This window comes from Lacibacter cauensis, from assembly GCF_007830055.1.
GTDB lineage: Bacteria > Bacteroidota > Bacteroidia > Chitinophagales > Chitinophagaceae > Lacibacter > Lacibacter cauensis.
In genome coordinates this window covers 1,116,366-1,174,036 of record NZ_VLLE01000002.1, presented here as the reverse complement: position 1 = coordinate 1,174,036, position 57,671 = coordinate 1,116,366, and the positions used below count along the sequence as shown (strand labels likewise).

The 57,671-nt window shown below is 40.7% G+C and carries 55 protein-coding genes (2 of these 55 cut by a window edge); 50 read left to right on the top strand and 5 right to left on the bottom strand.

Annotated elements, in window-relative coordinates; translation table 11 throughout:
- Both IQ13_RS04825 and IQ13_RS04820 read left to right on the top strand, forming a co-directional pair.
- On the top strand, nucleotides 1-1,377 hold the 3' portion of the coding sequence (locus tag IQ13_RS04825) for an ABC transporter permease/M1 family aminopeptidase (protein ID WP_199758170.1). Its footprint begins 1,719 nt before the window's first position; the window shows 1,377 of its 3,096 coding nt (coding positions 1,720-3,096); the start codon falls outside the window, past its left edge; its stop codon occupies nucleotides 1,375-1,377.
- Between the two features lie 82 nt (nucleotides 1,378-1,459).
- Nucleotides 1,460-1,858: a DUF2262 domain-containing protein gene (locus tag IQ13_RS04820; protein WP_144884911.1), complete on the top strand. Its 399-nt coding sequence runs from the start codon at nucleotides 1,460-1,462 to the stop codon at nucleotides 1,856-1,858.
- 665 nt (nucleotides 1,859-2,523) lie between these two features.
- Here IQ13_RS04820 and IQ13_RS04815 read toward each other — a convergent pair.
- Nucleotides 2,524-3,438 carry a helix-turn-helix domain-containing protein gene (locus tag IQ13_RS04815; protein WP_144884910.1) on the bottom strand — a complete coding sequence of 305 codons (915 nt, stop codon included), beginning with the start codon at nucleotides 3,436-3,438 and terminating at the stop codon, nucleotides 2,524-2,526.
- Between the two features lie 198 nt (nucleotides 3,439-3,636).
- On the opposite strand from IQ13_RS04815, the gene IQ13_RS04810 reads away from it, so the two are divergent.
- The 33 genes from IQ13_RS04810 (at nucleotide 3,637) to IQ13_RS04650 (ending at nucleotide 41,094) form a co-directional block, all read left to right on the top strand.
- Nucleotides 3,637-4,086: a DoxX family protein gene (locus IQ13_RS04810; protein ID WP_144884909.1), complete on the top strand. Its 450-nt coding sequence runs from the start codon at nucleotides 3,637-3,639 to the stop codon at nucleotides 4,084-4,086.
- Between the two features lie 25 nt (nucleotides 4,087-4,111).
- Nucleotides 4,112-4,915, top strand: coding sequence for a hypothetical protein (locus IQ13_RS04805; protein WP_144884908.1), 804 nt, complete (start codon nucleotides 4,112-4,114; stop codon nucleotides 4,913-4,915).
- Between the two features lie 433 nt (nucleotides 4,916-5,348).
- A complete protein-coding gene (locus IQ13_RS04800; protein ID WP_144884907.1) occupies nucleotides 5,349-5,570 on the top strand; it encodes a 2-hydroxymuconate tautomerase family protein in 222 nt (73 codons plus the stop codon).
- Nucleotides 5,563-6,309, top strand: coding sequence for an SDR family NAD(P)-dependent oxidoreductase (locus IQ13_RS04795; RefSeq protein ID WP_144884906.1), 747 nt, complete (start codon nucleotides 5,563-5,565; stop codon nucleotides 6,307-6,309). Before IQ13_RS04800 ends, IQ13_RS04795 begins: the two co-directional genes overlap by 8 nt.
- 18 nt (nucleotides 6,310-6,327) lie before the next feature.
- On the top strand, nucleotides 6,328-7,092 hold the full coding sequence (locus IQ13_RS04790) for a type 1 glutamine amidotransferase domain-containing protein (protein WP_144884905.1): 765 nt from the start codon (nucleotides 6,328-6,330) through the stop codon (nucleotides 7,090-7,092).
- Between the two features lie 10 nt (nucleotides 7,093-7,102).
- A complete protein-coding gene (locus IQ13_RS04785; protein ID WP_144884904.1) occupies nucleotides 7,103-7,483 on the top strand; it encodes a nuclear transport factor 2 family protein in 381 nt (126 codons plus the stop codon).
- Nucleotides 7,461-8,093: a cupin domain-containing protein gene (locus IQ13_RS21460; protein WP_199758169.1), complete on the top strand. Its 633-nt coding sequence runs from the start codon at nucleotides 7,461-7,463 to the stop codon at nucleotides 8,091-8,093. The genes IQ13_RS04785 and IQ13_RS21460 overlap by 23 nt, the downstream gene beginning before the upstream one ends.
- Nucleotides 8,083-9,147, top strand: coding sequence for an NAD(P)H-dependent flavin oxidoreductase (locus IQ13_RS04775; RefSeq protein WP_144884903.1), 1,065 nt, complete (start codon nucleotides 8,083-8,085; stop codon nucleotides 9,145-9,147). Before IQ13_RS21460 ends, IQ13_RS04775 begins: the two co-directional genes overlap by 11 nt.
- 619 nt (nucleotides 9,148-9,766) lie before the next feature.
- Nucleotides 9,767-10,462, top strand: coding sequence for a DUF4386 domain-containing protein (locus tag IQ13_RS04765; protein ID WP_199758168.1), 696 nt, complete (start codon nucleotides 9,767-9,769; stop codon nucleotides 10,460-10,462).
- Between the two features lie 180 nt (nucleotides 10,463-10,642).
- Complete coding sequence (locus IQ13_RS04760) at nucleotides 10,643-11,257, top strand: FMN-binding negative transcriptional regulator (protein WP_144884902.1); 615 nt, start codon at nucleotides 10,643-10,645, stop codon at nucleotides 11,255-11,257.
- Nucleotides 11,244-12,293 (top strand): glycosyltransferase family 29 protein, encoded by a 1,050-nt coding sequence (locus IQ13_RS04755; RefSeq protein ID WP_144884901.1) that lies wholly within the window; start codon nucleotides 11,244-11,246, stop codon nucleotides 12,291-12,293. The genes IQ13_RS04760 and IQ13_RS04755 overlap by 14 nt, the downstream gene beginning before the upstream one ends.
- A gap of 74 nt (nucleotides 12,294-12,367) precedes the next feature.
- A complete protein-coding gene (locus IQ13_RS04750) occupies nucleotides 12,368-13,774 on the top strand; it encodes a pyridoxal phosphate-dependent decarboxylase family protein (RefSeq protein ID WP_144884900.1) in 1,407 nt (468 codons plus the stop codon).
- A gap of 70 nt (nucleotides 13,775-13,844) precedes the next feature.
- Nucleotides 13,845-14,795, top strand: coding sequence for a hypothetical protein (locus IQ13_RS04745; protein ID WP_144884899.1), 951 nt, complete (start codon nucleotides 13,845-13,847; stop codon nucleotides 14,793-14,795).
- Between the two features lie 64 nt (nucleotides 14,796-14,859).
- On the top strand, nucleotides 14,860-15,618 hold the full coding sequence (locus IQ13_RS04740) for a hypothetical protein (RefSeq protein WP_144884898.1): 759 nt from the start codon (nucleotides 14,860-14,862) through the stop codon (nucleotides 15,616-15,618).
- 235 nt (nucleotides 15,619-15,853) lie between these two features.
- Nucleotides 15,854-16,684 (top strand): alpha/beta hydrolase family protein, encoded by an 831-nt coding sequence (locus tag IQ13_RS04735; protein WP_158637313.1) that lies wholly within the window; start codon nucleotides 15,854-15,856, stop codon nucleotides 16,682-16,684.
- A gap of 149 nt (nucleotides 16,685-16,833) precedes the next feature.
- Nucleotides 16,834-17,217 carry a hypothetical protein gene (locus IQ13_RS04730; RefSeq protein WP_144884896.1) on the top strand — a complete coding sequence of 128 codons (384 nt, stop codon included), beginning with the start codon at nucleotides 16,834-16,836 and terminating at the stop codon, nucleotides 17,215-17,217.
- A gap of 373 nt (nucleotides 17,218-17,590) precedes the next feature.
- Nucleotides 17,591-20,047 carry a right-handed parallel beta-helix repeat-containing protein gene (locus IQ13_RS04725; RefSeq protein ID WP_144884895.1) on the top strand — a complete coding sequence of 819 codons (2,457 nt, stop codon included), beginning with the start codon at nucleotides 17,591-17,593 and terminating at the stop codon, nucleotides 20,045-20,047.
- Nucleotides 20,048-20,375: 328 nt separating this feature from the next.
- On the top strand, nucleotides 20,376-21,224 hold the full coding sequence (locus tag IQ13_RS04720) for a hypothetical protein (protein WP_144884894.1): 849 nt from the start codon (nucleotides 20,376-20,378) through the stop codon (nucleotides 21,222-21,224).
- A 698-nt stretch (nucleotides 21,225-21,922) separates the two neighbouring features.
- Nucleotides 21,923-22,759 carry a sensor histidine kinase gene (locus IQ13_RS04715; protein WP_158637312.1) on the top strand — a complete coding sequence of 279 codons (837 nt, stop codon included), beginning with the start codon at nucleotides 21,923-21,925 and terminating at the stop codon, nucleotides 22,757-22,759.
- Nucleotides 22,746-23,465, top strand: a complete 720-nt coding sequence (locus IQ13_RS04710) for a LytR/AlgR family response regulator transcription factor (RefSeq protein WP_144884892.1) — start codon at nucleotides 22,746-22,748, stop codon at nucleotides 23,463-23,465. The genes IQ13_RS04715 and IQ13_RS04710 overlap by 14 nt, the downstream gene beginning before the upstream one ends.
- A 411-nt stretch (nucleotides 23,466-23,876) precedes the next feature.
- Nucleotides 23,877-26,903, top strand: a complete 3,027-nt coding sequence (locus IQ13_RS04705; RefSeq protein WP_158637311.1) for a SusC/RagA family TonB-linked outer membrane protein — start codon at nucleotides 23,877-23,879, stop codon at nucleotides 26,901-26,903.
- 17 nt (nucleotides 26,904-26,920) lie between these two features.
- On the top strand, nucleotides 26,921-28,300 hold the full coding sequence (locus IQ13_RS04700) for a RagB/SusD family nutrient uptake outer membrane protein (protein WP_144884890.1): 1,380 nt from the start codon (nucleotides 26,921-26,923) through the stop codon (nucleotides 28,298-28,300).
- Nucleotides 28,301-28,872: 572 nt separating this feature from the next.
- Nucleotides 28,873-29,250: a DoxX family protein gene (locus IQ13_RS04695; RefSeq protein ID WP_158637310.1), complete on the top strand. Its 378-nt coding sequence runs from the start codon at nucleotides 28,873-28,875 to the stop codon at nucleotides 29,248-29,250.
- Nucleotides 29,251-29,272: 22 nt separating this feature from the next.
- Entirely contained in the window at nucleotides 29,273-29,458 is a 186-nt protein-coding gene (locus IQ13_RS21325; protein ID WP_158637309.1) for a hypothetical protein, read from the top strand.
- The gene (locus tag IQ13_RS04690) at nucleotides 29,455-30,033 is read left to right on the top strand and encodes a Crp/Fnr family transcriptional regulator (protein ID WP_144884888.1); all 579 of its coding nucleotides are present in this window, start codon (nucleotides 29,455-29,457) and stop codon (nucleotides 30,031-30,033) included. The genes IQ13_RS21325 and IQ13_RS04690 overlap by 4 nt, the downstream gene beginning before the upstream one ends.
- A gap of 86 nt (nucleotides 30,034-30,119) precedes the next feature.
- Nucleotides 30,120-30,746, top strand: a complete 627-nt coding sequence (locus IQ13_RS04685) for a hypothetical protein (protein WP_199758167.1) — start codon at nucleotides 30,120-30,122, stop codon at nucleotides 30,744-30,746.
- A 530-nt stretch (nucleotides 30,747-31,276) separates the two neighbouring features.
- The gene (locus tag IQ13_RS04680; RefSeq protein ID WP_144884886.1) at nucleotides 31,277-32,230 is read left to right on the top strand and encodes an NAD(P)-dependent alcohol dehydrogenase; all 954 of its coding nucleotides are present in this window, start codon (nucleotides 31,277-31,279) and stop codon (nucleotides 32,228-32,230) included.
- A gap of 397 nt (nucleotides 32,231-32,627) precedes the next feature.
- Complete coding sequence (locus IQ13_RS04675; RefSeq protein WP_144884885.1) at nucleotides 32,628-33,710, top strand: serine hydrolase domain-containing protein; 1,083 nt, start codon at nucleotides 32,628-32,630, stop codon at nucleotides 33,708-33,710.
- A 176-nt stretch (nucleotides 33,711-33,886) separates the two neighbouring features.
- Entirely contained in the window at nucleotides 33,887-35,179 is a 1,293-nt protein-coding gene (locus IQ13_RS04670; RefSeq protein WP_144884884.1) for a DUF3108 domain-containing protein, read from the top strand.
- Between the two features lie 1,245 nt (nucleotides 35,180-36,424).
- The gene (locus IQ13_RS21320; protein WP_158637308.1) at nucleotides 36,425-36,886 is read left to right on the top strand and encodes a helix-turn-helix domain-containing protein; all 462 of its coding nucleotides are present in this window, start codon (nucleotides 36,425-36,427) and stop codon (nucleotides 36,884-36,886) included.
- Nucleotides 36,887-37,090: 204 nt separating this feature from the next.
- Complete coding sequence (locus tag IQ13_RS04660) at nucleotides 37,091-38,905, top strand: alkaline phosphatase family protein (protein WP_158637307.1); 1,815 nt, start codon at nucleotides 37,091-37,093, stop codon at nucleotides 38,903-38,905.
- 342 nt (nucleotides 38,906-39,247) lie between these two features.
- Complete coding sequence (locus tag IQ13_RS04655) at nucleotides 39,248-39,844, top strand: Crp/Fnr family transcriptional regulator (RefSeq protein ID WP_144884881.1); 597 nt, start codon at nucleotides 39,248-39,250, stop codon at nucleotides 39,842-39,844.
- A 461-nt stretch (nucleotides 39,845-40,305) separates the two neighbouring features.
- On the top strand, nucleotides 40,306-41,094 hold the full coding sequence (locus tag IQ13_RS04650; RefSeq protein WP_144884880.1) for a CPBP family intramembrane glutamic endopeptidase: 789 nt from the start codon (nucleotides 40,306-40,308) through the stop codon (nucleotides 41,092-41,094).
- A 901-nt stretch (nucleotides 41,095-41,995) separates the two neighbouring features.
- Here the strand turns inward: IQ13_RS04650 and IQ13_RS04645 are convergent.
- Entirely contained in the window at nucleotides 41,996-43,963 is a 1,968-nt protein-coding gene (locus IQ13_RS04645; RefSeq protein ID WP_158637306.1) for a serine hydrolase, read from the bottom strand.
- 194 nt (nucleotides 43,964-44,157) lie between these two features.
- Between IQ13_RS04645 and IQ13_RS04640 the strand changes: the two genes are divergently transcribed.
- The 10 genes from IQ13_RS04640 (at nucleotide 44,158) to IQ13_RS04595 (ending at nucleotide 52,350) form a co-directional block, all read left to right on the top strand.
- Nucleotides 44,158-45,216 (top strand): sensor histidine kinase, encoded by a 1,059-nt coding sequence (locus tag IQ13_RS04640; RefSeq protein ID WP_144884878.1) that lies wholly within the window; start codon nucleotides 44,158-44,160, stop codon nucleotides 45,214-45,216.
- Entirely contained in the window at nucleotides 45,213-45,920 is a 708-nt protein-coding gene (locus tag IQ13_RS04635; protein ID WP_144884877.1) for a LytR/AlgR family response regulator transcription factor, read from the top strand. Before IQ13_RS04640 ends, IQ13_RS04635 begins: the two co-directional genes overlap by 4 nt.
- A 117-nt stretch (nucleotides 45,921-46,037) precedes the next feature.
- Nucleotides 46,038-46,226: a hypothetical protein gene (locus IQ13_RS04630; RefSeq protein ID WP_144884876.1), complete on the top strand. Its 189-nt coding sequence runs from the start codon at nucleotides 46,038-46,040 to the stop codon at nucleotides 46,224-46,226.
- Nucleotides 46,227-46,268: 42 nt separating this feature from the next.
- Nucleotides 46,269-46,832, top strand: coding sequence for a hypothetical protein (locus tag IQ13_RS04625; protein WP_144884875.1), 564 nt, complete (start codon nucleotides 46,269-46,271; stop codon nucleotides 46,830-46,832).
- 284 nt (nucleotides 46,833-47,116) lie between these two features.
- Nucleotides 47,117-47,683, top strand: coding sequence for an RNA polymerase sigma factor (locus IQ13_RS04620; protein ID WP_144884874.1), 567 nt, complete (start codon nucleotides 47,117-47,119; stop codon nucleotides 47,681-47,683).
- 2 nt (nucleotides 47,684-47,685) lie between these two features.
- The gene (locus IQ13_RS04615; protein ID WP_144884873.1) at nucleotides 47,686-48,156 is read left to right on the top strand and encodes an anti-sigma factor family protein; all 471 of its coding nucleotides are present in this window, start codon (nucleotides 47,686-47,688) and stop codon (nucleotides 48,154-48,156) included.
- Between the two features lie 40 nt (nucleotides 48,157-48,196).
- Nucleotides 48,197-48,652 carry a DUF6249 domain-containing protein gene (locus IQ13_RS04610; RefSeq protein ID WP_144884872.1) on the top strand — a complete coding sequence of 152 codons (456 nt, stop codon included), beginning with the start codon at nucleotides 48,197-48,199 and terminating at the stop codon, nucleotides 48,650-48,652.
- A gap of 136 nt (nucleotides 48,653-48,788) precedes the next feature.
- Entirely contained in the window at nucleotides 48,789-50,450 is a 1,662-nt protein-coding gene (locus IQ13_RS04605) for a serine hydrolase (RefSeq protein WP_158637305.1), read from the top strand.
- Nucleotides 50,451-50,742: 292 nt separating this feature from the next.
- The gene (locus tag IQ13_RS04600) at nucleotides 50,743-51,564 is read left to right on the top strand and encodes a DUF3108 domain-containing protein (RefSeq protein ID WP_144884870.1); all 822 of its coding nucleotides are present in this window, start codon (nucleotides 50,743-50,745) and stop codon (nucleotides 51,562-51,564) included.
- Nucleotides 51,565-51,825: 261 nt separating this feature from the next.
- Complete coding sequence (locus tag IQ13_RS04595) at nucleotides 51,826-52,350, top strand: GNAT family N-acetyltransferase (protein ID WP_144884869.1); 525 nt, start codon at nucleotides 51,826-51,828, stop codon at nucleotides 52,348-52,350.
- Nucleotides 52,351-52,543: 193 nt separating this feature from the next.
- On the opposite strand, the gene IQ13_RS04590 is transcribed toward IQ13_RS04595, so the two are convergent.
- Both IQ13_RS04590 and IQ13_RS04585 read right to left on the bottom strand, forming a co-directional pair.
- Nucleotides 52,544-52,942, bottom strand: a complete 399-nt coding sequence (locus IQ13_RS04590; RefSeq protein ID WP_144884868.1) for an MmpS family transport accessory protein — start codon at nucleotides 52,940-52,942, stop codon at nucleotides 52,544-52,546.
- Nucleotides 52,943-52,996: 54 nt separating this feature from the next.
- On the bottom strand, nucleotides 52,997-53,599 hold the full coding sequence (locus IQ13_RS04585; RefSeq protein ID WP_144884867.1) for a succinate dehydrogenase/fumarate reductase transmembrane subunit: 603 nt from the start codon (nucleotides 53,597-53,599) through the stop codon (nucleotides 52,997-52,999).
- A 424-nt stretch (nucleotides 53,600-54,023) separates the two neighbouring features.
- Here IQ13_RS04585 and IQ13_RS04580 point away from each other — a divergent pair, with 424 nt between their 5' ends.
- From IQ13_RS04580 to IQ13_RS04565, 4 genes are all read left to right on the top strand, one after another.
- A complete protein-coding gene (locus IQ13_RS04580; protein ID WP_144884866.1) occupies nucleotides 54,024-54,407 on the top strand; it encodes a single-stranded DNA-binding protein in 384 nt (127 codons plus the stop codon).
- Between the two features lie 65 nt (nucleotides 54,408-54,472).
- Nucleotides 54,473-55,507, top strand: a complete 1,035-nt coding sequence (locus IQ13_RS04575) for a DUF932 domain-containing protein (RefSeq protein ID WP_144884865.1) — start codon at nucleotides 54,473-54,475, stop codon at nucleotides 55,505-55,507.
- Between the two features lie 303 nt (nucleotides 55,508-55,810).
- Nucleotides 55,811-56,191 carry a response regulator gene (locus IQ13_RS04570; protein WP_144884864.1) on the top strand — a complete coding sequence of 127 codons (381 nt, stop codon included), beginning with the start codon at nucleotides 55,811-55,813 and terminating at the stop codon, nucleotides 56,189-56,191.
- A 201-nt stretch (nucleotides 56,192-56,392) separates the two neighbouring features.
- The gene (locus IQ13_RS04565; RefSeq protein WP_144884863.1) at nucleotides 56,393-56,866 is read left to right on the top strand and encodes a JAB domain-containing protein; all 474 of its coding nucleotides are present in this window, start codon (nucleotides 56,393-56,395) and stop codon (nucleotides 56,864-56,866) included.
- Between the two features lie 9 nt (nucleotides 56,867-56,875).
- On the opposite strand, the gene IQ13_RS04560 is transcribed toward IQ13_RS04565, so the two are convergent.
- On the bottom strand, nucleotides 56,876-57,163 hold the full coding sequence (locus IQ13_RS04560) for a hypothetical protein (RefSeq protein WP_144884862.1): 288 nt from the start codon (nucleotides 57,161-57,163) through the stop codon (nucleotides 56,876-56,878).
- A gap of 258 nt (nucleotides 57,164-57,421) precedes the next feature.
- Here IQ13_RS04560 and IQ13_RS04555 point away from each other — a divergent pair, with 258 nt between their 5' ends.
- Nucleotides 57,422-57,671: the 5' portion of a plasmid mobilization protein gene (locus IQ13_RS04555; protein ID WP_144884861.1), read on the top strand. Its footprint extends 146 nt past the window's final position; only the first 250 of its 396 coding nucleotides appear in the window; it begins with the start codon at nucleotides 57,422-57,424; the stop codon falls past the right edge of the window.

The window sequence follows — 57,671 nt, the reverse complement described above, 5'->3', positions numbered from 1 at the left end:
TATCAAGCCATACCGCAGCCTGTTATTACTGATGTAATAACACAGGTGCATCTATTCCCGTCATTACAGCAATACACGGTTGAGGGCGTTTATACGATCAGGAATAAATCCAACCGTCCGGTGAACCACATTCTCGTTAGTTTTCATGATGATTTGAAAATAACAGAGGCACAGTTTACGTCTGCTTCAGAGACACTTGAGATCGATCAACCCATCAGTGAAATTTACCTTCGTCAGCCATTGAGGCCAAATGACAGTGCAAAATTGCGATTTTCACTGCAGTACTCCTGGCGTCCGGTGAATGGACATCAGTCTTTTAATGCCATCGTTGAAAATGGTTCATTTATGCGCATCAGCCGGTATTATCCGAGGATCGGTTATCAATCGGACTATGAATTGATGGATAGCATTGAAAGAAAACAATACGGTCTGGGGCCGGCTACTCCCTTAAAGCGGATTCAGGATCCAAGAGAGCCTGCTGATGATTTGATAACGCTTGCAATGACAATTGATACCGACGACGGGCAAACCGCAGTAGGTATCGGCGAACTGAAAAAGAAATGGAGCGACAAGGGCCGAAATTATTTTCAATTCGAAGCAATGGATCCGATTCCTTTTCGGTTTGCAGTCTCTTCTGCAGCATATAAAATTAAGAGTGTTCTGCATGATAGTATAACTATCAGTGTGCTGTATCATCCTGAACATGAAGTAAACGTAGATCATCTTATACGTAATGCAAAATTGACATTGGACTATTGCCGCAGTAATTTCGGGGCATACCCTTTTAAGTCTGTTTGCTTTGCAGAAGTGTCTTCATTCACAAAGGGCTTCGCCGGAACAGCTTATCCTGCATCCATATTTATGACTGAGGATATGCTTTTTCATGCCAATATTAAAGCGGATCAAAAACAGGATGTAATCAATGAGCTGGCAGGGCATGAGTTATCTCATTTATGGTGGGGAGGCAATCAGATTGTTCCTGATATAAGAGAAGGCGCTGCATTTCTTACGGAAACTTTGGCCATGTATACAGAGATGATGCTGTATAAAAAAATGTATGGTATTGAAAAAATGAAAGAACGCTTGCAGGTACACCAGCAGATATATGATACAGAAAAAGGATTTTCATCAAATGAGCCATTGTATAAAGTAAGTGGTGGTAATCCACATATTTGTTATTCAAAAGGTGCAGTGGTAATGGTTCAGCTAAGTGAACTGATTGGGGAACAAACAGTAAATATGGCATTAAGAAATTTCTTACAATCAGTCAGGTATTCCGGGAATAAGCCAATATCAACAGATTTTATAAATGAAGTATTGAAAGTTAGTGAGCAAAGGTTTCATAGTCAGATCAAGCAGCTATTTATGGAAGTATAAATAGCCTTCGATAAAACCGTGTATAGAAAACTGTTTTCGTAGTAAGGTTAAATCACACAATCATACAGATTATTAAGCAGCAATGGTATACCAAAAAAATAAGAAGGTAGTTTTTACTACAAGCATAGTTGTAGATGAATTAAATATTCAGATAGAGATTGATCCGGAAGATGTAAGTATTGACGAGCATTTGGAAATGGTTAACCGTGTAATTGATAATTATTCTCTTTACGAAGACATGGCAAGAAAGAAAATTATTGAAGATTTTCTCAGCCAGTATGATAACATCTGGGTTGATGAGGATCATACTGAATTAAATCAGGCCGACTTTGCTAAGAACCTTTCAGTTAAACGAATTTCATTTCTTTCGAACACTGGGATTGATTTTATTTATGACGAAAAAAGGATGTTTGGATTTCATTCATTGGTTGCACATTCCTTTGATGGTGAAAAATTTGAATATACTTCTATGTTAGGGTGAAATTGAAACGGATTCGCTGAAAAAGACCTAAATGCTGACAGCCAAAAAACTGGTCCTACCTCTATTCCTGAATGAAAGAATTGTATTGTTATAATTAACCTGTACCTGTATCGTATTGTAAATAGGTTATTTGCATAATCGAATAACATATTTTAAAGTCATTTCCTATGCAGTTACAAGTCACTAAGTTAGCGTATGAATGAAGCAGGTATAACGGCTCTGGTAATAAGAGCAAGAGTTGGCAGTCAATAAGTTTTGTAAACCGAAAGTTTCCGCTTAAAGACAATGGATTGTTAGATCGATGATTCAAAATGAAAAGAAGTGATATGAATTGGCATTTCGTTGCTTTTGAAAATAGTTCAGTTGCTGAAAATAAAGATTCATGGAGGTGTTACCCAATGTTCTATATGTCTATTGTTGAGCTTGGTCAACGCACAGTTGTGATACTCAGAGAGCAGTATCAGCTAGCTGGTCTTATGTTTACAAAATGTAAAATATTCAATCATAAAGTTGATAGTTAGGATCGTAAAAAGGCTGCTATTGAAGCTGCTTGTTGTCTGTAAAAGAGTAGTTGCCTTTTTATTGGGAAATCAGTAGCGATCTGAATGCAAATGGAATAGCAGAACTTTTCAGAGTCGGTTGTTTAAATGTTTCACTTGGTTTTTTCAGCCAACAGCTGTTTTTCTGACCGATGATAAATGTTCAGTTGCTTTAAATTCCTGGGGAGAAATTCCCGTCTGTTTTTTGAAAAACCGAGTAAAATAAGCAGGGTCATCAAATCCAAGCTCATATCCAATTTCTTTAATACTCTTGCTGTTGTAAGACAGCTCTCTTTTTGCCTCAAGTATAATTCTGTCTGCAATAATATCTCCTGCTGTTTTTGCAGTGTATTTTTTGGATAAGCTGTTTAATGTTCTCGGCTGTATGGACAGCGCCTCGGCGTAAGCCTGTACACTGTGTTCGGTACGAAACTTTTTTTCGACCTCTCTTTTGTATTTTTGAAATACAGAGAAATTGACATCGGTAGTTGTCAACTCCTGTGACGTATTGATTTTCTTTAACCTGCTGATATGGGTGATCAGTATTTTCAGGTAAGCAAGCATTATTTTTTCTTTATCTTCCTCGTTGGCATTGAACTCTGTTTCCATTTTATTCAAAACATCATCCAGTACTGCATGAACCGAAGCCGTGAGTTTAATGACGGGTTCGGTTTGTATATTGTCAAATAAGCCTGTTTTAATCAGGTAATCGTCCATGTCTTTACTGTCTGAAAACAACGACGGTAAAAACTTAATAACAAAACCTTCAGCTTTTTCTTTTGGAAAAATGCGGTGTAACTGACCGGGAGATAACATGAACAATACGGATCCGGCATATGGATAATCTATCGTGTCAATAACATGGTTGCCGCTCCCTTTTTTTAACCAGACAATTTCATAATAATTCTGACGATGCCCTTCTTCAATTTCTGCAATCGTACATGCTTCTTCTTGAAATGAACTTATTTTAATACTGCGTATTTCTTTTGTGTTGCAATAGTCGGCGATTGCAAATACTGGTGCATGTTTCTTCTTTTCCATTGCTGGTAAAATTTATTCTACAAATTTAATCAATGTACCAGATATGCCGTCTTGCACAAATGTGGTTTTCACTTGCACAATAACGACCTAGATGTAGTTGTCATTTATAAAAAGGTTGAAAAATCCAAGTTTTCTGCATTTTCTGCTATTCTATCATGCAGTGCAGCGGGACAACTTTGCAAAAAAATATAAGAGTATATGATCGCTGATTTAAAAGAACAAAAAGTAGACATGGGTTTGCTGGTATTAAGAGTTTTGATTGGATTTATGTTCATTTTGCATGGAGCGCCGAAGCTTTTTGGAGGAACAGAGACTTGGACCTTTGTAGGAAGTTCGATGGAGTTTGTTGGCTTGAAAAGTGGGTTTGCATTTTGGGGATTGATGGCTGCATTGGCAGAGTTTGCGGGAGGCTTACTGCTGATTATAGGCTTGTTTGTACGGCCTGCATCTTTGTTTTTATTGGGAACAATGATCGTAGCCATACTTTTCCATTTTGGAAAGAACGAAGGATTCAATGGCGCTTCACATGCAATGGAAGATGCAGTTGTGTTTGTGTGTCTTTTTATAACCGGAGGTGGCAAATTTGCGTTGGACGCTATGATGAACAGCAGGTTTGGAAAGTTCGGTTCAAAACAAAATGCAGCTTAAAATGCGGATAGCAGCTTTTTGTTTTTTGTTATTGCCCATTGCTGCTATTGGTCAAAAAGGCCCTTTCAGTTTAACCAATAGAGTTAAGCTGGACAGGGCCCTTTTTGCTTTTAGATCAAAAACCTTTGTGGATTTTGATACCCTGCGGATGATTAAGAATATATCTGAAATGCGTATGGCTTTGATGATTTCCGATTCATTAAACACGAAATGCAGTTTTCGGATTTTTGGGTCGCTCACTGTAGCAAAACAAAATTATTCCAACAGCTCAGCAGAATTGATTCTTAAGCCCGGCAAAAAAGTAAAGATCAATCTTGGTTATACAGCTACGCTTACTACGGAATTACGGCCGAATCCGACTGTTCCTGAAAGCTTAATCGAGTCAATGCCACAGGCGTCAATTATCGGCGCACGGCCAACTGCAAAGCTGCAATACAAATGGACAGATCACTTTTCAACAGGTATCGGTACTTCTTATCATGATACGGCCTTAGCCATTCATGCAGCAGTTTCATTTAAAAATTTGAGAATGGCTGGCTATGTTTCAAAGCATGAATTTTTTGTTGCCAGTGATGCGAGGTTTAAGCATATTGATTATTCATGGACCTATCGTAATACGGGCGTTTTTTCCATCGCTTTTTTCGTTAAATTAAAGAAAAATTTTACGTCTTTTGTCGATATGCAGATTCCGGTTAAAACAGGAGGTTCCAGGGTAATTGGAATCAGAAAGCATTTTTCTGATAAATCCGGTATAGTACACGGATTTTTAGAAACCTCTTTCGATCTGCATTCAAATCTGTTGTCACTGCAATATTACTTTCATATCTGAATTGAGACATATACCTCTTCCTGTATATCGTTCATTTCAACAAGCTGAATTTATTTCCATTTTTTTTGACGAAGACTTTGGTTGTCTTTGCAATACATGCAGGCTTCGGTTCTACAGTTTGGATTTTTTTATTCTGGTTTGCCGTTATTTGAAAACCTGTAAAAGATCTTGCTGAGCAGGCTGCGGGAAAAGGAATGATTTTTACATCGTTATTTTTCAAACACAATATAAGATGAGGAGTCCTTACTCTTTGTATTTATTATACGTCGTCTATCTGCATGATTCTCCTAAAACTTTTATGATCATTGGTTGATAGGACTACTTGTTCATTTCTTATTTCATACGGTATGTATAAAAATGCAATTCATGTGTTTTTTCGTCCATTCTTTCGGGCACAGCTGCAACTGAAATTTGCATAGAAAATAAATACAACATGCCTTTTATACAAATTGATGTAACACGTGATGGTGTTACCAAAGCACAAAAACAGGAATTGATTCTTGGTGCAACACAACTCCTGAAAGATGTCCTTAATAAGGATTTTAGTCTCACACATGTCATCATCAGAGAAATCGACAGCGATAATTGGGGGCTTGCAGGTGAGCAGGTAACAGAAATTCGTAAACAAATTAATAAACAATCAAACAATGCGTAAAAAAACAGTGATCGTAACTGGTGCATCAACCGGAATAGGCAAAGCAATCAGTAAAACATTTCTCGATAAAGGATGGAATGTGGTAATGAACTCTGCTACAAAGCAGAATCTTCAAAACACATTTGAAGAATTCAGTTCTCCGGAAAATGTAAAAGTGGTTGTTGGGGATGTCAGCAAACAAGCTGTCTGCGATGAAATGGTAGCAACTGCTCTTCAACATTTTGGAGCCGTTGATGTGCTCATTAATAATGCCGGCGTATTTGCTCCCAAAGGTTTTCTGGATGTGGAAGAAGCTGATTTGGACAGGTATTTTACAATCAATCTCAAAGGAACGTTTTTCGCTACACAGGCCGCAATCAGAGAAATGCTCCAACTTGGCGGTGGTTCGGTGTTAAATATCGGAACCGTATTGGTTAATCATGCGATCGGTGGATTTCCTGCAACTGCTCCTGTTGTTAGTAAGGGAGCCGTCCATGCATTAACCGTTCAGCTGGCAGCTGAATTTGGCAAACAAAACATTCGTGTTAATACAATTGCCCCAGGAATCATTCGTAGTCCTTTACAGGGTAAAATCGGTGTTGCTGATGCAGATAGTTTAGCGGGTCTTCACCTTGTAAACAGGATCGGTGAACCGGAAGATATTGCGGAAGTCGTGTATACCGTAGCAACCAGCAATTTTATTTCCGGTGAAATCATCAATGTCGACGGCGGACATGTTGCCGGTCATCATCTTAATTAAACTCAAAAAAGTAAAAAAATGAAAACTAATTTAATGATTCTTCTCGTTGCAATTTTTAGTATGGCATGTTTTGCCGGTAACGCACAGAGCAATAAAAAAACTAAAATTCTTTTTGTATTAACATCCCATAATAAACTTGGGAATACCGGTAAGCCAACCGGTTTCTGGATCGAAGAGTTTGCGACACCGTATTATTATTTTACGGATAAAGGATACGAAGTAGTTGTCGCTACACCGAATGGGGGACAGGCGCCGATTGATCCAAAGAGCAATGAACCTTCCTTTCAAACGTCATCTACAAAAAGGTATTTTAATGATGCAGTGACCCAGAAGGTATTGGCTTCTACCAAAAAGCTTTCAACAATTAAACCGGATGATTTTGTTGCGGTATTCTATCCTGGCGGTCATGGCCCTATGTGGGATCTGGCGAATGATAAAAATTCTATCCGTTTGATTCAGCAGTTTTATGAAAGCAAAAAGCCTGTAGCCTTTGTATGTCACGGTCCGGCAGCTTTGGTTAATGTGAAAGATAAAAAAGGGAATTATCTCGTGAATGGAAAGAAAATAACCAGCTTTTGCAACACAGAAGAAGATGCGGTACAACTTTCAAAAATTGTTCCTTTTCCATTGGAAAGTAAGTTAAAAGAAAGAGGAGCGATTTATGTGAAAGGAGCTGACTGGAGTTCGTTTGCAATCGAAGACGGTAATTTAATTACCGGTCAGAATCCTCAGTCGTCGGAACTGGTTGCAGAGAAACTTTTAGGACAAATTAAAGGCAACTAAATCAGTATTTATGTTTCAGCAGGATATACAACAGATTCAGTCTGTTATTACCAATTATTTTGAAGGTATCTATTATGGAGATATCGATAAGCTGTCGTCTGCGTTTCATCCGCAATGTTTATTGATCGGAGATATCAACGGACAGCCTTATTTCAAGAGCCTCGAGGAGTATCTGCATGGTGTAAAGAACCGGAAAAGCCCCTGTGATTCGGGCGAGCAGTTTCAAATGAAGATTTTAGGAATTGAAGCAGTCAATGATATTGCCAGTGCAAAACTCCATCTGCCGATGTTGGGATATAATTATTACGATTATATGTCATTAAGCAGAATTGAAGGTCAGTGGAAGATCGTCAATAAAATTTTTACAAATGTGGGTGTGGGTACGCGGTAAATATGAAACCCGGTTGGCAATTGCTGCCGGGTTTTCATTTTTTTATGCAGTAGTGAGACCTTCAGTGGTCAATCCTTCAACCGGTAGAATGAAAAAAGCAGTGGAAGTACAGGTGTTTACATGGAAATGGTTGTTGATTCTATTCTTCGTGGTTGTCATCAATGAGGACAGCCATGGGCAGCAGTTGTCAATCAACAAACTCGGGATTGTTTGGCAGGATAGCCTGCAGTGGAACTCGTTCGCGGCATTTCCTGCAAAAGTTAAACTCGCTATTCTTGTCGGAGATCCACGAAAGCCGGCACCTTACCTGGTGCGGGTAAAAGTGCCGTTGAATGAAAAGATTATGCCGCATAAACATCCTGAGGACAGAGTCTATACGGTGATTTCGGGCGTCTTTTATATTGGAATAGGAGAAGTCTTTAATGAAAGTAGTTTACAGGCTTATCCTCCGGGAGCTGTTATTGTATTACCTGGTAATACGCCGCATTTTCATTGGGCAAGATCAGGTGAATATATCACACAGGTTTATGCAATAGGTCCGTTAGGTCTGGAGTATATCGACTCTAAATATGACCCAAGGGTTACTTCAACAGAAAAACATGATGAATAGAAAAAAAGATATAGCCCCCGTTTTAAAAATTCAGTATCCCCTATTGCAAGGGCCCTTTGGTGGAGGTTTGTCTTCGTCCAGACTTGTTGCTGCTGTTTCCAATGCAGGAGGTTTGGGAGGGTACGGAGCATATCAATTGGAACCACTGCAAATAAAACAAGTGGTAAAAGAAATAAGAGCACTTACAAATAAGCCATTCAATATTAATTTATGGGTCAATGATGCAGATGCAAATGCGAGTGACTTGAATGATGTAGAGTTTGAACATGTTGCTGCGTCATTCAAACCTTATTTTGACGAATTGAATATTCCGCTTCCTTCGAAGCCACAGAATGCTGCCAGTAAATTTGAAAAACAGGTTGAAGTGCTGTTGTCACTGCAGCCTGCCGTTTTCAGTTTTGTTTTTGGAATTCCATCAAGGGAAATTCTCAACGAATGCAGAAAACGCCAAATCACAACCATTGGTGCGGCAACAACACTTGATGAAGCCATGGCTTTGGAAGATGCCGGTGTCGATCTGATCGTAGCTTCAGGTTTTGAAGCGGGAGGTCATCGCCCCTCATTTATACAAACACCGGAACTGTCCTTGCATGGAACATTCACCTTGGTGCATCAGTTGTCTTCAAAAGTGAAAGCGCCTGTGATCGCAGCGGGTGGCATAGTAGATGCTAGAAGTATCAAGGCTGCATTTAAACTGGGCGCATCCGGTGTTCAGATCGGTACTGCATTTTTAGCCTGTGAGGAATCAGGAGCATCAAACGAATACAGGGAAGTGCTTTTTTCAGATCGTGCAAAATATACGTCACTTACAAACGTATTTACCGGAAGACTTGCAAGAGGTATCAGTGGTCGTATTGGAAATGACTTGCGTGATGTTGCGGAAGTACTTCCATTTCCTTTGCAATCAGTTTTTTTATCTCCTCTCCGAAAAGCCGCGATTGAACAGGGGAGGATGGAAATGTTGACTTTTTGGGCCGGACAAAATGCCTTGTCTGTGAAACATAAAACTGTACAGCTTTTATTTAAATCGATCATTGAGGATATGCAATGGTAAGTATGAACAACTAAGTGAGGGGCTTCGGTACTGGCAGCCATCACGTTAGTTGTATTGGATGGTTCATCAGAATGAATGATGATACACGAATATGAATAATTGTTTCAGTTATTATTCTGTTTAGAAACTAAGAAAACAGTGGCATACATGTACAAGATCGTTATTAGTCGAATGCTATATCTTATTGTATTCTTTTTTTGCGGAGGTTCAACGCAGTCTCAGAACAGGCTTTCCAAAAATGAAATAGGCTTGAATTTTTTTCGAAATCCTTCCATTGGACTGGAGTATAGGTATCGTGCCTTTTCAGTTCACAGTGGAATCTATGTGACAAATTTTGAAAGGAACAGAACCTGGAGGTTTTTTAAATCCGGTCTTACTTTCTGGTTCTTACCGGTCGGTAACAGCGTGCATCCTTCTTCTTTTTATGTCCAGTTGAATTTTCTGCGAGGATTAAATTTGGATTACAAGAATAGACATGCATTTTCTTCTGACATTGGCTACAGGTTAATGCTTCTCAAAGGGTTGCAGGCAAGGCTGGGAATAACTGGAATTATTGCAAAAAATAAACCTGTAAAAATTAATCCAACTCCATCCATTAACTATTCTTTCTTTTTTTAAAATGATGCGGATACAAAATAGAAACACAGGCCTGCTCTTTATTTGTGGAAGTTTGCTATTACTCGTGCCCTACGGCATCTTAAGTCTTCGATTTGGTTATCCTGAAATTTTAAGGCAGGATGCCGGAGAAATCCTGGGCATTTTTTACAATAGTGGTCCTGTTTTACTATTGACCTGGCTGGCTTTTGCCTTGGTAGGTTTTCCCCTGATCATCGGATGTCTGAAACTGGGTCAGGAATTAGAAAATGAACATCGTGCTGTCCGTTGGAGTACAACTGTCGGAGTGATTGGGTTAACTGTTCAGATGATCGCACTGTTACGTTGGGTATTTGTCGTTCCTGTTTTGGCTGATGCGTATGCTACAGGTAATGAAATGACAAAAGTGGCCGCCGTGCTTTCGTTTAAAACCCTTCACCAGTTTGCAGGTGTGTTGCTTGGTGAGAGTATTGGTCAGCTCTTTACTGTGATCTGGACGTTCACCATAAGTCTTGTTTTTATGCAATTGCGATTGTTCCCGAAATGGTTGTCATGGCTGGGACTGATCAGTTCAGTTATTTATTTTTCTGCGCAAACAGAGTTAATCCATACGGTCATGCCGGAAATTCCTGTCATTCAGTACGCGGGTTTGGTCGGAAGTACACTCTGGTTGATATGGTTGTTGCTTTTAGGGACCATGCTGCTTCAAAAAAAGCTGTAGCATATTAACGCGGAAAGCTGTTGACAAACCCGCACTGTCAACTCTTTGAAGAGAGATCGTAAGGCTTTTTAAGAGCATGAACGAAAAATTATGGGGCGCTTTTTAGAACAGACAATGAAAATATACGGTGTAAGTAAGCATCGTTAGCAGACAGTAAATTGAACAGTTAAAAATAAACGAATGTATATACCCAAACACTTCTCAGTAGATGACAGTAATCAGATACTGAGTTTTATTAAACAATATAGTTTTGCTTCAATCATCTCTTTGCAGGATAAGCTGCCTGTTGCTGCTCATCTGCCTTTTATTGTTGAAGAAGAAGATGGTCATTGGAAATTACTTTCACATTTTGCAAAATTGAATCAACAATGGGAAGCGATTGAAAACCAGATTTCGCTGGTAATATTTTCAGAGCCCCATGCCTATATATCTCCGGTTCATTACACTTCCGCTTTGAATGTTCCGACATGGAATTATGTTGCTGTTCATGTTTACGGAGAGGTGCAAATTATTCGGGAGCAAAAAAGAGTAGAAGAATTATTAATGAAAACGATTCAGCACTTTGAACCGGGTTATCTGCAGCAATGGAATGGTCTGCCTGATAAGTTCAAACTAAACATGCAAAACGGAATCGTTGCTTTTGAAATGCACATTACACAGGTACAGGCAAAATTCAAATTGAGTCAGAACCGGACTGAAGTTGAACGAAAGGCAATAAGTACAGCGTTGAAGTTCAGTGAGAAGTCTGTAGAAAAGGAACTTGGTATGTTGATGAAACATAATGAAAATCATTAAAGAGAATGTCATGTATATCAGACACTGCTGTACGCTTTTTATCCTTCTTTTAAGTTCTGCTGTTTGCTTCGGGAAGAACGTCTTGAAAAATAATGATCAGGGTTTGGCAGTCGTGCAGAGCTGGTTCAATGCCTGGGAAACAATAAGCAAAGATATTTGCGAGGCAGATCGGCCAGCCAACGTTGATTTTGTTTTTTTTGATGATTCGCTTGTATACTCTACTTCAACAGTAACCATCAGCAAACAGACTGGGTTTAAAGGTCCGGGATTTAAAAATCAACATTTAATCTGGTTTGTTGAGCCACATCATGATGTTATTTTATTGCCGGATGGTCAACAGATTAAACCTTCCATAATGGCTTTTGCATCCACAGTTGATTCGGGTTCTGAACAAACATATTTTGTTATGCCCCTGCCAAGTTTTTGGAAAAACGCAGGGGTAGAAAGTAAGGAACTGGGAATCGATAATCTGTTAGTAGGAATTTTTTTACATGAGTATTCCCATTCTCAGCAAATTAGAATTTATGGAGAACAGCTTGCATTGATGGAGGATAAGAAATCACATCTTTATCCAATCACTGATAATATTGTACAAGATGTTTTTGAATCCGATAGTGCTTACTGCAAGGCATTTACAATCGAGGTGGATCGTTTTTATCAGGCGGCGTTGTCAAACTCCCCAGGCGAACGTGATGAAAAACTGCAAACAGCATTAATCGTATTTACTGATCGGCATAATCGTTGGTTTGTAAACAATTTCACTTTTTTAAAAGAAGCAGATAAACTCTTTCTTACGATGGAAGGATTGGGACAATATATGATGTACCGGTGGCTGATACATAAACAGGGAGCTAATTTACCGGAGGATCTTGCACTTAAAGGAGTTCGCCGGGGTGGAAAAAAAAGGTCACAGGAACAAGGGGTAGCGCTTTTTTTAATTCTGGAGAAAAAGATGAAGGGGAAAGAATGGATGAGTAAATTTTATGGGAACAGAATGGAGGATATTATCAGTGTGCTACAAAAGGAAGCCAGGTAAATGCATCCTCGGTTTCAAATACAGTTATGAAGTAATGTAGTAAGCTGCTTAAAAATAATAAAACTTAACGTACAATGCACCCGCAATTAGCAGAAGATCTCGCAACCATTGACTCGCTTTTTGAGACTGTAAAATTACAGGGACTTGATTACCTGCAGCAACTTTCTCAACGGCCGACTACAGCTGTTGCTGTGGAATACAGTCAGAACTTGAGTGATGAAGGCGTAGGCACACTGAAAGCACTGGAATTATTTAATAGGCAATTTGAACCTGTGATTATCGGTTCGTCAGGGCCCAGGTTTTTGGGTTTTGTTACCGGTGGTTCAACCCCGGCTGCCATTGCCGGAGACTGGCTTGCTTCTGTATATGATCAGAATACGCAAGCGACCAGTGGACAGGGGGATATCTCTGCCATCATCGAAAAGGCAACGATCAATTTATTATTAGAACTCTTCGGGCTTCCCAAATCGTTTCTCGGCGGATTTGTAACCGGAGCAACGATGTCTAATTTTACTTGCCTCGCAACAGCCAGACAATGGGCAGGTAAATGTCAGGGAAAAAATATTGCTCAAAACGGAATTACTCAAGGCCTGCATGTTTTATCAGCGAATGCACATTCCTCCATTCTGAAATCCATGTCAATGTTAGGGATTGGCAGTGCCAATATTTTAAAAGTTGAAATGGAAGAAGGAAACAGGGAGAGTATTGATCTGTTCGATCTGGAAAATAAAATCGCACTTTTGAATGGACAACCTTTTATGCTGGTCTCCAGTGCTGGTACAGTGAATACCGTTGATTTTGATAATTTCAAAGCGATAGCTGCATTGAAAGTGAAGTACAATTTTTGGTGGCATATTGATGCTGCTTTTGGAGCCTTCGCAGCCTGTTCGCCTCAATACCGTGAATTACTGGATGGTTGGGAATACGCAGACAGTATCACCATTGATTGTCATAAATGGCTCAACGTTCCCTATGAAAATGCTGTATTTTTCATCAAAGCACAACATCAGCACCTGCAGGTGGAAACCTTTCAGAATTCCAATGCGCCTTATCTTGGTTCATTGACTGATCAGTTCAGTTACTTGAATTTTCTACCGGAGAATTCAAGACGTTTGAAGGCACTGCCGGTCTGGTTTTCGCTGACTGCATATGGGAAAAACGGATTTCGTGCGATTGTTGAAAATGCGGTTGATATGGCGCGTCGTTTAGGTGAATTTATTTCATCATCTGAGCAATTTGCATTGCTGGCACCTGTGCGTTTAAACAATGTTTGTTTTACTTTGAAAGATAACGGTGACCCGGAATTGGTCGCTGTATTTTTAGAACAATTGAACAGGACGGGAAAGGTTTTTATGACACCCACTGTTTATAAGGGGGAAAAAGGCATCAGGGCTTCTTTTGTCAACTGGCGGACATCGATACATGACCTCGAAATAATTACTACGACAATGATTTCAATAGCCCGTTCTATCAACAATTGAACTTAATAAATAGACCTAAACCGGAATATTCAAACTAAGCAGATATTTTATGAGTAAGCTATCAGATATTTTGAAAAGCTGGAATCGAGTTGCAAGACCATTTCTTCAGTTACATGGTTTTAAACAATATGGCAAAGATGGATTTGGCAGGATGACACATGATCAGGTTTTTCAGTTTTTTATTTTTAATGTGCATCGGCACACCCATACATTCACGCTGGATATCAGTATCCGGCCTATGTACTGTGAAAATCAAAATTACCTTGTACTTCGTCCAGGTAACCGATTGGGGAAATTGGCGACAAAAAACGGATTGGATACCTGGTGGCCGAGTGATACCGATGAGGTGACAGAAAAAAGTTTGACCGAAGTACTCCGGCTTTTACAGGAATCTGTATTGCCGTTTTATAACAATACAAGGACTTCTGAAGAGATCATCAAGTCGTATCAAAAGAATTTTTTTGGAAAGAATAAATTCGGTGATCGGGTAAGTTGGGGATCGCCTGGCTATGAATGTTTTGATTTTGGATATATTTATCTGCGGGCAGGTGCATATGAAAAAGCGTTAAAGGAATTTGAACGGTGCTCGAAATTTGTTTCCGAATCCAATTATGAAAGTGAACGTCAGCGAAATGAAAAATATCTGAAACTGATAGAGCTTTGTAAAACGGGGAAACAGGATGTAAATGCATACTTGCAAAACCAGATACAGAACAGTCTGTCTAATTTAAAACTTGCGGACTGGCTGTTTGCAGATATCTATAAAGCAATTGCCCGTTATTTTCCTGCTGCAGTTGAACAGGCCGAAGTTGAACATCTTTTACAGTCAATCAATCAAGCGGATATTACAGTCGGAAAGGATCAGTTAGCCCGAAGCATATTGATTATGGCAGATGGAAACCTGCATGAACTAAGGCGGCTGTTTGATACTGGGTTTTTAGGTGATCCAAGAGATGTTATCATGATTGCTACGGGTAAAACAAACAACAAAAGTGATTCCAGTGCACCTTTTGATTATTAAACCTGTGACGGTTTCTTTTTGTAAATAGTTTATATGCTTTAATATGATCCGATACTGGATTTTTATGACGTTGTTCAATATCCATTATGCCACTTTGTACGCACAGGATTTTTTACCTGATGCCAAGGTTATGCAAAATAAAAAAGTCAAAACTGTAACACAGTTTGATTGTGATTCGACAGGTAACAATTGTTTTATCCTTAACCGAAAATACTACGACAAACTTGGGCAACTGTATCTTTCAGAGGATTATGCACAAGGGCAAGTTTATCTGACTACAACCTACAGTTATTTTCAAAAGGATAAAATCGATACGGTTTTTCAGACAGTTCAAGATCAGGAAAAAAGACCGGTAGTCATTTATGTCTACGATGCAGCGGGAAACAAAGTCGAACAACTGCAATATTCATTGAACACAGAACCGGTATTAAGAACGGTTTACAGCTATAACAATGCCCAACAAGTGCAGACGGAGATTGTAAAACAGGGGCAAAAAGCAATAAGCGAGAAAAAATTTTTCTACGATACCTCCGGTAATGTCAGTAAAACCATCGAGAAATATTACCCGGATGGGTTGCCAGAAACGATTCTGTTTTTTTACGACCGGTTAAACAGGTGTTCAAAAATTAAATACAGCGATCGGGAAGAAGAGTATTTCTATGACAATGAAGCTAATCTTGTGAAAATAAATTTTCTTGAATATGGTACCAATAGCCGTGAAGTCAGTCTGCTGAACTATTCGGATCAGTTGTTGATTTCTTCTAAAACGTTTCAACATAATGACGTCCTTTTTTATTTCAAGTATACCTATGAATTTTATTGAAGCGCAGACTTCTTTACCGATGACGTATATGCGATTGGTCGTTCAGTTGTATTTGTTGACTGTCTCAATATTGTATAGTTATGCCTAATATGGAAACAACATCACAGCAAAGCAGAAATGTACAAGTCAAATGTTTATTTGTCCATTTTCATTGCGGTTGAAATTGTGAAAATTTATGCACGATACTAAACGTTTATTTGGTGACTTGTAGCGTATGACAACACAGACACGGAACTTGAAATTAAAGGGTAGAGAAATTGTTGTAACAATATTTCAGTCTGATGCACCTGTTTGTAGTATTGTGCTTGCCGGTGCAGCCGGCGTGGTACAGGATTATTACCGGGATTTCGCAGACTGGTTGAGCCGTCAAGGATGTGTTGTAGTGACTTTTGATTATTCAGGGATTGGAAAATCTTTAAAAGGCAGTCTTAAGTCCGTTAATAGTGATCTTTTGCATTGGGCTGAAGAGTTAGATGCCGTTATTCAGTTGGGGAGGGACTTAAGCCCAACATACCGGGTAATGGTAATCGGTCACAGTCTGGGCGGACAATTGATCGGATTTTCAAAACGTAGTTTGCAATGTGAAAGGATCGTATTGATTGCGGCTCAATCCGGATATTGGCGTCATTGGAAAGGTTTGAAGAGGATCCGCATGTTCTTCACCTGGTTTTTTTGGGTTCCCCTTGTTACGTATAGCAAGGGTTATTTTTCGGCCATTGGTTATTCAAAAATCGAAGATCTTCCGGCTAATGCGGCATTACAATGGGCAAAATGGTGCAGGCATCGTCATTATTATTATTGTGATAAGGATAACTTTAAAAATTACTTCAAATATTTTATGGGTAATATCATCGCAGTATCATTTACTGATGATGATTATGCACCTCAAAATGCAACTGACTGGCTTTCCGATCAGTATTCGGCAGCAGTACTGTCGAAGTTGCATTTCCATCCAGCTCAACTGCAAAGTAAAAAGATCGGTCATTTTGGTTTTTTTAAGCGTGGCAATGAACGAGTATGGCCGCTTATCATGCATTCGTTTTTTCCTTTGAATATAGGATCGTAAACACCCATTACGTACTTTCTTTATTCCAGGTGATTTGTAAGATAGCTGTAGCTGCGTATATTATTGGTTGAGGGTATGAATTATACAAGCTAAATGTCTTTTTGTCCATTTTGATTGATGTGCTTTTCATTGATTTTTGTTTAAAAAACATGAGTCAATTTTCTAAATTTTTTCTGTGTAGTATATTTTTTATTTGTGGCATTGTTTCTTGTAAGAAAAAATCAAATTCTGTCTATCCGCATACTGTTTCGATACAATACAGAATAACGCCATCCTCAGGGATTTCCCAGGCAACAAGTGTCATTTATGCAAATGAAACAGGGGGTTTAACAAATATTTCTAATCAGAATTTGCCATTTTCCAAATCTTTCAGCAGAGCAGTTAATAGAGGTAATGCCTTGACGCTGCGTGGAGACGCTTCAGGAACCGGAAGTTTGAAACTTGAAATTCTTGTTGACAACAGTGTCGTGAAGACGGCAACGTTTACAGGTAGCTCTGTAATAACAGGACAGATATCGTATCAATTTCAATAGCTGAAAGATCATAGCAAATCACGCCGTGCGTTTTCTCTCAATGAAGAAGCATGAGCCTGCGTTGCTTGTGATCTCCGGTTTTTGTTTTGGTTGATGAGATATAGGTAACGTTTGAGGTAAGAGTTAAACAGAAAGACCACGTGCTGTTGATTGTTGACGGGAATGAATGGTGTCGTATACCCTTGCAAAACGTGCGCTGCTTTTTTAATATCGCCGGGACTAATTGGTCGATGACTTCAATTGTAAGGATGCGTTGATTGTAGATGCATGCAATGCTGAAATTCTGTAAGAGCCAATAAGTATAAGATCCGATTCATGCTTGAACGATCGGAACGCTGGACAATAAGATTCAATAATAAATCTTCTCATAATTATGCGTAAAATAGTACTAACCATCACGGGAATTCTTTACTGCAGTTTGACAGTGTTTTCTCAAACCAAATATTATGTCGATGCAGGAAGCTTGAACAATAGTGGTGCGGGAACTAGCTGGGCAACGGCGAAAAAAGATTTGCAGGCAGCGATCATTGCTGCTGCATCAGGAGATCAGATCTGGGTGAAGGCGGGGACTTATCTGCCAACACATGATGCATTCGGCAGCACTACACCTGCGAACAATCGTGATAAATGTTTTCTGCTCAAAGAAGGGGTGAAGCTGTATGGTGGATTTGCCGGTACTGAAACGCAATTGAATCAACGTAACTGGAAACAAAATGTCACCATACTGAGCGGAGATCTGGGGGTTGTCAATACACTAACTGATAATGCCTATCATGTTGTGCTCAGTGTAAATCTTACCAGTGCGTCTGTATTGGATGGATTTACAGTGACAAAAGGCTATGCAACTGCGCCCGGTCTGTCAACCATTACGGTAAGCTCCCGTGTGCTTGCCCGCTTTAAAGGTGCCGGTATTTACAATTCGAATGCAGCAACACAGTTTGCCAATCTTACTGTCACGCAAAACAGTGCAGATTGCACCGATACCAATGACGATTCCTGGGGTGCAGGGATGGTCAGTGAGATGTCCACTTCAACCTTTACGGATTGTTTATTCCTTTCCAATTCTTTTTTAGCAGGTGGTGGAAGTTTTGGTGTATTTGGTGCGGGGTTATTGATCTCCGGTACGCCGTCGCAGACCTTGACACGTTGTGTGTTTGCCAACAACTCCGGCGGGTCAGGATTCTTTGATGGTTCACGTGGCGGAGGCTTGTACATCGATGCCGGCGCACACACGATCAGTAATTGTATTTTTTATGGGAACAGTTCGGACAATGGTGCTGCAATGATGGCCGGTGGAGCAGAATTCAATACGTCAAGTTTTGTGAATTGTACGTTTGCCAATAACACCTCCCGTTTTGCCGGAACAGCCTATTCTGGTTTTACAGATGCGGTATTCCGCAATTGTATTTTATGGAATAATACTCCAACGAGCACCAGTGTTCCGGGTCGCAATGAAATCTATAGTTCGGAAACCCGTTCGCAATACTGGCCCACGTTTAACAATTGTATCATCCGTGATGCTTCGGGATCTCCATTGAGTGTAACCAACACTGTTACCAGTAATGTACTCAATGGAAATCCCCTGTTTGTCAATTATAATGACGGAGACGGAGCGGACAATATCTGGGGTACAGCTGATGATGGCCTGCGTTTACAATGCAGCTCGCCGGCCGTTGGTGCAGGAACGGGCAGTACACCGACGACAGATTTTTTGGGATTGACCAGAACAGCTACGCTGGATATCGGAGCCTATGAAGGTGAGCATGCCAACAGTTCCGTCAATCCGCTGGCAACTGCGCAAACAACCGTACAGCTTGCACTGACCGGTACAGGAGTCACCAATTTTTCAAACTGTTCGAATCTTGTAGCCTCCGTACAATCGGGATCACCTTACACCGTGAGCGGAACCGTTACTGCAACCGTCTGGATACAGGGCACACAGCCTTCGGGTTATGTACGCCGGCATTATGAAATAACACCGGCAACCAATACCGCAGCAGCAACTTCAAAAGTGACCTTGTATTTTACACAGGCTGACTTTGATGCATTCAACAACCAGGTACCTGCACCTTCTTCTAAATTACCGATGAACAGTGCGGATGCAACAGGTAAACAGAACCTGCTGGTGGAAAAAAGAGCAGGGGTTAGCAGTAATGGTACAGGTTTACCGTCGACCTATACAGGAGCGATCACAACGATCAATCCCAATGATGCGGATATTGTATGGAACGCCACGTCATCCCGTTGGGAAGTGTCCTTTGATGTAACAGGCTTCAGTGGATTTTTTGTCAAAACAGTATCGGCCACACTGCCGCTTACGCTGGTTGATATCAATGTCAACAGATCAACAGATTGTAACCGACTCGAATGGGTAACAAAAGATGAAGTAAATACCGGTTTCTTTATCGTGGAGGCCTCAACAGACGGCATCTTGTTTTCAAAAAGAGGAATCGTGGATGCGGCGGGAGCAGGTAATCATTCCTATCAGTTCTCCGATTGCAGCATGCTTGAAGGGATCCGGTATTACAGACTTAAAATGGTGGATAAGGATGGAGAAATCTATTACAGCAGAGTAGCAGTGTTACCTGCTGAAAAAAATGCAAAAGCAATAACGCTTTATCCTTCTTTGGTAAGCGGTCAGTTGACCATCGAAATTGATGATCCAGCCCTGGTGAACACATGGGCTACTTTACTTGATCTGTCAGGCAGAATCTACAGGCAAATACACATACGAAGTCGTCAGAATACTTTGCAAACGGATTATTTACAACCGGGGGTATACTTTATCCGTTTCCGTAATGGTGCAACAGAAACATTTATAAAACAATAAAAAAATCTGCTGTTTAGGGTTCAGTAGTATGCAGTCATGCATAATCAGGATAATTCAATATTGCCTATGCAGGTGAATGATGTTGGTGAACTGTATCACTCTTCCATGTTGAATGAAGTGAAGGGTCACCAACTGTTCATCCTGTTACTACGGATTCATTGTAATGAAACAGGTAATTGCAGTCTCACTTTCTTGTAAAAGAAGGAAATGGTTTATCACGAATAGATGAAACCGGGTTTGAACCAGTGAAGACTGATCATTCGTTGAAGATGCATACAAACAATTTTATGTTGGATTAAAATTCGGGAACTAAACAAATCGAAGCAATATGAAAGCTGAAAAGTTATTAATGCTTGCCGGTATTATAAGCCTGCTTTGTGTTTCCTGTTCAACGTCCGGAATTTTGCTTGATCTGCCGGAAGAGATGAATGGCCGGAAGGTTGAGACAATTACAATCGCAGGAGTAAAAGGGAAAGGGATTACAGGTACGAAACGCAGGCTTAAATTTGATCATACTTATTCGGGAATGGTTAAAGATGGTTGGCATATCAGTGCTGATCTGTTTGATAAAACGCCTGGTGCTGTTTTTTCTGCTGAAGCAACCAGGAGAAGTTTGCTTGCAAATCTTGGATTGGATGTGAATGATGTTGTTTCAAAAACCGTTGATTCGTATCAGTTCAGTATCGCTGATACAGCGAATGCTTTTTTGGTTTTCTGTTCCCAGCAATATCTTGGGAAGAGTACAAATTATAAAGCAGACGGGAAAGCTGATTTTTCAATTGCCAGGCAGCAACTGTCGAAATTCAGAGCCGCACTCATTCCTCCGGCGAAAACAGCGATGGACGAATGGTATGTTGAAATGGGCTTTGATCGGGTAACTCCCGGCGGTGTACTTGCTACAACGGTTCGGGAAGGTATGCCGCAGGAGAAAGGATTTTTGACCAACAAAAAAGATACAATCTTTATCGAGTCCCTGTTTATCAAAGCGGCAAGACCGGCAAACACAGAAAAGGGGATGGTCAAAGTGACCGGTGGCTATATGTTTACATTCCAGGATCAAATCATTGGTTCTGTCGATCTGTTCAATTCTTCCTGCTCGTTTTTTAACGTAATGAATGCGAATCAAAAACTGGTCGTGGCTGCTGCGGCAAGCGCATTGCTCCTGCGTAACCGGTAAACAGGTTCGTGCGTGTAAACGCTAAAGCGGTTGTTGACACATGAAACCAATGGGAGCAAAGAAGTTTTCCGGATCAGTAAGCGAACAAGGAGGTAGTAAAACTTGAACAGGAAATTAGTAGATGGTTTTACCCGTATAAAATTAAATCCGGGTTTAGTCTTTAGCAGTTGACGGTTATTCCAAAAGGCAAAAATTACAGGGTTATACAAAGCGGAACTAAAACCGGGAAATGCAATGCACAGATAGTTGTTGATGCTTGTTGAAGACTGACAATGTTTATTGTCAGTCATTGTTTTTGTTAATTATAATGCAGCCAATGCTGTTGTCTTTCTGGATACTGCTGTTACAGCTTTTTGGCATGGCAATTCCTGTTGCCGGCTTGTCACTCATCCGCAGATGATGGTTGTTTGCAGCTCCTTTCTTGCAGTTTGTGTCTTATTTTGGCTGACGCGTATAAAAGCCGAATTTTTGCAAGGATGAAACGGATGTTGCAGCATATTTTATTTTGGGTTGTTTATTTTGTTTTTTTAGTCATTACAGAATTTGCATGGGTCAAAGTATCTTATCCGTTATCAGGTAATTCGGGAATTATTGCAAATGCAGTAAAGGCCTGTTCCATTACGATCTTACCGCAAATGGTATTTACTTATTATATCAGTTATGTCACCCTGGTCAGGATTGTTCTGAACAAAGCAAAAATGAACTGGTATATCCTTGAAATCGGGCTGCTTTTCTTATTGACAGTTACGGTTACCCAATTGCTTGCACACCGTGTTGTAGGCGTGTATATCTACGGCATTACGGATGTAAGTTTGTTGTATCAACTGACACAGTTTTTAAGTTTTGTGATATACACCGGATTCATAGCAGGTGTCATGGTAACCGTTAAATACATCAAACAACAGTTGCGTACTGCCAAACGTGAGCAGGAGTTGATCAATGAAAAATTATCGACGGAATTGAAGATGCTGCGTAACCAGCTGAACCCGCATTTTCTGTTCAATACCCTCAATAACATTTATGCGCTTGCGCGAAAGCAATCTGTGCAGACTCCCGATGCTGTTATGAAGCTGTCAGAGTTGCTGAGTTTTATGCTATACGAATCAGGTAAGGATACCATTTCTATTAAAAAGGAAGTTGAGTTTATTGAGGATTACATTTCGTTGGAAAAAATCAGGTACGGCGACAGGCTGACTTTGACTTTTACCAAAGAAATCGATCAGTATGATCAGGGGGTAGCGCCCTTGCTTTTATTGCCATTGGTGGAAAATGCATTTAAACATGGCGCAAGTCAATCCAGGAAAGAATCATTTATTGAAATGAATCTGGTTGTAAAGAACAGCATTCTGTTATTCGGCATCCGCAATAATTTTGAAGCCTCCGGAAAGGAACTACGGTCATCCCATATCGGTTTACAGAATACACAACGGCAGCTTGAATTGCTGTACAAGGAACAGGCATTAACGATCTTTACCCCTGAGAATATTTTCTATGTTGAATTGCGAATTAATTTAAACAGTTATGGTGCGATATAAATGCGTGGTGATCGAAGATGAACCGCTGGCAGCTGAAATTTTAACCGATTATATTTCACAGATTCCGTTTCTGGAACTGAAACAGGTTTATTCGGATGCCTTAACGGCTCTTGAATTTCTGAAAAGTGAAAAAGCTGATGTGCTGTTTATTGATATCCATCTTCCCAGGCTTAACGGACTTGACTTTATCAAAACACTTTCCAATCCTCCGCAGATCATTCTGACAACTGCTTACCGCGAATATGCATTGGAAGGATATGAGCACAACGTGGTGGATTATTTGTTGAAGCCGATCAGTTTCAGCCGTTTTTTAACTGCAGTGAATAAACTGAAAAACAATCTTCCCGTTTCTGATATTATTTTTTCGGACAATAAAGGTGGTACCGATGAGAAGCAACACATTTATATCAATGTCAATAAGCGCCGCATAAAGATTGACCTGGATGAAATTTTATTTATTGAAAGTAAACGGGAATATATCAGCATCGTTACCAGGGAAAAGACCTTTCTCACCAAATTTCAATTATCAGAAATCGAGAAACATCTGGATAAGGGAAGCTTTATTCGTGTGCATCGTTCTTTCATAGTAGCGAAATCCAAAATCACTGCATTTACATCGGCTGATGTGGATATCAAAGGCATGCTGATCCCTATTGGAAGAAGCTATAAAGAACTTGTTCTTTCTGTTTTAGGTGAGTCTATCTGATGCACCGCTCATGTTACGGGTATCCTCCGGCCGTTAGCATATGGCTTTCATCTTTTCTTTTTCGTCGACTGTCGTTTCGTTATTGTTATTGATAGAATCGGTCTGTACTGATGATCGGTCCAGGCTATTTTTACAACCGTGCGGTACATAAGTCATACACGCAGTTAATCACCCGCATAATAGCAGTCTTTTGGCTGTTATATCTTTTCTCATATTAATGATTTAGTCATTAATAAACAGGCAGTTTCCACTGCCTGTTGTTGTTTGCTGCATAGTGTACTGTCAACACAAAAGCCATTACAGCTTTGCAAAATTGTTTTTATGGGTTGTTGATTGCAGTTGGTCGATTATCCGGTTTTTACGTTTTGCTGCATGATAATTTCAGCGATTATTATCTATCAACTAAATGTTATGAGAAGAAAATTATTAGTGTTTACACTTCTGTGCATCTGCAGTTTAACTGCTTTCGCACAGGAAAAAACGATTCAGGGAAAAGTGACTGATGAAAATGCAACACCACTGTCAGGTGTCTCTGTTACCGTAAAGGGTTCTGCAAAAGGAACGGTAACAGACCGTGAAGGTGTTTTTACACTTTCTGTGCCGGACAATGCCAGAACAGTTTTGTTTTCCTTTGTGAATTATGTAACACAGGAAGTTGCACTCGGAAATAAAACATTTATCCAGGTGCAATTGCTGACAGAAGAGAAAGCGCTTTCGGAGGTTGTTGTAGTTGGTTACGGCACGCAACGTAAAAAAGAACTGACCGGCTCTGTTGCGCAGGTAAAAGGAACTGATCTGGCCAACAGACCCTTACAGGGACCGGATCAGGCTTTACGTGGTCAGGTAGCCGGGGTGACCGTTACGCAAAGTTCGGGAACACCGGGATCTTCTATGAATGTCAACATCAGGGGTACAGGTTCGATCAATGCAAGCTCTCAACCTTTGTATGTGGTGGATGGAGTTCCCATTAACACCGGAAGTTATTCGCAGATAGGTGTTGGCGGGCAAACGCTGAATTCGCTGGCAGATATTAATCCAAATGAAATTGAATCCTATGAAATTCTGAAAGATGCGGCAGCAACTGCCATCTATGGTTCAAGGGCAGCGAACGGTGTTGTATTGATCACAACCAAACGTGGCGCAAATAAAAAAACAAAGATCAATCTGTCCACCTACTATGGTATTTCAAATGTGGCAAAGAAGATTCCTGTGCTTACAGGACCGCAGTATGTGGAACTGGTACAGGAAAGTATTGTCAACAGGTATGGTGCGGGGATTTTACCTTCTGCCATTGGATTGGTAGGACTTGACAATGCGCCATCAACCTTTCCGACAACCAACTGGCAGGATGAAATATTTACACAGGGATCCGTACAAAACCATGACATCAGTGCACAAGGTGGCAATGATAAAACCCGTTTTTTTGTTTCCGGTTCTTATTTTGATCAGAACGGTATTGTACTGAAGTCTGATTTTAAACGCTACAATTTCAGGCTGAATCTGGATAATAAAGTAACCGATAAATTTAAAGTTTCAACGGGTATCGGTCTGAGCCGTTCTGTATCCAACCGTTTGAGTAATGATAACAATATCTATGGCGTTGTCAGTACTTCTGTTTTACTCGGTTCCCATATTCCTGCTTATAATGCCAATGGTACTTACGGAAGGGATCCGAACAGTTCAACTGAAAACCCTTTGGCCAATGCATATGAAGTTACCAACCTGGTAGCCAATAACCGGATACTCGCAAATATTTCCGGTGAATATGAAATTTTGAAAAATCTCAGTTTTAAATCATTGTTTGGTGTAGACTTTATTGGATTAAGGGAGCAGAATTTCATACCCAGTACACATTTGCAGGCTGTCGGCGTAAGGGGTGATGGTATTGAAGGATATACCCAGGATTTCAACTGGATCAATGAAAATATCTTAACATACAAAAAATCTTTTGGAGCGCACGCGGTTGCATTTACCGGTGTGGCTTCTTTTCAGGAATCTGTATTTGAATCTGTTTTTGCAAGAGCGCAGAATTTTCCCGGTAATCAAATCAGAAGGTTGTCTGCAGGCTCTGTACGGGTCAATGCAAGTTCAACGGGTTCTTCCTGGGGATTGGCTGGTTATATCGGCCGGGTCAACTATGCCTTCAAAGACAAATATCTTGTCAGTGGCAGTCTGCGACGGGATGGCGTATCAAGATTTGGTGAAAACAAACGATGGGGTACGTTCCCGGCTGTTTCCGGAGCCTGGAGAATAAGTGAAGAAGCGTTCATGTCGAAGGTGAAATTTATCAGTGATCTGAAAATAAGAGGGAGTTACGGCAGATCAGGTAATTCTTCGGTTGCTGATTTTGCATCTCTTTCTCTGGTCGGTGCCGGTGTAAATTATCTGCAAACTGCAGGGTTATCACCGGTTCAATTAGGTAATCCGAATCTGGGCTGGGAAGAATCAGAACAGACCGATATTGGATTAGAGATGCAATTGTTTCAACGGATCAATGTGACTGCCGAATATTATATCAAAAATACCAATGACCTGTTGCTGGCCCGTTTGCTTCCCGGTTCTTCGGGTTTTTTAACCGTTACTGAAAACATCGGCAAACTCCAGAACAAAGGTTTTGAGTTGGGTATATCCGGTGATATCATTCGACGGGAAGACTGGAATTGGAATGTCAACTTCAATATCACCTTCCCGCAGAATAAAGTGATCAAACTGGCTGGCTCTCCGATTGCACAAGGCTTTGCAAGCTGGGTAGAAGAGGGGAAGGATCTGGGATCATTCCGTGGTTACGTGGTAAAAGGAATTTTTCAGACACAGGCAGAAATCAATGCAGCCCCTGTTCATTCCTCTGCAACCAGACCCGGTGATATTCAGTTTGAAGACCTCGATAAAGATGGAAGAATAACAGCCAACGATCAGCGCATCATCGGTAGTGCAGTTCCCGATTATTTTGGCGGCATGACCAACAGTATTTCGTACAAGGGTATCAGCCTGAATGTGTTTTTACAATACACACAAGGCAACGAAGTGTACAACAATACACGTGCATTTGCGGAAGGCATGAATTCAATATTTGGACAGGCGGCTTCTACTCTGGAGCGCTGGACTCCCGCAAAAACAACTACCACAATGCCAAGGGCGGTGTTTGGAGATCCGAATAACAACCGCCGTAATTCAACAAGATGGCTGGAAGACGGATCATTTGTCCGGCTCAAAAATGTGTTACTGTCGTATAGTTTATCGACTTCTTTAGTAAAGAAAATACATGTCAGCAGTTTACGCTTCTTTGTACAAGGGGAAAATTTATATACGTGGACAAAATACAAAGGTCTGGATCCTGAAGTAAGTACGTTCAGTGTTACGAACACTTCACCCGGTACTGATTTTCTCACTTTTCCGCAGGCCCGTACCATCACATTTGGTTTGAACATTGGCTTATAATTTAAAACTGATTTTTTATGAAGTACTACAGCATACTTTTATTGGCATTATTCTCTTTTTCATCTTGTAACAAAATACTGGATCAGCAACCGCAATCACAGATTGATCCCGCAGATGCATTTTCAACACGTGCCGGCGTAGAAGCAGGACTAATCGGGATTTATGACGGATTGCAGGCGCAGGATTATTACGGGCTTCATTATTGGGTATTTGCGGATTTATATGCAGATAACCTTAGCCATACAGGAACTTTTCCAACATTTGCACAGGTAGCAAACAAGCAGTTGCTTGCAGACAATGTAAACATCACCAATATGTGGAACGTGATGTATAACATGATTAACCGGGCAAACAATGTCATCAAACAGGCGCAGCAACTCAATGATCCCTTGTTTGATAAAAGCGGTGCTTTGGCGCAGGCCCGCTGTCTCCGTGCGTTGTGTTATTTTGATCTCATCCGTTATTTCGGCGGCTCTGCAACAGGCTATAATAAAGCAAACGGTGCAGGGGTTCCGCTGGTGCTGGAGCCAACGATCAATGTGACGGATGCAACACCGAAAGCAAGAGCGACAGAAGCAGAAGTGTACACAAAAATTATCGAGGATCTTGATTTTGCAATGGCCAATTTACCTGCCTCAGCTGCCAATGGCCGCCTTACAAAAAATGCAGCCACTGCGTTAAAAGCACGGTTACAACTTTATCGTGAGCAATGGGAAGAGGCTGAAACCCTCAGTACGGCTGTGATCAGTCAGTTTGCAGCATTACCGAACGGAGGACTTGTAAACGGCATTGATTATACCAATCTCTGGTTGCAAAAAAATGCCAAGCCCGAAAGCATCTGGGAGTTACAGTTCTTTACCGATGATGCCAACTCCGGGGCATTTTATTATTATACAGGCGCATTCGGTGGCAGAAATGAAATTGCCAGTACAGCTTCACTTGGAGCTGCACATGAGACCGGTGATGTCCGGCTGCCGGTAAACAGAACGGTCGCTGCTCCAGGAATACCGGCAAACAAGACCAGGAAATTTTCACGTGTGGCAGGAGATGATAATGTGATATTGATCCGTCTGGCTGAATTATATCTTATTCGTGCGGAAGCAAGGGCAAGAAAAACAGTACCGGATATTGCCGGCGCGCAGGCGGATCTGAACCTCATTCGTAACAGGGCAGGCCTGACCAATACAACGGCTGTTACGGTTACTGATTTAGTTACTGCAGTGCGCAATGAACGCAGGGTGGAGTTGGCCCATGAAGGTCATCGCTGGTTTGATCTGCGCAGGTACAACAGGTATGCTGATGTTGGTATTACAGAGCCGCATCGTTCCCTTTTTCCTGTGCCGCAACGGGAAGTACTGTCAAGCGGAAATGTCATCAAACAGAATACAGGCTATTGATAAATTTTGTTCGCTGTCTTTAACAGCGAAAGATGGTTTTAGGGTGGATGGTGCTTATGAAAACAGCTAGTGTTGGTTATGACTGAATGGTAGTTGTAGCCTTTCTCCAAAAGGCAGGCAATGTTTATTGTCTGCCGTTTTTTTTTGAAGGTATTGCGAACCGGACTGGTACGTTTTGAAAGCCCGTACCTGTTGTACGTTGACAGCAGATGCTCTTTGGTAGAGTATTGTCTGACAACAATAACGGCTGATCTATTTTTAAAATGCTGATTGCCGGAAAAGCATCAGGCCGAACACATTTTTTCAAAACCTTGTTTCAAACCTGTGACCGATTCATTGCTGCTCATGGTTTATATCTGCTGATGCAGGTGTCGAAAGTGAAAAGTAATGATCTGTGCATTTTGTTTTTTTCAGAAAAGAGAAGTCCGGTGTCCGGCGAAACAATGATGGCATGCAGATTTCATTACTGATGCTGTTTGAAAAGAGCCTTTCAGTCAATTTTTTTATTGCGTTCATTCATAAAACATAGATACATGCAGCAAATCAGTCAGGGGAAATTCAAAACAGCATTCATGCTTTTCAGAATCAGTGTAAGCTTATTGTTAATGATACATGGTATTGTACGGTGGTATGCCGGAGGAGTCAATGATTTTGGAACGTATCTGGATAGTCTGGGTTTCAAAATCGGTCCGGCCATTGCAGGGTTATTGACCATAACCGAAATTGTCGGCGGTCTGTTGATGGCTATCGGCTTCTGGCCTGTCTTGTTCGCATTCTTCTTTGTTGTTGAATTGATTGCAGGGTTAGTGCTTGTACACGGGAAAGAAGGATGGTTTGTTGTAGGATATGGCCGTAACGGATCTGAATACAGTGTGTTGCTCATTGTAAGCCTGATCCTGATTGCTGTTTATCACAGGCAGGCAGCGTCATCTTCTGCAAAACTAAAATAGGCATGTTCACTCTGCTGTTTGCATGAAGCGGGAACAAGGGTGGATACAGCTCAGCAACAGAAAGCCGGAGCTCTTCATCCGGGAAGTGTTGTACACTGGTCGTATAACAGCAAACGACGGAGCTGAAATACCGGCACATCTTGTTATCAATGAAAAGGTTGTTACCCTGCTTTTATTTTTTAAAATCAGTGATTATTGGAGTGAATGAAAAGTTTATTATTTGACTTTATAGCAAAATACGTTTCGCTCTCAGATGCAGAGAAAGATGCATTGCTTTCATTCGATTTGTTTCGAACAGCGAAGAAAGGAACAACTTTGCTCAGGACAGGGCAAACAGGGAAGGAAAGCTATATTGTTTTGAAAGGCTGTATCCGGACTTATTATAAACAGAAGGGAGCAGAAAAAACAACTGCTTTTTACACAGAAATGGATGCCTTGATACCTCCCTGTGTTATCACGAAAGCTCCATCCGAATACTTCGTTTGTTGTGTTGAAGACAGCGTTCTTGCTGTTTCAACTGCTGATATGGAAGCTGAACTCAACCGTAAATTTCCAAAGTTTGAATTACTGTACAGAAGATTATCAGAGGACCTGTTGGCTAAAAAACAAATCGACTTTGATGAGTTTAAGACTTCTTCACCTGCGCAGCGATACCTGAACTTACTGCAAAAAAGACCCGATCTTATTCAGCGTGTGCCACAACATCAACTGGCGAGTTTTTTAGGTATTACTCCGCAATCATTGAGCAGGCTAAGGGCGCGGATTGTTGAAAAGATCAGCTGAAGTTTATTTCTTAACGAAAGTGAACATATTTTGAATGACGGGTATTCATTTTTGTATCATCATCAAACAATAAAAGTGATATGCAAATGAGAATTCTATGTATCACGCTTGCTAGTTTATTTGCAGGCAGTTCACAAGTGTACGCACAAGATCAGGACAGTACTTACAAAAAGTGGTTTGCTGGCAGCACGTTCTATCTGTTAGGTAATTTTGATAACGTAAATAACCCCGCGTATATACAGGTAAATGTTGGCTACCGGATCACACCCAAAGATGTTGTCTCCCTGCGGTTTAAAAAATCCGTTTATGCCTGGCCAATAGGTATTCCTTTTGGATCACCCTCATTTGACGCAGCTGGCGAAAACTATCCCGGACAAGCACGCATACTTGCACCAACTTTAGGCTACCAGCGGTTTTGGTGGAAAGGAGCATATACATCCGTTCAGGCGTTGAATGCATTTGAAAAATACATGGATCCGAATAAAAAGAAGATCGGTAATGGCTACACATTGTACCTGGACTTTTACCTGGGGTACCAGTTTAGGTTTTTTAAAAACCGTTTCTTTTTTGAACCCGCAATCGGATGCAGCTATTGGCCGGTAAGAACGAATGTTCCGGAATCCTTTAAAGCAGTCGAAAAAAAATGGCCCAATTATTTTATTCAACCAGGACTTGATTTTGGGTACAATTTCAATGTTAAACGGAAAAAATAAAATCTGCTATCTGAGCTCGAAGGGATGCTGTTGAGGTTATGCAGAACAGGAAGTTTCTTAAGCGCTGCACAACGATTGCTGAATTCTGAACAGTGAAGTTATGGTTGTTTTTAGCGTCCGCAATATAAGGGGATAGCGGACATTGTTTGTGCGCGTATGTTCTGCTGACAGTTTTGAATTCTTGGGTTGCTTATACCAACCGGTTGCTCAATGCAACAGACACAACGGTGTTTATCCTGCACTAGTTGCATAAACCGACTGTAACCATTCGTTGGTGAATATGCACCAATAACACATGTAATGGACGCTGATGTATAGCCGGACAACAATGCTGCCTTTCTGCTATCCTGCATGCGTTGCATAAAACGTATTGCGATTACCGGAGCATCACAAAAGCAATGAGGTCTCAGCTACGCAAAGGCTGCATTTCTTACGGTTATGACTTAAGAGAAGAATTCGTTGGACGGTTTTCACAGATGCCGGCTATTCACTTTACACGTAAAGATTTGTAAACCTATAAAATAATCTATATGAAAGCGATTATGTATGACCGTTATGGAGATCCGGGTGTATTTTATTCACAGCAAACAGCACAGCCTGTTCCTGAGAGCAATGAAGTATTGATTAAAATTTATGCTTCTTCAGTTACAGCAGGAGAAATAAAGATCCGAAAAGGACAATTTCAGGGCTCCTTGTTTTTTACGATCATTCTGCGACTCCTGTATGGTCTATTCAAACCCAGAAGAAAGATCAGCGGATTTGAATTTGCCGGTGTTGTCGAAGCGACAGGTTCTGCAGTGACGCGGTTTAAAAATGGTGACGCTGTTTTTGGAACCACCACCGGCCTGCAACATGGCGCATATGCAGAATACATCTGTGTACCCGAAACCAGGAACCAGGGTGTTGTCATGCTTAAGCCGGATTATCTCAGTTTTGAAGCCGCAGCAGTGCTGCCTATCGGTGCGATGACAGCTTTGCAGTTGTTACAGAAAGTAAAGATTAAACCGGGCGATACGGTTCTTGTGTATGGTGCTTCCGGAAGTGTAGGTTCATATGCAGTACAGATCGCCGAAGCCTTTGGTGCAAAGGTGACTGCTGTTTGCCGTTCAGTTCATCATTCCTGGGTGCGTTCCATTGGAGCCCATGAATTGATGGATTATACCGGAGACGAACTCCGCCATTGCAGGCAACGTTTTGATATTGTTCTGGATGCTGTGGCGAAAGTAAAACCGGACACTCTCAGACGATTGCTGAAAAAGGGCGGCCGGTTCTGTTCTGTAAAAAGCTATACCCGCGAACGACTGGAAGATCTGGAGCTGATAGTGAATATTGCAGGACAGGGAAAACTAAAGCCTTTCATTGACAGAGTTTATTCACTCGATCAGATGACAGAGGCACATCACTATGTAGAACTTGGACATAAAAAAGGGAATGTGGTTATCCGGTGTTTGCAAACAGAAACAGCTTTGGCAAATAACGTTTGACAGATGTGGTCAGGGCAATCAATTCGCCTGAACGGGGCAGACAAATTAAAAAAAATATTTGCTTTTCGTAGTTTATCGGATTCTGTTAAGTGTAGAGTTGCCTTTTTCTTTCTGCGGGATACCGATGACTGCTCAACAAAAAATTACATCTACGAACAACCAATATCTGTCTATGAATGAACGGATGCCGGACGGAGGTAATACCAATGACAAAGAGGAAGCTATAATATTCTTCAAATTTGTCATGCGGCATACCTTATCAATCAGTGATGCGAAAATAGTTGTCATCATGCAAACATTGATGCAGACAGTCCGAACAGATCTGTACAATCCGGTAGGGGCTGCGATGATCACACTATCTCAGAACCTGCTTCTTAAAACACGAATGATTCAAACAATGCGTACATTTCTTTTACTGTTGCTCCTGGTTGGAGCAATGCCTGATCAGGCGACTGCACAAAAACTCAGCAGCAAAATAGACAGCCTCATAACAACAGTTGTTAAGGACAGTAATGGTCCGGGGGCTGTTTTCCTGGTTGCTAAAAATGGTCAACCTGTTTATCACAAAGCATTTGGCAAAGCCAATCTTGAACTGGGTGTTCCGCTTTCAACGCGACAGGTGTTTCAGATCGGATCAATGACCAAGCAATTTACAGCGATTGGCATTCTGCTTTTAGAAGAACAGGGGAAGTTGTCGGTGAACGATGCTGTATCGAAATATGTACCGGACTATCCGGCAGGAAATAGGATCACTCTTCATCATTTGTTGACACATACATCCGGTATAAAGGATTTTACAAAAATGAAAACCTTGAATGAGATCGCACAAAAAGAAATGACACCGAAAATGATGGTGGATTTTTTTAAGAACGAACCGGTTGAATTTGCACCGGGAGAAAAATTCGAATATAATAATTCCAGCTATGTACTGCTGGGGTATATCATCGAATTGGTAACGGGTGAAAGTTATGAAGCGTTTATTCAAAAATCTATTTTTCAAAAAGCAGGTATGCAGCAATCACGATATGCAACTGACAGGCAGGTTATTCTGAACCGGGCGGATGGATACCAGAAAAAAGAAAGTGGTTATGTCAACAAAACAATCATCAGTTACAGTGTTCCTTTTTCATCGGGTTCGTTGATGTCGACAACCACTGACCTGTTGAAATGGCAAAATGCATTGAATCAGCAGGTGCTTCTAAAAAAAGAAGAATTGCAAAAAGCATTCACGAAGTATAAGCTGAATGACGGAACCGAAATCACCTATGGTTACGGATGGCATATTAAGGATGTGAATGGCGTACCTTCAAGAGAACATGGAGGCAGTATCTTCGGATTTAAATCAATGGGTGTATACATTCCTGAAGAAGATATTTATGTAGTAGGCTTGAGTAATTGTGACTGTAATTCTCCAACCCAGTTAGCCAGGGATATTGCAGCACTGCTGTTGCAGGAAGGACGGAAAAAGGAAAAACAATAAGCACAACAGCAGTCGCAACACGATGACTGCCGTTTGCTGTTTAGTCCTGAATCAATTTCTCCTTCTGCAATACTGATAATTGTCTTCCTTGTGCAAACCGCTGTCACTGCAGTTCTATCCTGTTGTTGACGGCATTGGCGCATGCTTTTTTAATTGTTGCTATAATCGTTAATCTTATGAAACAATTATTTCTGTTGATCGGTATGTTATCCGGTTTGTATGCTTCGGCGCAAACGACCCTTGTGCCGGGCAGCCCACAGTTAGAACTGAACAGGTATAAAAGCCGCAAACAGGAAATGACTTATTTTACTGTCAGGGGGAACCAGCAAACAGCGATCGGTTCTTTTTCCATTGAAACAAGTAATGCCGGTAATACCGTGACACTGACCACGGTATTACGTTTACATGGTTCCGCTGCACAATGGATTGATACCAGTATTGCGGATAGCAAAACCTTTCAGCCGCTGTATCGTTCCTCTTTCAGTGCAGAAAAAGAAATGGTTCTCCGGTTTGGCAGTTCCGTGACAGGCTATTACAGGGATAAAAAAACACAACGACTGGTAACGGTAAAGGAATCAATTAAAGAAGGTTTTTTTGATGCTTACATGTATCCTTATCTGCTTGGGTTGTTACCGTTACGCTCAGGATATAAAACAGCGATTGCTGTATTTGAATTCAATCCCGCTTCTGTTACAGCTTTCAAAAAGTCAATGGTTGAAGAAGTAACCAGCAATCTGTTTCAAAGCCCTTTAACCGGTGATCACCAGGTCTGGCTGGTGAAAGTAATGGAAGAAGCTACAGGTGATCGCTATCAGTATTCGATTGATAAGCAATCGGGACGGATATGGAAAATCGATATTTTTTCCAAAGGTCAACATCTGCTGCTGGTGGATCAGGAAACGGATTACAATCCTTTGACCGCTGCTTTTGACAAAGAACAAACATTGCGTTTGCTGCAATCAGGAAATGCAACCATCGGTGGACAGGCTTTTGCGCGCGATAATGAAAACGAAGGTGCACTGAAAGGAATGGCTGTACTCAATATCAATAAAAAACAATTTGCACAACCCGGTACAGCAGTTATTCTCATTCCTTACACGGCTTATTTTAAAGAATGGATGTCGTTAAATGAAAAACTGTGGAAAAAGGGGAGGTCAGTGCCGCTTGCAAAAGAAGCAGCTGCCTGTATCAAAACGACCACTGTCTATGATCAGGAAGGACATTTTGAATTTACCAACCTCATGCCGGGAGAGTATTTGCTTTATACCGAGTTTGGATATACCCACACCACTTCAAGAACGGAAGTGATCGGGTACACCGATACCTATATCAATGGGATGTTTCAGGGAAGTTCAGCGAATACCAAAACCTATAAATATGGCACCAATACTGTGGCAGGAATAAAAAAAATCATCAGCATCAAAAAAGAAGGCGAAACCGTAACGGTTAAACTGAAAAAAACACTGTGATTTTTTTTCCGATCTCATGTCCAAACCTTCGTGATAGCGATTGGTTTTTGACTGTTTATTATTTTAACGGCTGAACATTTGCATACTGAAAGGAGTCGATTGCAGGTTAATGTATGTGAAGGATAACTGTTGACTGATCATCATTTTGTATGAGTTGAGTTTTTTTCAACTGAAAGATTTAGTTGAGAGTATTGTTACAGATCTGACTTTGTAAAGACGTCGATGCATTGTCTGCTCCATCATTTTTTTAGGGGTACAATCACCCGGATACGACATCAGCTGAATGTAACCTTGCAGGCGATGGAAACTTTCGCTAAGCCTATGACCTGATTGGTTGTCACTTTTTAATTGACGCGGCAGTCAAATTTCTCGTACATGCGTTTGAAGGAAAAGAAGTATTTCAATCACGGAATTGAATAGGATAAAGTATAGTTAGAATAAGCCTGAAGGTTTCCTAAACGGACTCAGCTGAAACTTATAGTTGCCGTTTCGGTTGAAACATGCAAGGTAAACCATACGCAGCTTACGGTGTCTGTGTCTTGCCCCTGATGCTTCACGTTCGTTTATGCTGGTAACGAGTTGTTCTCATTTTATATTTGAAGCGAAACGGGCAATCTGAATGATTCATTGCACAAGGAAACTGATTCTGTAAAGGTTTCTGCAATTGATTTAAAATGATACTTCCGGAAAGTAAAGCGTCCGGGTGTCTTGGAGTATATACCAGATCGTTGTTGCTGATACAGACAGATTGGAAGAACCGTCCGGAGTTTATTACATTTGAAAGTAAATACAAACATTTTTGAAGTTGAAGATGTTGTTGCTGATCTGACTATGCGATTATTTAAGTTTTCAAAAAATAAATATGCTGTTGAATTGCTCATGGATATTGGTTCCTATACTGATATTCCTTCCTACTTTTTTGAGAACAGCTTGCACTGTACAGATTTTTATGAAATAGTTTTCTTTAAAAAAGGAAACGGCTATCTCGAACTTGATCAACAACGGATAGCAATCGACCGGAACGTGATTGTGTTCATATCCCCCTTTCAAAAAAGGAGATGGTTTGTTGATAAGTCAAAAATTGAATGCTGCTTTTTATTTTTTCAGGATCGGTTTCTGTCCAAATTTTTCCTGGACAAACTGTTTACATTCAGGCTGCAGTATTTTTACAATAAAGTTTCTCCACTGTTTCTGAAAACCGCTGATGACGAGTCTTTACGCATTTTTGATGTATTGCAGGACCTGTTGCGTGAAATAAAAAAAATCAGATCAGACAGTGAACATATTACAAGAGCCTTGTTGTATTTTTTGCTCATTAAACTGAACCGTGCGTATGCAGAACGCTATCAACTGTCCGAAGAAACCAAGGAGAATACAACGGCATACAGGTTTAAGCAACTTTTAACCAATCATATAAACCAGCACAGAGACATTGAATATTACGCAGGAAAGCTCGCTGTCAGTCGGGTTACATTGAATAAATGTATTAAGGCGCAGTTTGGTATGAACGTCTCTGAGATGATCAATGAATTTTTATTGGTTGAAATAAAAAACCGGCTTTTGTATTCTGAGCTTTCAGTAAAGGAGATTGCCTATGAATTGCATTTCTCTGCACCCAATCATCTCTCCCGTTTCTTTAAAATGCTGACTGGTCTCTCGCCAAAGGACTTTCGCAATGCTTATCAAAATGGTATGTCTGTTTTCTGATTGGTAGCGGCTGACAATTAAAGAATAATAGGTTTGCACCATTATTTATCAATCAGTAACAAGCAGATGGTAGGGATTATCGGGTCGAAAGTTCACTTGTTCAAAGTGTCTTCTGGTTATGTTTTCAAACATTTTTTTATTCTGCTAGTGCTGGGTTCTGCAGTAAAAAATACGCATGCACAGCAACAGCAGTCAAAGGTGGTTATGATTTCGTTGGATGGTACTCCTGATTATTTAGTCGACCGGTTTCTGAAATCAGGCGTATTGCCGGCAAACGGTGCATTTGCAAAAATGAAAAAATACGGAGCGTATGCAGAAACGATGTTGCCTGTTAACGTAGCCTCCACTGGACCCTCGCATATTGCCCTGTTCACCGGCGCTTCCCCGTCAAAAACAGGAATTGTGGGAAACAGTTTTCGAAGCAAAGATCAGCCATGGGATCAACCTGCATTGTCTGCATTTCGTCAGCCTCTACAATCTGAGACCATTTTTCAGGCTGCCATGCGGCAGGGAAAGAAAGTAATGGTGTTAGGTGGCGTAAGCGTGGATAATCTTGCGCCGGAACGAAAGGTGGATTATATGCACATGTACCCGCAAGCAGCAGGCCCTTCATTGCTGTTAAACCTTGTTCCAACTGATGCTGAAATAAAAATTGGAGAAAACTATTTCAAATTGTTGAAGGTTGATGCCTCATCCGAATCACAACCGGTATTTGAAGTGACCGGAAAGTTGAAGATGCCTTTGTATATCTATCAAACTGATTCAGTTGCTATCGTTGCAAATAGTTTGCAGCCCGTTAAACAGATCATTATTGATAATGACGCGGATTTGAGTAATGGTTTTGCTGCTTCGTTGTCGGGTTCATCCTGGTCAACGATGATGGTAAGGGATAAGGAAAAACAATACGTTTCATCTATTCGGATATTGAATACGGATGCAGCACATCGGAATGTACGTTTGTTCATGAGTGCGCCTGCGGAAGTGTATGGCTATCCGGATGGCTTTCTGCAGCACCTGCAACAAACATGTGGTTATTGGCCGGGAGAGCCTGAGAACAGAAAGCAAACGAGTGGTGTAATCTCGGAGGATATCTGGTTTGAACAGGTTGACCGTTTAGCAAAATATTTCAGAGATCTGATTATTGCAGGTATGCAAACCAATCAATGGGATTTACTTTTCGGTTACTTTTCTACTCTCGATGATGTACAGCATCGCTATACACTGAGGGATCAACGTCAACTTGACTACAAAGCCGAACAGGGTAAGAGACCGGCCAGGTATGCATCCCTGATTGAACGCTATTTTCAGAAAGTAGACAATTACCTGTTGGATATTATGAACGCAGCTCCCAGGGGTACCAATTTTGTAATTGTTTCTGATCATGGAATGATTCCGGTTCATACAACAGTATTATTAAACAACTATATGGAACGATCAGGATTCTTTGTTTCACGTAAGGAGGTAAAAAGTTTTTCCAGCGGGACTTCTGCACATATCTATATCAATCAGTCGCTCATTGAATCGGCAGAGCGGACTGTTTATATAAAACGTCTTGCTCAAAGGCTTTTATTACTGCGGGATTCAGTTACAGGAGAACCCGTTTTTGAATTGGTTGCGGATCATGAAAAGCAGAAAGAACTAGGACTGTACCATGCTGCATATTCCGGAGATCTGTTTGTCAGTTGCAGGGCAGGTTATTCCATCTCCGACAGGCTCCTGTCTGATGTACCTGTGATGGTGCAGAATTCATTTGATCCGGAACTGTTTCAACAGCAACAACAGGCCATTAGAAATTTTCTTGTCAACGGGACAATGAATGAAACAGGCAGAGCCGTTCACGGCAATCTCGCAACAATGAGACAAGGACAATCTATTTTTTATGCGCTAGGGCCGGATGTTCCACGCAAAAAATTAGGAAAGATATTTTCGTTACAAATCGCTGCTACCATAGCAGACCTGCTTGGTATTGACCCTCCAGGGGATGTGGAAATGAAAGGGGTGTTTGTTCATGCCAACTAGGGAACAGGTTAGGTTCATGTAAATACATGTTGAAGAACTGTTAATCGAATAGTCCATGGCTTCTGCCCTTGAGTTGCGCAGGTTGCAATACGTTTTGCACGAGCCTTTGCGCTTCTGTGTGGAAATCAGCATATGATGACTAAATGTGACGCCGGTTTTGAAAGCTCTGATGTAAAACGATACCGGGATATTTTCAAAACGGGAAATGGACATGTCAACAGCTATTAGCATACTGTTTTATTGTTGACTGATAGCTTTTATTGTATAATAAAAAATGGGTAGTTGTATCAAAAATGATTTTTATGCCACAAGTGTCATAACCGAACACAGGAACATACGATTATGAAAGACCTATTATTTGACTTTATCGCAAAGTATATTACGCTTACAGAAGAGGAGAAGAATGCCATTCTCCAGTTGAATATATTTCATACTGTAAAGAAGGGCGTCATTTTACTGAAGGAAGGGCAATATTCGAAAGAAAGCTACTTTGTTTTACGTGGCTGTATACGTACTTATTATTTAAAAGACGGTGAAGAACGAACCACAGCTTTCTATACAGAAATGGAAGCGTTAACACCCAATTGCGTTATACATCAAACGCCTTCTGATTATTATGTCAGTTGTTTAGAAGACACGGTACTTTCTATCTCCAATGCTGACAAGGAAACAGAAATAAACAGTCAATTTCCAAAGTTTGAAATCATGTGCAGGAAAATGTCGGAGGAGATCTTAGCCAAACAACGGAAGGATTTGGACGAGTTTAAAATTTCATCGCCGGAACAACGATACCTGAACCTGCTGCAAAATAGACCAGACCTTTTTCAACGTGTGCCGCAACAGCAGCTGGCGAGTTATTTAGGTATTACTCCGCAATCATTGAGCAGGCTACGGGCAAGAGTGCTTGAAAATAGCAGTAAGATGAATTTCTTAACTTAAGTTAATGGTCATTTTATCATGTTGAATCACTTTTGGCATTCACGTGTCGTCAACTTAACAGATTTGTAAAAGAAAATTTTATGGATTGGAATGGCCTTTCTATTGGAAGGTAGTTTTAAGCGTAAATGTACAATATGCAAAACAGGCAGCAGCTACACATGCTTGTCCGTTGCCCAAAAATTAAAAAAATAAATATCGAATTGAATTAAGTATGCGAGTCTGATTTCGATGTTGAGGATACACTTTTTTAGCAGGTTATTTTATATGAAACGACATCATTCCTGTCATAGAAATGTTTGTCAGTAACAAAGCTGATAAAAGATATAGTTGTTTTCAACCTTTCAACATCAACAAACGACTTGAATTTTTCACTTGAAAAACGTTTTGTATGATATCCGTTTCAATTAGACCCGGGTATCATTGTTACTCGTTCTTACTATAAGAGTACTAAAAGATTAAATTTGAAAAGGCAAAACTTTATTATCATTTTTATTGTTGGCTTTTTGCTGTATTACATTGTTGATGCAGCTTTGTTTGTAACGTTTCAAAGCTGGATTGCGAATCTGACAAAATCGAATGCAGCAGGCCATATACTGGCTTATACAATGACCGTTTTCCCTTTATATGTCACAGTTGCCATTTTGCACAGAAGCAGGCATGTTGTTGCGGATAAATTGGGGCTTTCCGGTAATTTTTCTGTTGGTTTGTTATTTGCTCTCATTGTAACATTGCCCTCTTTGGTTGGATACGCACTAAAGTTCAATGTCAATACAAGTATATCAATTGATACATTGCTGATCAATACCATTTCTTCTGCCTTTTTTGAAGAAATTATTTACAGGGCGTTTCTTATAGGTCAGCTTTACAGGTATACCCGCCTGGGTTTTATCCCGTCAATTATCACAGGGTCTGTGTTTTTTGGATTGGTTCATTTGTATCAGAGTAGTGATCCCACTGAGTTGATTGGTATTTTTCTGATTACGTTTCTGGGCTCGCTTTTGTTCTTCTGGATCTATGCCGAATGGAAATTTAATTTATGGACAGTTGTTTTCTTACACTGTTTGATGAATTTATATTGGTTGATTTTTGACGTCGATAATAATGCACTTGGCGGCACGTATGCCAATATTTTCAGATTCGCGTCTGTTTCACTTTCAATAATTGCTACTATTTATTATAAGCGGAAAATGAAAATTCCTTTTGAAATTACCCGAACAACATGGTGGTTAAAATTGAAGAATGGCAGTTAAGAATTTCCCTGATTGTTGGTTCGGTATTATTTTAAACTTCAGCAAGTTATATTCTTTGACAACTTTATTGCCCTTATTTATCAATCCTTATCGAATCTGACAATTGTAAAAAATATAATAGGGATAAGGGAACTGGCAGGAATAGTACCTGTCAAGCTTTTTCTTTTATCGTTTGCAATAAGCCAATCCGCATGTATAATTCGGAACGTTACGATAAATGCTGTTTTGCCGGATTTATACAAAATAATTAGACTAAGATTGTGTTGAATCTGTCGGTTGTTTCATAAAAGATTCGTGATCCAGCGTGTAGAACAATATTGCCTGTCATTTGCCGAAACAAATTCCTTTTCTCTTTCGTCGGATCTCTTTTTTGTCATCAGGCTCTCAACGCTTCTTGCAATAGTTTAATTTGTTGCAGGAAGCGTTGAAAAATCCTGTTCTCTTCTTTCACTATGTCAATTCATTTGCATAGAATCCATCATCAGATCGACAACAATGGTAAATTATGCTGTAGTGAGCAGAAACTTTCATAAGTAATCCATGGCATGTTTACCATGCTCATGGATTATTTTCAAGATCAGTTTCAGTACAACTTGCGTTTTTTATTGCGGTCTGCTTTTAATGTTCACAATTCTGAAAATCTTTATATCGCCGAAGCAGCTTATAACACAGAAACAGGTTTGACAATTTCATTTCTTTTTTCGAATTGTTTTCATTTTTCTGTTTTCTCCTGATCCGGCTATCAGAAGATCTGAATTTTATTTTCGCTGCCAATGTTGCCATTGCCCCGATTTATACTTCGCTTAGATGATTATCTTCATCGTTGTTTCTAATCTGTTTATCCTATGACTGAGGTCGCCTGTAGCCGACAGGAATGTGCGTGTAAGTGTTCCCCGACAAACTATTCAGCCAAACTGTTTTTTCTTTTCCCTGGCTCAGAATCAAGGATAATTTCCTTCAAATGATAGGTTAAGGTTCTTATCGGAATATTTCTGTAATTGCTGAGAATAATAATCGTCAAATCATCTTCCTTGTAATAATGATAATTGGACGTGAAACCGTTCATCGTTCCTCCATGCCGTATTAAGGTGCCCGGTGTTTGGAGTAATGGACTGCGCTGATATCCTTGAATTCGGAATCCGTATCCATAATAGCCCCAGTCCTTTGTGCCTCCATTAAACATTTTTGCCAGGCTTTCGGCACTCACTAATTTTCCACTGTGTAACGCACGGCCCCAATGATATATTTCCATTGCAGTTGAATAGATATCACCCGAACCATATGCATAGGAAACTACGTTTTGAACCCTGCGAAATTGGTTGTTAATCATTCGGTAGCCAATGGCTCTGTTAGCCGGTATATTCAGCAATCGTTCCATTCCGGTATTGGTCATGCCAACCGGAGTAAAAATTGTTTCCTGCAGATAATTCTGATAGGATTTGCCGGTTACCTTTTCAATAACCATTGCCAGCAGGCAATAGTTGATATTGGAGTATTCATGTTTCTCACCGGGATTAAAATTCCTTTTGGATTGATTAATGATATCCAGTAACTCGGACGGTGTAATATCCATAATTTCATATTCTGTTAAATTGTCCATCGACGCAGCGAGACCCGATTGTTGCTTAAGTAAATGATGAATCGTTACATCTTTGGCGAGTTCAGGCTTCAGTGCAGGAATGTATTGTTGCAGTGGCGCATGTAAATCAATCTTACCTTTCTCTGCAAGCTGCATGATGGCTATTGCTACAAAGGATTTAGTAAGAGAACCAATAAGAAACTGGGTATTTACGGAATTGGGTACATTGTTTTCAACATCAAAATAACCATACGCTGCATGATGAATCACTGAATCTCCTTTGGCAATCAAAACAGTTCCATGAAAATTAGCAGTGTCTTTAAATAACCGCATATGTTTTTCTGCAAGAGGATGCTTGATCGCTATTCCATCTTTGGACTCATTCCCTGATGATTTAAATTTTTCATACTCAACAGAGAATAATACGCTGGCTATTTTCCATTGATCGTTTACTTTTATAAGCCCCCAACTTTCTTTTCCCCAATTGCCTTTTTTATCATTTACCCAAAAACTGTAATCAAACGTAACAGCGCCGATTGAGCCATCCTCTGAAATAACAGGGTTGGTAAATTTTTCCTGGTAAAGACGATCTCTCATCAGGCCTGTGACCCATGTTTTGTAATTCCGGGATTCAACTAAAGGCTCATTTGGTTTTGTTTTTTTTAACTCCTTAAATGTTTCAGGTTTCCATACCGCCACCCAGCTAATGGGAACATCAACAAACAAAGAAAATAAGGTGCTTGTATCTTTTTTTTCAATTGAGGTCATAAACAGCTGCAGCAGTTGTTCAATTTGCTCTTTATCGGTTCCAGGCTTTGCAGTAAGGTTGTTTCGAACTGTTTGGTCCATCATTGGACCGAGTTTTGTGCCTCCCAGTAAATGCAGGTGAATATGAAACACGGATTGCCCGGCGTGTTCATTTGTATTTAATGCCAGTCTGTACCCCGTTTGGTCAATCCCTTTTTTTCGGGCCATTTCTTTTGCCAACAGCATCATTTTGCCCAACATGTTCTGGTGATTGGTTCCGGCTTCATTCAACGTATAAATTCTTTTTTTGGGAACAATTAAAAGATGCACAGGTGCCTGCTTACTTACAGGTTCAAAAACCATAAGCTCGTCATCCTCGTATTCGAGGTGCACCTCTTTTTTTTGATGTGCTGCAATTAATTCAAATGGCGATGTTGTTTTAAGCGCACTGTCTTTTTTCTTTTTATAACTTTCTGATTGTGCCATGCATGCGTTACCAACAAGCAAAGCGACTACTAAAACAAAGAGAATTTTAAATCGCATATCTTTTTTTTGCAAACCTTCATGTTTTGACGGGCGCATAAAATTCAAATCGATCAACGTGATTTAAAGACCGATAAACAGGCGGATTTCGGGTTGGTACCCGAAAATGAAGTGTTGGTGTTAAAACATCGCTTGTTTGTCTTTTTCCTTAAAAACAGCAATGTTTTTTAATTAATTTTATTACAAAATGGTACATGCGTTTTATAAGTGAAAGAAAGTGGTTGATGCATCTGTTGTTTTGGACTGTCATGTACATTATATACCTGGTACAGCCTCTTGTTTCGGTTGGCGAAGATGCAGGTGCTGTAACGACGATATCAAGTGCAGCTGCTGTAAAAACGCTTTTTCATTTACTGAGCGTTGCAGCCACCAGTTATTTTATCTGCATTATTGTAATACCGCTGCTGCTTGAAAAAGCGAAACTCGTAAATGGTTTTCTGCTATTGGTATCAGGATTGTACGCAATTGCAGTTGTAAGCAGGGTAGCAGTGATTTATCTTGTAGAACCACTAGTCGGTTATCACAACAACCAGGAAAACCTTTTACAAATTGTAAGTCAACTCAGGATACTTTTCCACTATTATATCATCGGCAATATCGCAGCTGCATTTCCATTTGTAACGTTTTATTTGTTGCTGGACAGGCAATTGCTGATGCGCAAACAGGCTGAAGCGGATAATGAAAAAAAAGAAGCAGAGCTTGCCGCTTTGAAATCACAGTTAAATCCACATTTTTTGTTTAATACACTGAACAATATTTATTCTCTTGCTGTTCAAAACTCGCCTCAAACTTCTTATTGCATCGAAAAGCTGGCCCATATACTCGACTATTTACTGTATCGCTGTAACGACAAATTCGTTCCGATGGAAAAAGAAATCGAATTGCTTAAGAATTACCTGGATTTACAGAAAATAAGATTTGGCGACAGGTTGGTTTTAAAAGCGGAATACATTACAGACCATTCTTATCAAATAGCACCATTGCTTTTATTGCCCATTGTTGAGAATATGTTTAAACATGGCGTAGAACAAAATACCGGACAAACAGATGTGAAGCTGTCATTGGAGTGTTTCAAAAATAAGCTGACGTTTAAAACAGAAAATTTATATGATCCTTGTTTAACAGAATCGCCGGGTATCGGATTGCAAAATCTGAAACGCCAGCTTGAATTACTTTACCCGGTAAAGAATAGTTTTACAATTACTAAAACAAATCATTTTTTTATAACAAATCTTCAATTAAATCTCTGTTGAAAGCCACTTGTTTAATAGTTGATGATGAGCCATTGGCCGTGCAGTTATTAAAAAAGCACGTCAGTGAAATGGATAATCTGCTGCTGGCGGGAACGTGCACCAATGCAGTTGAAGCTTCATCCTTTCTCAAGCAGCACCGTGTAGAGCTTTTGTTTTTAGATATACAGATGCCACGCATTACGGGTATTGATTTTTTAAAAGCATTGCAATCACCACCTGCTGTAATCATTACGACGGCTCATCGTGAATATGCAGTAGAAGGATACGATCTGGATATTGTTGATTACCTGTTGAAACCAATTTCTTTTGAGCGGTTTCTTGCCGCTGTTGAACGGTTTTGGCGCAGAAACCATAATTACAACCGCTCACTACCGGCTGAAGCTATCGTAACAGGCGATATTTATCTGTCAATTAAATCAGGAACAAAAATCTACCAGTTTAACGAAAGCGAAATTGTCTATATTGAAAGTATCAGGGACTTTATACAAATTCATTTCAGGCATGAAAAGAAGCTGATGATTAAATACAGGATCAGTCAGATTGAAGGTGAGCTATCGGGTAATTTTATTCGTATTCATAAATCCTATATTGTCAATAAGAAATCGATTACAACGCTTACGGCCAATATGATTGAGTTGGGAAAGATCGCCATTCCGGTGGGTGAAAGTTTTAAAACAGGCGTTGAACAGTATTTGAAACAGTGATTGTTTTTGGGAGAAGCATTCATTCAAAAATCTGTAGTAAAAAGTATAAGGTTGACCTTGTTTAAATTTCATTCGTTGACATTTCGTTTATTCAATCAGAATTCGATAATGCTCTGAATGAAAATGATAGCCGTATCTGTGACTGATAGAGAAAAAATAGAGTGTAACAATTTTAAATATTGCTGTGACCGGATTATTATTATTCGGAAAGGGATTACAGGTACGAAACGCAGGCTTAAATTTGATCATTCATTTTCAGGTGCAATTAAAGAAGGTTGGCTTATCAGTGCTGATTTGTTTGATTAAACGCCTGGTGCTGACTTTTCTGCTGAAGCAACGAGAAGAAGTTTGCTTTCGAATACCGGATTGGAAGTGAATGATAGTGTTTCTAAAACATCTGATTCGTATCATTTCGGTATCGCTGATACAGCGAATGCTTTTTTGGTTTTCTGTTCCCGGCAATATCTTGGTAAGCGTACAAATTACAAGGCAGGTGAAAAAGCTGATTTTTCCATTGCCAGTCAGCAAAGCTCAAAATTCAGTGCTGCTTTTATTCCTCCGGCAAAAACAACGATGGACGAATGGTATGTTGAAATGGGCTACAATCGAGCAACGCCCGATGGTGTAATTGCTGCAACCATTCGGGAGGGGATGCCTCTTGAGAATGGATTTGTAACCAATAAAAAGTACAGCATCACCATTGAACCTTTGTTTATCAAAGCAGGAAAGTCACGAACAAATGAACAGGAAGTGGTTAAAGTGACTGGAGGGTACTCCTTTCACTATCGGGAACAAGTTATTGGGGTGGTTGATCTGTTCAATGCTTCATTCTCGTTTTTTAGTGAAACGGGTTCAACACACAAATTAGTCGTAGCCGCTGCAGCAAGTGCATTGCTCCTGCGTAACCGATAAATGAACCTGTAATGGTAAATGAATGTAGCAGTAACGGAGGATGCATTCAGTTGAAGGGATAAGGCAATTGCTTTATCCCTTTTCTTTTTTACAGTTGCTCGGTCTGTTAAAGGAGGAAGGCGGGGAATAAAATAGGATGGAGGTTTGGATCGGAAAGGCTGCAATTTTTTTTACATCGCTAAGTCTTTTCGGGTGATAAAAGCCCAAGGCACCGCTCAGCACCGGAATAAGAAAAAGCAATTATTTTGCAACCGATCAAACAGAAGCCGGTCTAATGAACAAATATGCAAAATGAAAGCGGTCATCTTACTGACAAAGCAGTTGTTACCGATATCCTGAATGGAAATGTTCAGGCTTTTGCTGTTGTAGTAAAAAGTACTGAAAAGCTGGTGATGCAGATTGTCAATAAAATGACGTCCAATGTTGATGACCGGAAAGATCTTGTACAGGAGATTTATCTGAAAGCATACCGGAATCTGGCTTCGTTTCAGTTTAAATCAAAATTATCAACCTGGATTGCAAACATTGCCTACAATACAACCGTGAATTTTCTGCAAAAAAAGAAAATTCCTGTTACAGGAATCGAAGGGGCTATTGAAGAGATCAGTCATCTCAACGAACACCCGGAGCAGGAAACGATCAAAGCAGAAGCGGTTGAAATACTGCATGAAGCAATTGGAAAACTTCCGCCCTTGTATAAAACACTGATCACCCTTTATCATCTGGAAGAATTGTCCAATCAGGAAATTGCAGTAATAACCGAATTGCCGGAAGGTACTATCAAAAGTTATCTGTATCGAGCTAGGAAAATCCTCAAAGACAGCATTGAGCAACAATATAAAAATCAGTAAACATGAACAGTAACCATTTGTCAGATGAACTACTGCAGGCCTGTCTGTTAAACGAACTACAGCAGGATGATATGGTGGATACACACCTCCGGTTTTGTCCGGATTGCAGGAAACGGCTTGAAGAATACCGGCTGTTGTTCACACATATAAAGGAGGTTGAAACAGAACCGTATGCTTTTGACAGTACAGCATTGGTGATGGAAGCTGTTGTGCATTACGCACAGAAGAAACAGAAAAGGAAGGCATTGTTTTATTGGGGTGGCTTGCTTTTTTTAGTGGTTATCATTGGTTCATTTTCCATCCCTTTTATCCCGGCTGTTCTTGCAGTTTTTCGTTCACAGTCTTTGATCACATCGCTTTTGTTTACCGGGACAGCTGTTGCTGTATTTCTTTTTTTATGGACTGACCTGAAGCGGCAATACAAGTCAAAAGAGGAACAGTTATTCAAAAATAATTTGCAACCGAAACTGTAGATCACTGTCTGATAGAGTAGAATTTAAAAAGCATCTTAACATGAAAAAATTAACCATACTATTGCTGATTGGTCTTTCGACAACCGCAACGGCTTTTGCTCAACAAACGAACCCTGTAACAGATGCCGGTTCGCCTGTTGCTGATCTGCCTTTATCCGCATCCCGTGCAGAGATCCTGCTGCCTGTTTTATTTATCAGTTTTTTGCTCGTAATCCTCACTTCGCTGATTAAATACTTTTTGGATTTTCGTTTAAAAAATAAACTGATTGAAAGAGGAATGCAGGAGCAGCTCACCGCTTATTTATCAGCGAAAAATGAACATGAAAAACAAAACGAAGTGGTTAAACTCTCCATTTTGTTTCTGGGCTTGGGCCTCGGTCTGTTACTGACTTATTTTACAGCTCCTGTTGATCTTCATTCGCTGGCGATTATGGCCATGTCTCTTGGGCTGAGTTATCTGGCTTATTTCCTTTATCTGCGTAAGACCGACAGATAGATTTTACACGGCTTCTTGTTACAGCATTACACACTTCACCGGGTGAAGCAGGCAGCTTATTGTCTGAACAAAACCAATTCAACACTTTTATAACAAACGTATAAATCATCCATCAATGAAATCGATTTGCATATATATGACACTTTTAGCAGCGCAGATACTATGGGGACAGGGAACGAAGAATACAGCCGTGAAAGAGTTGCCCTTGCGCAATGTATTCACTACGAATATCGAAGCAACTCTCGATGCTGTTTTCAACCAGGCTTATCCCGCTCATTCACCCGGAGCAACAGTGTTGCTTGCGAAAGCTGATACTATTCTTTACAGAAAGGCGTTTGGTATGGCGAACCTGGAGTTGAACGTGCAGATGAAACCTGAAACGGTGTTGCAGTTGGCTTCTATTACCAAACAGTTTACAAGCGTGGCTGTTTTGATGTTGATGGAACAGGGTAAACTCAGCCTGAAGGATCCTTTATCCAAGTACATCGCAGATTTCCCAAGGGGAAATGAAATTACACTGCATCATTTGCTGAATCATACCTCCGGTATTAAGAGTTATACCAACTTACCTGAATTCAGAACCAAAACAAGGCTTGATATGACACCGGAAGAAATCATTGCTGTATTCAAAAGTCAACCCCTGGATTTTAAACCGGGTGAACGATTTGCTTACAGTAATTCAGGGTATGTGCTGTTGGGTTATATCATCGAGCAATTGTCTGGTATGAGCTATAATGATTTTATCCAGAAGATTATTTTTGACAGACTCGGTATGAAGAACTCCTCGTATGCAGATACGTATAAAATCATTCCCAACAGGGCAAACGGTTACCAGTTATATGAAGGTAATTATGAAAATGCGGAGTACATGAGTACCACTGTGCCTTATGCTGCCGGTTCATTGATGTCTACCATTGATGATATGTTTCGATGGAACAGAGCGATGCATAATAATTTATTGATAACAGAACGTACAAAACAGCTTGCGTTTACAAACTATCGTTTAAATAACGGAACATATTCCAATTATGGATATGGTTGGTATGTCAATGAAATTGAAGGAATTTCTACAGTCGAACATCCGGGAGGCATGAATGGTTTTACAACAGCAGGTATCTATGTTCCGCAAAAAGATATTTATGCAATCGTGTTGTCCAATCGTGATGATGGGGTGGGTGCAGAAATGATCACTCTAAAAGCTGTTGCTACTCTTTTGGGCAAACCCATCACAAGTGATGTTGCTGTTTCCCTTAAGGAGAACGATTTGAAGAAATGGGAAGGCGCTTATCAATTTGAAGATGTGGTTCGCTTTATAACGCTGGAAAAGGGAGTGCTCTACAGTAAACGTGAAGGAGGGCGCCCGAAAGCATTGGTACCATTATCAGCGAACGTCTATCGCCTTGAAAATAGTCTGGCGACTTACAAATTCTCTTTCAAAAATGGCAAACGGCAAGTACTCTATGAAGAACGGATTAGTAAAAGTATTGGTGTAGAAACGGATAAAAAGCCCTTCACAGAAAAAGAAGCCATCGTGCTCACACCAAAAATCCTCAGCAGGTATACCGGTGTTTATGAACTACAACCGGGTTTTCAAATTGAAATTACCCTGAAAAAGGACCGCCTTTTTGCAAAGGCTTCGGGACAACCGGAAGTGGAACTTATTGCGGAAGCAGACAATCGTTTTTTTATCCGGGAAATCGGAGCCCGAATTGTATTCAATCAAAGCCCTGAAGGAGTGGTGAACAGTCTTACTTTTTCTCAGGGTGCAGACAAAACAGAAGGAAAGAAAATAAGATAGTAAGGATTTTTTTAAATAAACAGCACAAGTGACATCTTGCTGATGAGTGCAACAATGTAAATCTGTTTTTGCGCTATCTATTGTTGCTGTTGTTTTTTTTGACCGATTCCGAAAATGTTCTTTTACCCTGTTCGCTCAGAACAGCTTTATGTTGACAGCAGAGGCTGATTGGTAGATTGTTTTCTAGCTGCGATCACTGCTCATCTATTTTTAAATGCTGTATAATGCAGGAAGTGATACCCGGTTGGCAAGGGTCTTTCCTGGATCATTATAACTTATAAAATCATTACAGATGAAAGACTTCTTCTTGTTGGTGGGTTTGATTACTGCACTTGTTTATACAAACCCTTTGCATGCACAAAAAAGTGACACGATCCGTATAACAAAGCAACACCTGCAAACAGGTGTATTGCGGGAAGGAACGCACCGCTATCTGGTTTATGCGAAAATGAAAAAGGATAGTGTGCGTATCCTGACACAATTCTGGACCAGGACAATTAAACGAACCATTCACAACGGGTTGCCTGTTATTGAAATCAGCCAGGAGTGGGAGGATCAGGATAGTGTGATGCACAAGGTGGTTTCACGTTGTGATGCAGTGACGATGAAACCACTTTACCATCAATCTTGGTGGAAAACAGCCGCATCAAGAGGTGCCCCGGTAAAAACAACGACCGAAACGATTGTTGATTTTATCAACGGAGCGCTTCTTTACAATGGCAAACAGCTAAGTGCTGCTGATACTGCTCAACGGGAACAACTCATCCGCAAAGGATTTGAATCTGCACAACATGCTCCTTACTTTCTGAACTGGCATCTTGATCTGGAAACATTTCCTCTGCTGCCTTTTAAAAACGGCTTGACCTTCATCCTGCCTTTTTATGATCCGGGTACCCCTTCAGGCGTAAAAGAGGTTGCTTATACAGTTAGTGGATCGGGGACGTTGACCGGATATAACGATCAGCAGATTGATTGCTGGTTGTTGATACATGAAACCCAAGGGAACAAAGAAGTTTTCTGGATCAGTAAGCGAACGAAGGAGGTATTAAAACTTGAACAGGAAATTAATGGACGGGTTTACCGGTATAAAATTAAACTGGGTTTTAGTTATTAGCAGAAGAAAATCGGAAGTCACAAAAAACAACGTCAAAAGCGCAAGGAATAAAAACGGTTAGCATCAACCGCTTGAGGAGGCAGGAAAGGTTTGTTCGCAACTATTTTTTTTTGAAAAAAGATAGATCACTACTGTTGATTTCAAAATCAATTTTTGTTGTAAAATACAGCGTAAGCAGATTTAACCTTTATCTCAATGAGATCGAAGTTTGAAATATTTCAGCGTGATCTTGAAAGATAGTTAACAGCAAATACGGTTCGTATGAATAATTTTTTATTGGATGGGCAGGAGACGGAACGACTTTTCTTCAGAGCAGTTAACCGTTTACACTATGAAGCGTGGTTGCCTTTTTTTATCACTCCTGAAACATCCAGGCACTGGATCATGCAGGCCGAGAAGCCTGAAATTGCCTGTAGCAAATGGTATGAAAAACAGTTTAACCGGTATGAACGTGGAGAAGGAGGAATGAATGCATTGCTTGATAAAGTTTCCGGTTGTTTAATTGGTCATTGTGGTTTAATACAACAAAGAGTAGACGGTCTGATCGAACTGGAAGTCGGCTATTCCATCCTGCCGGCTTATTGGAATAAAGGGTATGCAACGGAAGCTGCCATCAGGTGTAAAACGCATGCATTTGAAAACTCGTTTTTCCCTTCTTTGATTTCAATTATTAGTCCGTCGAATACAGCCTCAATAAAAGTTGCGCTTAAAATGGGGATGATATTGGATAAAACGACAGTATACGGTGAAAACAACGTCAGCATTTACAGAGTTGTTGATAACTGAGAAGTTGCTGGCGAAACGCAGCAGCGGAAATGATTACTTACTTCAGCTATTATTCATAAGCCTAACGAAGCCGGTTGTAAATACCCATGCTGTATAATTGAACAGTAAGCATGCCGATTTTTTAACTGACCGGAATAAAATCGAAAAGCACCGTTCTAATTGAAAGGCGCTTTTCGATAAATAGATCCTGCGATCAGAAAACATGGATGAAGTTGCCGAATTGAATCCGTCCGCTTGCATCAGCTGTTTGTGTGACGGTTTTTTTTAAAACTGTTCCGATAAAAAGATTTGCTGTTGCAGTTTGACCGGCTACACCAACTGTACTGGTACTGGTCGTGCTGGCAGTTAGTGTTACTGACTGTACAGCAGCACCAGCAGTGAACGATTTGTTCCAGGGTAAGGATACGTTTGTCACTGTTTGAATATTGCCCGTTTCATCGGTATACACGATGTTCAGTTTGCCGGTGTAATTGCCACTGATTTCATAACGGACTGCCCGGCTTTGTTGATTGTTGCCGTTGTTGTCTTTTTTACAGGATGCCAACAGCATCACAAAACAGGCAGCAACATAGAGGTTGTTCAGTACTTTCATAACTGTTTGTTGTAGGAGTTTATAATTGTGGTTAAATAGAAAAAGGCTTATTGTTTAGAAAATGTTGTAGGAAGCCGGAAGAGGCAGAGCCCGAAAACCGTTGGTCATTCCATAGAGGACGGTAAGGGCAATTATTACACCTGTAATGACCAACAGTTTTGTCTGTATGGCAACAGATAGACCAGCGATATTTTTATGCATGCGTTGTGCATGCAGGGCTGCAAGGTGAATAAAGAAAGCTGCAATCGCAAGAGTATAATAGGGAATGAAAAACAGGTTGGCCGGAAAACTGTTGAGACCGGCAGCGCCAAAATAAATGTTGGTATCAAGCCCTAGCAGATATCTGCCTGCCAACACAGCCCCAACATGAATGAATAAAAAGATCGCCAGGTAAAAACCGGAACAAACCTGCCATTTTGCATATCCTGTCCATTTGTGTTTTTGTTTACTGCAAACAAAGCGTAAACCGGAAATAATCTGTATTATGACAGCAAGCAGTAACACTGTTTCAACAAAAGGATTTCTGTACACTTTGCGCAATTGCTGCATGACAGCCAGATGAGCGTCCGCACCCAATAAACTGCAGAGATGATTGAACAGGTGGATGCCAACAAAGCATACAAGGATCAATCCGCAGATACGGTGCAGTTTTTTCATACCGTAAATTTCATTCGGATAAGATTGCTGAAAATTAACTTTGGTTAATTTCCTGTAACACTTTTACCTGGGTTATTTTTAAATACTGTGAAGTGACTAAAAGCACGACAACTGCAGTTTGATTTGTGCTTTGCAAATACGCATATAAACAGAGGGCATTCAACTCACCCTTGCCGCAAAATTATTGCCCTGCTCTGTGCGGAACAAGGTCTTGTGCCATCATCCGTCAGCTGCGGTAAACGCCTTCGGTTTTCAAAAAAATCTCCACCCGATTACACGGAACCTGCTCATACAGCGGGGTTGTATTTTATTTAAAAAACCTTGTTCCTCCGCCGCAGTCCGAATGTCTGGTCGCTATGGGTACATGAATGAAGCGAAGCTGCATGCATGTAACAAGCATTAATTCATCACTAAAATTTCAGTTATGGAAATCATCGGAAGAATGACCGCAGACGCAAGCGTCAACCAGACAAAGACAGGGAAAAAAGTCGTGAACTTTTCCATTGCCATCAATGACACGTACAAAGCAAAAGAAAGCGGGGAGCTGGTTAAGAACGTCACCTACATCAATTGTGCCTACTGGCTCAGTGCCGGTATAGCACCGTATTTAACCAAAGGCACTGTAGTGGAATGTGCAGGGCGCATTGCTGCAGACACCTGGACCAACAAAGCAGGTGAGGTGAAAGCAAGATTGACCTTTACTGCCAGCCGCATCAAACTGCATGGAGGTGGCTTGAAACCAATGATGCTGACAACATCTCAGCCCGCAGATGCAATGACTGATGCAGCAGATGATCTGCCGTTTTAAAACAAACCCTGCAGCATCCTGCGATGTGCAGGATGCTGTCTGTATTCATTTTTAAATACATTCTTATGGCACACAATATTTGTTTCAATGAACAGACACAGCAACACAGTTTTTTCAGTGTACAACAAAAAGCATGGCATGGACTCGGACAGCTTGTTGAACAGTACCCCAACAGTACAGAAGCTTTGCAGTTTGCAGGACTTGATTTTGAAGTCTGTAAACGACCCAATACACACCGGCTTGATAATGGTACAGAGATTGTTTCTGCTACCTCCTTTTATACTTACCGGCCCGATACAGGTGCTATTCTTGGAGACCGTTTAGGCAAGGATTACGAAGTCGTACAAAACAGCGATGCCTTTCGTTTTTTTGATGCGATTGTGGATGGGGAAGGTATTCAATATGAAACCGCCGGTGCACTCGGTCAAGGTGAACGGATTTTTATCACTGCCAAACTGCCGGGCTATATCAAAGTCGGTGCAGATGATCTGATCGAGAAGTATTTGTTTCTGACCACTTCGCATGATGGCTTTGGCAGTATCATGGCCGCGTTTACACCTGTGCGTATCGTCTGTAACAATACACTGCATGCAGCTTTGCGCAACTGCAGCCATGCTATCAAGATCCGTCATACAGCCAATGCAAAAGAACGCCTGGAACAGGCGCATCAGGTGATGGGCATCTCCAATCAGTTGAGTCAGCAACTGGACGGCATCTTTAATCAATGGGCAAAGGTTCGTATTACCGATCAGGAAGTCAGACAATTGATACAACTGGCAATGGTACCGAATAAAGAAGTGCTGCACAGTCTTCAACAGGGCGAAACAGATGAACTCAGCAGCTGTTTTAAAAACATGTGCGAAGAAGTTTTCACCTACAACATGAGCAGTCCTTCACAACTGCTGGAAACAACAAAAGGAACTGTGTTTGGGGCATACAATGCCATCACCGGTTATTTTCAGAATGTACGCAGGTACAAAGACGATGAAGCAAAAATGAAATCCCTTTTGTATGGTGGTACAGCCCAGCTGAGAACGCAGAAAGCGTTTCAGTTATGTGCAGATTTTGTCAAAGGAAACAGGACACTGTTGTATAACTGATGGATGAACAACAAGGCGCATGGTTACATGCGCTTTTTTGTTTGGAAAGCTGCCCCGCAACAGTGTGACAGCGTTTTAAAAATGGCGGGGCAGCTTGGTTTGCCGGCGGGTTTTCGGGGTGATGGTTGGGATTGCGTAGGACCTGTACTGGTTGTTCTGACCAGATGCACAACGCTTATTGAAGTAGGTGTATTCCTTCACAGATGCAGGAGGCCTTGTACCAGGATTTTCAACGTTTGTTCTACGCTGACAAAATGATCGAAGCCGGTAATTTGCAGGTAGAAAATTTTACTTCGCCGGTCTATGCCTCAAATAAATGATTTGACCGTTGTCATTGCTGACAGACATCCGTTGATCAGAAATGTAATCAAAGAAATTGTTCAGCATGCAGGATATAATGTTGTTGCTGAAGCAGCAAATGGCACTGCGCTGCTGGAACTTCAGCAGAACGCAGCTGTGCCGCTGGTTTTTATCATCAATACCAAGCTGCCGGATACGGATGATCTTGATATTTGCCTGACTCTCCGGCAACATTATCCGGGTTGTAAAATTCTGGCTTTTTCATTCAGTCCCAACCCTTATACGGAAGCGTTGCTGCAACGCTATGATCTCGATGCTTATATCCATGAGTTTAATGTTCCTAACCAGTTAACAGATGCCTTGCAGCAACTGTCAACATCCTGAGAGACGTGGAAGTGCAAATGAATACGCATGCATGCCTGCACAAAGTTCGTCTTCTCACTCCGTGGCGCCCATGAATTTCCGGCATAAACAAAGCGGCGCCTGCAGTATAACAGCTATGATTTATTCCGTTGCTTCATGGTCTTGGTCGCTCAAAGACGAAGATGGTTCCATCATTCATTTTTTAACATTAAAACGAAGGTTATGGAACAGCAAAAAGTACAATTACCGGAATGGACAAAAGTCGCCGAAGTGGAACTGGTTTATAAAACAAAAGTCAAAGCTTCTGAACGTCCTAAAATCAATTCTTCCAAAGACAGTTATGAACTGCTGCGGCAACTTTGGAACTTCGGCAAAATGGAGATGCTTGAAGAATTCAAAATCCTGTTACTGAACAGAGGCAACCGCGTCATGGGCGTGTACGAAGTTTCTTCCGGTGGTATTACCGGAACCGTTGCTGATCCCAGGTTGATCCTTGCTGCTGCCATTAAATCACTGGCGGTCGGGATTGTGTTATGTCATAATCACCCCAGCGGTAATCTTACGCCAAGCCGTGCAGATGAACAGCTGACACGTAAAATAAAAGAGGCCGCTGCCTATCATGATATTACGGTGCTGGATCATCTGATCCTTACCGGTGAAAGCTATCTGAGTTTTGCAGATGAGGGGCTTTTATAGCCCCTTTTTTTATTCAGTGATTTGCTTGAATTGATTGTCAATGGCCCGTTTTAAACGCTGCAAAACAGACGGCTGTCCGCCGCTTTTTTCTGCTTCAAAATCGTACCAGTTTCCCTCTTTTGTTTTGTGGAGTTTGTAAACATTTCCCGCTTCATCAGTGATCAGAAACTCATCCAGCACTGCGACTATCGCACCCAATGCATTGTTCACTTCAACCTGTGTAACGACATAGTGATAATGACTGCCATCTTCAAGACTGATTTGTTTGCCAAGAGCGGTCCGCAAGTGTTCTCTCATGAAGCAATAGTAATTCTTTTCAGCAGATGACCAAACTGGAGTCCGGCAAAATTTATAAACAGTATTTTTTTTGCTGTGATACCGGTTGTTGACTTTAACTAAAAAGCAATTTATGCAACAGGTTTCATACATTAACAACGAAAGGAAGTAGTATGCCCGGTCTTGCATACGGCAAGATGTACAAACGTTATACGTTTGGGTCATCTTGCCCTTCACTCCGGAGTCGTTTCGGGGAATGAAAACAGAAAATAAACAGCCATGAAAAAACCTGCCAAGGAAGTAAGAGGGAAGATGGTCGTGGTCCGTATGAATAAGCAGGAGCTGCAGCAGCTGGAAAAGTTCAGACAGCTAAGCACTGAAAAAACAACAGGCAGTTACCTGCGCAAACTGGCCCTGCAGCAACCTGTCACCGTGAAATACAGAAATGCCAGTGCAGATGATTTTTTACTCGATATGCTGCAGCTCAAAAAAGAACTCCACGCCATCGGCAATAACGTGAATCAGGCCG

Coding starts and splice junctions, on each gene's coding strand:
- IQ13_RS04820 (WP_144884911.1), top strand. CDS start 1,460: ATGGTATACCAAAAAAATAAGAAGGTAGTTTTTACTACAAGCATAGTT.
- IQ13_RS04815 (WP_144884910.1), bottom strand. CDS start 3,438: ATGGAAAAGAAGAAACATGCACCAGTATTTGCAATCGCCGACTATTGC.
- IQ13_RS04810 (WP_144884909.1), top strand. CDS start 3,637: ATGATCGCTGATTTAAAAGAACAAAAAGTAGACATGGGTTTGCTGGTA.
- IQ13_RS04800 (WP_144884907.1), top strand. CDS start 5,349: ATGCCTTTTATACAAATTGATGTAACACGTGATGGTGTTACCAAAGCA.
- IQ13_RS04795 (WP_144884906.1), top strand. CDS start 5,563: ATGCGTAAAAAAACAGTGATCGTAACTGGTGCATCAACCGGAATAGGC.
- IQ13_RS04790 (WP_144884905.1), top strand. CDS start 6,328: ATGAAAACTAATTTAATGATTCTTCTCGTTGCAATTTTTAGTATGGCA.
- IQ13_RS04785 (WP_144884904.1), top strand. CDS start 7,103: ATGTTTCAGCAGGATATACAACAGATTCAGTCTGTTATTACCAATTAT.
- IQ13_RS21460 (WP_199758169.1), top strand. CDS start 7,461: ATGTGGGTGTGGGTACGCGGTAAATATGAAACCCGGTTGGCAATTGCT.
- IQ13_RS04775 (WP_144884903.1), top strand. CDS start 8,083: ATGATGAATAGAAAAAAAGATATAGCCCCCGTTTTAAAAATTCAGTAT.
- IQ13_RS04765 (WP_199758168.1), top strand. CDS start 9,767: ATGATGCGGATACAAAATAGAAACACAGGCCTGCTCTTTATTTGTGGA.
- IQ13_RS04760 (WP_144884902.1), top strand. CDS start 10,643: ATGTATATACCCAAACACTTCTCAGTAGATGACAGTAATCAGATACTG.
- IQ13_RS04755 (WP_144884901.1), top strand. CDS start 11,244: ATGAAAATCATTAAAGAGAATGTCATGTATATCAGACACTGCTGTACG.
- IQ13_RS04750 (WP_144884900.1), top strand. CDS start 12,368: ATGCACCCGCAATTAGCAGAAGATCTCGCAACCATTGACTCGCTTTTT.
- IQ13_RS04740 (WP_144884898.1), top strand. CDS start 14,860: ATGACGTTGTTCAATATCCATTATGCCACTTTGTACGCACAGGATTTT.
- IQ13_RS04730 (WP_144884896.1), top strand. CDS start 16,834: ATGAGTCAATTTTCTAAATTTTTTCTGTGTAGTATATTTTTTATTTGT.
- IQ13_RS04725 (WP_144884895.1), top strand. CDS start 17,591: ATGCGTAAAATAGTACTAACCATCACGGGAATTCTTTACTGCAGTTTG.
- IQ13_RS04720 (WP_144884894.1), top strand. CDS start 20,376: ATGAAAGCTGAAAAGTTATTAATGCTTGCCGGTATTATAAGCCTGCTT.
- IQ13_RS04715 (WP_158637312.1), top strand. CDS start 21,923: ATGAACTGGTATATCCTTGAAATCGGGCTGCTTTTCTTATTGACAGTT.
- IQ13_RS04710 (WP_144884892.1), top strand. CDS start 22,746: ATGGTGCGATATAAATGCGTGGTGATCGAAGATGAACCGCTGGCAGCT.
- IQ13_RS04705 (WP_158637311.1), top strand. CDS start 23,877: ATGAGAAGAAAATTATTAGTGTTTACACTTCTGTGCATCTGCAGTTTA.
- IQ13_RS04700 (WP_144884890.1), top strand. CDS start 26,921: ATGAAGTACTACAGCATACTTTTATTGGCATTATTCTCTTTTTCATCT.
- IQ13_RS04695 (WP_158637310.1), top strand. CDS start 28,873: ATGCTTTTCAGAATCAGTGTAAGCTTATTGTTAATGATACATGGTATT.
- IQ13_RS21325 (WP_158637309.1), top strand. CDS start 29,273: ATGAAGCGGGAACAAGGGTGGATACAGCTCAGCAACAGAAAGCCGGAG.
- IQ13_RS04690 (WP_144884888.1), top strand. CDS start 29,455: ATGAAAAGTTTATTATTTGACTTTATAGCAAAATACGTTTCGCTCTCA.
- IQ13_RS04685 (WP_199758167.1), top strand. CDS start 30,120: ATGAGAATTCTATGTATCACGCTTGCTAGTTTATTTGCAGGCAGTTCA.
- IQ13_RS04680 (WP_144884886.1), top strand. CDS start 31,277: ATGAAAGCGATTATGTATGACCGTTATGGAGATCCGGGTGTATTTTAT.
- IQ13_RS04675 (WP_144884885.1), top strand. CDS start 32,628: ATGCGTACATTTCTTTTACTGTTGCTCCTGGTTGGAGCAATGCCTGAT.
- IQ13_RS04670 (WP_144884884.1), top strand. CDS start 33,887: ATGAAACAATTATTTCTGTTGATCGGTATGTTATCCGGTTTGTATGCT.
- IQ13_RS04660 (WP_158637307.1), top strand. CDS start 37,091: ATGATTTCGTTGGATGGTACTCCTGATTATTTAGTCGACCGGTTTCTG.
- IQ13_RS04655 (WP_144884881.1), top strand. CDS start 39,248: ATGAAAGACCTATTATTTGACTTTATCGCAAAGTATATTACGCTTACA.
- IQ13_RS04645 (WP_158637306.1), bottom strand. CDS start 43,963: ATGCGATTTAAAATTCTCTTTGTTTTAGTAGTCGCTTTGCTTGTTGGT.
- IQ13_RS04640 (WP_144884878.1), top strand. CDS start 44,158: ATGCGTTTTATAAGTGAAAGAAAGTGGTTGATGCATCTGTTGTTTTGG.
- IQ13_RS04630 (WP_144884876.1), top strand. CDS start 46,038: ATGAAAATGATAGCCGTATCTGTGACTGATAGAGAAAAAATAGAGTGT.
- IQ13_RS04620 (WP_144884874.1), top strand. CDS start 47,117: ATGCAAAATGAAAGCGGTCATCTTACTGACAAAGCAGTTGTTACCGAT.
- IQ13_RS04615 (WP_144884873.1), top strand. CDS start 47,686: ATGAACAGTAACCATTTGTCAGATGAACTACTGCAGGCCTGTCTGTTA.
- IQ13_RS04610 (WP_144884872.1), top strand. CDS start 48,197: ATGAAAAAATTAACCATACTATTGCTGATTGGTCTTTCGACAACCGCA.
- IQ13_RS04605 (WP_158637305.1), top strand. CDS start 48,789: ATGACACTTTTAGCAGCGCAGATACTATGGGGACAGGGAACGAAGAAT.
- IQ13_RS04600 (WP_144884870.1), top strand. CDS start 50,743: ATGAAAGACTTCTTCTTGTTGGTGGGTTTGATTACTGCACTTGTTTAT.
- IQ13_RS04595 (WP_144884869.1), top strand. CDS start 51,826: ATGAATAATTTTTTATTGGATGGGCAGGAGACGGAACGACTTTTCTTC.
- IQ13_RS04590 (WP_144884868.1), bottom strand. CDS start 52,942: ATGAAAGTACTGAACAACCTCTATGTTGCTGCCTGTTTTGTGATGCTG.
- IQ13_RS04585 (WP_144884867.1), bottom strand. CDS start 53,599: ATGAAAAAACTGCACCGTATCTGCGGATTGATCCTTGTATGCTTTGTT.
- IQ13_RS04580 (WP_144884866.1), top strand. CDS start 54,024: ATGGAAATCATCGGAAGAATGACCGCAGACGCAAGCGTCAACCAGACA.
- IQ13_RS04575 (WP_144884865.1), top strand. CDS start 54,473: ATGGCACACAATATTTGTTTCAATGAACAGACACAGCAACACAGTTTT.
- IQ13_RS04570 (WP_144884864.1), top strand. CDS start 55,811: ATGCCTCAAATAAATGATTTGACCGTTGTCATTGCTGACAGACATCCG.
- IQ13_RS04565 (WP_144884863.1), top strand. CDS start 56,393: ATGGAACAGCAAAAAGTACAATTACCGGAATGGACAAAAGTCGCCGAA.
- IQ13_RS04560 (WP_144884862.1), bottom strand. CDS start 57,163: ATGAGAGAACACTTGCGGACCGCTCTTGGCAAACAAATCAGTCTTGAA.